At 35.5% G+C, this 57671-nt stretch carries 59 protein-coding genes (2 of these 59 cut by a window edge); all 59 read right to left on the bottom strand.

The window, feature by feature from the left end; all coding sequences use genetic code 11:
* On the bottom strand, positions 1 to 512 hold the 5' portion of the coding sequence (gene dapA / locus G4D61_RS06780; protein WP_025727849.1) for a 4-hydroxy-tetrahydrodipicolinate synthase. It extends 361 nt beyond the left edge of the window; 512 of the gene's 873 nt are visible here — the first part of the coding sequence; its start codon is at positions 510 to 512; its stop codon lies off the left edge, out of view.
* 65 nt (positions 513 to 577) lie between these two features.
* Positions 578 to 1819, bottom strand: a complete 1242-nt coding sequence (dapG, locus tag G4D61_RS06775; protein WP_163173560.1) for an aspartate kinase — start codon at positions 1817 to 1819, stop codon at positions 578 to 580.
* A 198-nt stretch (positions 1820 to 2017) separates the two neighbouring features.
* Positions 2018 to 3064, bottom strand: a complete 1047-nt coding sequence (locus G4D61_RS06770; RefSeq protein ID WP_025727851.1) for an aspartate-semialdehyde dehydrogenase — start codon at positions 3062 to 3064, stop codon at positions 2018 to 2020.
* A gap of 164 nt (positions 3065 to 3228) precedes the next feature.
* Complete coding sequence (locus G4D61_RS06765; RefSeq protein ID WP_025727852.1) at positions 3229 to 3822, bottom strand: dipicolinate synthase subunit B; 594 nt, start codon at positions 3820 to 3822, stop codon at positions 3229 to 3231.
* Between the two features lie 8 nt (positions 3823 to 3830).
* Complete coding sequence (gene dpaA / locus G4D61_RS06760) at positions 3831 to 4724, bottom strand: dipicolinic acid synthetase subunit A (RefSeq protein WP_163173559.1); 894 nt, start codon at positions 4722 to 4724, stop codon at positions 3831 to 3833.
* Positions 4725 to 5141: 417 nt separating this feature from the next.
* Positions 5142 to 5387: a YlmC/YmxH family sporulation protein gene (locus G4D61_RS06755; RefSeq protein ID WP_025727854.1), complete on the bottom strand. Its 246-nt coding sequence runs from the start codon at positions 5385 to 5387 to the stop codon at positions 5142 to 5144.
* A gap of 78 nt (positions 5388 to 5465) precedes the next feature.
* Positions 5466 to 6707: a M16 family metallopeptidase gene (locus G4D61_RS06750; RefSeq protein WP_025727855.1), complete on the bottom strand. Its 1242-nt coding sequence runs from the start codon at positions 6705 to 6707 to the stop codon at positions 5466 to 5468.
* A gap of 186 nt (positions 6708 to 6893) precedes the next feature.
* Entirely contained in the window at positions 6894 to 7886 is a 993-nt protein-coding gene (locus G4D61_RS06745) for a polysaccharide deacetylase family protein (protein WP_025727856.1), read from the bottom strand.
* A 111-nt stretch (positions 7887 to 7997) separates the two neighbouring features.
* Positions 7998 to 10112, bottom strand: coding sequence for a polyribonucleotide nucleotidyltransferase (gene pnp, locus G4D61_RS06740; RefSeq protein WP_035352971.1), 2115 nt, complete (start codon positions 10110 to 10112; stop codon positions 7998 to 8000).
* 400 nt (positions 10113 to 10512) lie between these two features.
* The gene (gene rpsO, locus G4D61_RS06735) at positions 10513 to 10782 is read right to left on the bottom strand and encodes a 30S ribosomal protein S15 (RefSeq protein ID WP_025727858.1); all 270 of its coding nucleotides are present in this window, start codon (positions 10780 to 10782) and stop codon (positions 10513 to 10515) included.
* A 132-nt stretch (positions 10783 to 10914) separates the two neighbouring features.
* On the bottom strand, positions 10915 to 11859 hold the full coding sequence (gene ribF / locus G4D61_RS06730; RefSeq protein ID WP_035348480.1) for a bifunctional riboflavin kinase/FAD synthetase: 945 nt from the start codon (positions 11857 to 11859) through the stop codon (positions 10915 to 10917).
* A 26-nt stretch (positions 11860 to 11885) separates the two neighbouring features.
* A complete protein-coding gene (gene truB, locus G4D61_RS06725) occupies positions 11886 to 12797 on the bottom strand; it encodes a tRNA pseudouridine(55) synthase TruB (protein WP_025727859.1) in 912 nt (303 codons plus the stop codon).
* 157 nt (positions 12798 to 12954) lie between these two features.
* The gene (gene rbfA, locus G4D61_RS06720) at positions 12955 to 13302 is read right to left on the bottom strand and encodes a 30S ribosome-binding factor RbfA (protein WP_025727860.1); all 348 of its coding nucleotides are present in this window, start codon (positions 13300 to 13302) and stop codon (positions 12955 to 12957) included.
* A 15-nt stretch (positions 13303 to 13317) separates the two neighbouring features.
* Complete coding sequence (locus tag G4D61_RS06715) at positions 13318 to 13596, bottom strand: DUF503 domain-containing protein (RefSeq protein WP_025727861.1); 279 nt, start codon at positions 13594 to 13596, stop codon at positions 13318 to 13320.
* On the bottom strand, positions 13593 to 15767 hold the full coding sequence (infB, locus tag G4D61_RS06710) for a translation initiation factor IF-2 (protein WP_025727862.1): 2175 nt from the start codon (positions 15765 to 15767) through the stop codon (positions 13593 to 13595). Before infB ends, G4D61_RS06715 begins: the two co-directional genes overlap by 4 nt.
* A gap of 14 nt (positions 15768 to 15781) precedes the next feature.
* The gene (locus tag G4D61_RS06705; protein WP_025727863.1) at positions 15782 to 16090 is read right to left on the bottom strand and encodes a YlxQ family RNA-binding protein; all 309 of its coding nucleotides are present in this window, start codon (positions 16088 to 16090) and stop codon (positions 15782 to 15784) included.
* Positions 16091 to 16095: 5 nt separating this feature from the next.
* Complete coding sequence (rnpM, locus tag G4D61_RS06700) at positions 16096 to 16371, bottom strand: RNase P modulator RnpM (RefSeq protein ID WP_025727864.1); 276 nt, start codon at positions 16369 to 16371, stop codon at positions 16096 to 16098.
* Positions 16372 to 16383: 12 nt separating this feature from the next.
* A complete protein-coding gene (nusA, locus tag G4D61_RS06695; protein WP_025727865.1) occupies positions 16384 to 17499 on the bottom strand; it encodes a transcription termination factor NusA in 1116 nt (371 codons plus the stop codon).
* Between the two features lie 78 nt (positions 17500 to 17577).
* Positions 17578 to 18045 (bottom strand): ribosome maturation factor RimP, encoded by a 468-nt coding sequence (gene rimP, locus G4D61_RS06690; RefSeq protein WP_025727866.1) that lies wholly within the window; start codon positions 18043 to 18045, stop codon positions 17578 to 17580.
* Between the two features lie 244 nt (positions 18046 to 18289).
* Positions 18290 to 22615: a PolC-type DNA polymerase III gene (locus G4D61_RS06685; protein WP_163173557.1), complete on the bottom strand. Its 4326-nt coding sequence runs from the start codon at positions 22613 to 22615 to the stop codon at positions 18290 to 18292.
* Positions 22616 to 22776: 161 nt separating this feature from the next.
* Complete coding sequence (locus G4D61_RS06680; protein ID WP_163173555.1) at positions 22777 to 24483, bottom strand: proline--tRNA ligase; 1707 nt, start codon at positions 24481 to 24483, stop codon at positions 22777 to 22779.
* A 137-nt stretch (positions 24484 to 24620) separates the two neighbouring features.
* Positions 24621 to 25880, bottom strand: a complete 1260-nt coding sequence (gene rseP, locus G4D61_RS06675) for an RIP metalloprotease RseP (protein WP_025727869.1) — start codon at positions 25878 to 25880, stop codon at positions 24621 to 24623.
* 18 nt (positions 25881 to 25898) lie between these two features.
* On the bottom strand, positions 25899 to 27044 hold the full coding sequence (dxr, locus tag G4D61_RS06670; protein WP_163173553.1) for a 1-deoxy-D-xylulose-5-phosphate reductoisomerase: 1146 nt from the start codon (positions 27042 to 27044) through the stop codon (positions 25899 to 25901).
* Positions 27045 to 27074: 30 nt separating this feature from the next.
* Complete coding sequence (locus tag G4D61_RS06665; RefSeq protein ID WP_025727871.1) at positions 27075 to 27863, bottom strand: phosphatidate cytidylyltransferase; 789 nt, start codon at positions 27861 to 27863, stop codon at positions 27075 to 27077.
* Positions 27860 to 28663 (bottom strand): undecaprenyl pyrophosphate synthase, encoded by an 804-nt coding sequence (gene uppS, locus G4D61_RS06660; RefSeq protein WP_025727872.1) that lies wholly within the window; start codon positions 28661 to 28663, stop codon positions 27860 to 27862. The genes G4D61_RS06665 and uppS overlap by 4 nt, the downstream gene beginning before the upstream one ends.
* Before the next feature lie 374 nt (positions 28664 to 29037).
* Positions 29038 to 29595, bottom strand: coding sequence for a ribosome recycling factor (gene frr, locus G4D61_RS06655; RefSeq protein ID WP_025727873.1), 558 nt, complete (start codon positions 29593 to 29595; stop codon positions 29038 to 29040).
* Positions 29588 to 30319, bottom strand: coding sequence for a UMP kinase (gene pyrH, locus G4D61_RS06650; protein ID WP_025727874.1), 732 nt, complete (start codon positions 30317 to 30319; stop codon positions 29588 to 29590). The genes frr and pyrH overlap by 8 nt, the downstream gene beginning before the upstream one ends.
* Before the next feature lie 81 nt (positions 30320 to 30400).
* Complete coding sequence (gene tsf / locus G4D61_RS06645) at positions 30401 to 31285, bottom strand: translation elongation factor Ts (protein WP_163173551.1); 885 nt, start codon at positions 31283 to 31285, stop codon at positions 30401 to 30403.
* 189 nt (positions 31286 to 31474) lie between these two features.
* Positions 31475 to 32200 (bottom strand): 30S ribosomal protein S2, encoded by a 726-nt coding sequence (gene rpsB, locus G4D61_RS06640; RefSeq protein ID WP_025727876.1) that lies wholly within the window; start codon positions 32198 to 32200, stop codon positions 31475 to 31477.
* A gap of 150 nt (positions 32201 to 32350) precedes the next feature.
* Positions 32351 to 32872 (bottom strand): hypothetical protein, encoded by a 522-nt coding sequence (locus G4D61_RS06635; RefSeq protein WP_163173549.1) that lies wholly within the window; start codon positions 32870 to 32872, stop codon positions 32351 to 32353.
* A gap of 90 nt (positions 32873 to 32962) precedes the next feature.
* Positions 32963 to 33733 (bottom strand): RNA polymerase sigma-28 factor SigD, encoded by a 771-nt coding sequence (locus G4D61_RS06630; RefSeq protein WP_025727878.1) that lies wholly within the window; start codon positions 33731 to 33733, stop codon positions 32963 to 32965.
* Between the two features lie 84 nt (positions 33734 to 33817).
* Positions 33818 to 34321: a chemotaxis protein CheD gene (locus tag G4D61_RS06625; RefSeq protein WP_025727879.1), complete on the bottom strand. Its 504-nt coding sequence runs from the start codon at positions 34319 to 34321 to the stop codon at positions 33818 to 33820.
* 1 nt (position 34322) lies between these two features.
* Positions 34323 to 34952: a chemotaxis protein CheC gene (locus G4D61_RS06620; protein WP_035348485.1), complete on the bottom strand. Its 630-nt coding sequence runs from the start codon at positions 34950 to 34952 to the stop codon at positions 34323 to 34325.
* A 10-nt stretch (positions 34953 to 34962) separates the two neighbouring features.
* Complete coding sequence (locus G4D61_RS06615) at positions 34963 to 35385, bottom strand: chemotaxis protein CheW (RefSeq protein ID WP_025727880.1); 423 nt, start codon at positions 35383 to 35385, stop codon at positions 34963 to 34965.
* A 172-nt stretch (positions 35386 to 35557) separates the two neighbouring features.
* On the bottom strand, positions 35558 to 37600 hold the full coding sequence (locus G4D61_RS06610; RefSeq protein ID WP_163173547.1) for a chemotaxis protein CheA: 2043 nt from the start codon (positions 37598 to 37600) through the stop codon (positions 35558 to 35560).
* Positions 37601 to 37611: 11 nt separating this feature from the next.
* A complete protein-coding gene (locus G4D61_RS06605) occupies positions 37612 to 38289 on the bottom strand; it encodes a CheB methylesterase domain-containing protein (protein WP_025727882.1) in 678 nt (225 codons plus the stop codon).
* 66 nt (positions 38290 to 38355) lie between these two features.
* Positions 38356 to 39231, bottom strand: coding sequence for a MinD/ParA family protein (locus tag G4D61_RS06600; protein ID WP_025727883.1), 876 nt, complete (start codon positions 39229 to 39231; stop codon positions 38356 to 38358).
* Positions 39215 to 40363, bottom strand: coding sequence for a flagellar biosynthesis GTPase FlhF (gene flhF / locus G4D61_RS06595; RefSeq protein ID WP_025727884.1), 1149 nt, complete (start codon positions 40361 to 40363; stop codon positions 39215 to 39217). Before flhF ends, G4D61_RS06600 begins: the two co-directional genes overlap by 17 nt.
* Positions 40360 to 42396: a flagellar biosynthesis protein FlhA gene (flhA, locus tag G4D61_RS06590; RefSeq protein WP_025727885.1), complete on the bottom strand. Its 2037-nt coding sequence runs from the start codon at positions 42394 to 42396 to the stop codon at positions 40360 to 40362. Before flhA ends, flhF begins: the two co-directional genes overlap by 4 nt.
* Before the next feature lie 33 nt (positions 42397 to 42429).
* Positions 42430 to 43512 (bottom strand): flagellar biosynthesis protein FlhB, encoded by a 1083-nt coding sequence (gene flhB, locus G4D61_RS06585; RefSeq protein ID WP_025727886.1) that lies wholly within the window; start codon positions 43510 to 43512, stop codon positions 42430 to 42432.
* Positions 43509 to 44288, bottom strand: a complete 780-nt coding sequence (fliR, locus tag G4D61_RS06580; RefSeq protein ID WP_025727887.1) for a flagellar biosynthetic protein FliR — start codon at positions 44286 to 44288, stop codon at positions 43509 to 43511. Before fliR ends, flhB begins: the two co-directional genes overlap by 4 nt.
* Before the next feature lie 9 nt (positions 44289 to 44297).
* On the bottom strand, positions 44298 to 44567 hold the full coding sequence (gene fliQ / locus G4D61_RS06575; protein ID WP_025727888.1) for a flagellar biosynthesis protein FliQ: 270 nt from the start codon (positions 44565 to 44567) through the stop codon (positions 44298 to 44300).
* A 17-nt stretch (positions 44568 to 44584) separates the two neighbouring features.
* A complete protein-coding gene (gene fliP, locus G4D61_RS06570; protein ID WP_025727889.1) occupies positions 44585 to 45250 on the bottom strand; it encodes a flagellar type III secretion system pore protein FliP in 666 nt (221 codons plus the stop codon).
* The gene (locus G4D61_RS06565) at positions 45243 to 45926 is read right to left on the bottom strand and encodes a flagellar biosynthetic protein FliO (protein ID WP_163173545.1); all 684 of its coding nucleotides are present in this window, start codon (positions 45924 to 45926) and stop codon (positions 45243 to 45245) included. The genes fliP and G4D61_RS06565 overlap by 8 nt, the downstream gene beginning before the upstream one ends.
* Positions 45927 to 45945: 19 nt before the next feature.
* Positions 45946 to 46308 carry a response regulator gene (locus G4D61_RS06560; RefSeq protein WP_025727891.1) on the bottom strand — a complete coding sequence of 121 codons (363 nt, stop codon included), beginning with the start codon at positions 46306 to 46308 and terminating at the stop codon, positions 45946 to 45948.
* A 14-nt stretch (positions 46309 to 46322) separates the two neighbouring features.
* Entirely contained in the window at positions 46323 to 47432 is a 1110-nt protein-coding gene (gene fliY, locus G4D61_RS06555) for a flagellar motor switch phosphatase FliY (RefSeq protein ID WP_152604234.1), read from the bottom strand.
* Entirely contained in the window at positions 47422 to 48417 is a 996-nt protein-coding gene (gene fliM / locus G4D61_RS06550) for a flagellar motor switch protein FliM (protein ID WP_025727893.1), read from the bottom strand. The genes fliY and fliM overlap by 11 nt, the downstream gene beginning before the upstream one ends.
* Positions 48418 to 48459: 42 nt before the next feature.
* Entirely contained in the window at positions 48460 to 48885 is a 426-nt protein-coding gene (gene fliL / locus G4D61_RS06545) for a flagellar basal body-associated protein FliL (protein ID WP_035352926.1), read from the bottom strand.
* The gene (locus G4D61_RS06540; protein ID WP_035352923.1) at positions 48875 to 49096 is read right to left on the bottom strand and encodes a flagellar FlbD family protein; all 222 of its coding nucleotides are present in this window, start codon (positions 49094 to 49096) and stop codon (positions 48875 to 48877) included. Before G4D61_RS06540 ends, fliL begins: the two co-directional genes overlap by 11 nt.
* 39 nt (positions 49097 to 49135) lie before the next feature.
* Entirely contained in the window at positions 49136 to 49930 is a 795-nt protein-coding gene (gene flgG, locus G4D61_RS06535; protein WP_035352920.1) for a flagellar basal body rod protein FlgG, read from the bottom strand.
* A gap of 78 nt (positions 49931 to 50008) precedes the next feature.
* Positions 50009 to 50401 (bottom strand): TIGR02530 family flagellar biosynthesis protein, encoded by a 393-nt coding sequence (locus G4D61_RS06530; protein WP_035352917.1) that lies wholly within the window; start codon positions 50399 to 50401, stop codon positions 50009 to 50011.
* An 11-nt stretch (positions 50402 to 50412) separates the two neighbouring features.
* Entirely contained in the window at positions 50413 to 51039 is a 627-nt protein-coding gene (gene flgD / locus G4D61_RS06525) for a flagellar hook assembly protein FlgD (protein WP_035353008.1), read from the bottom strand.
* Positions 51040 to 51048: 9 nt separating this feature from the next.
* Positions 51049 to 52629: a flagellar hook-length control protein FliK gene (locus G4D61_RS18475; protein WP_052137762.1), complete on the bottom strand. Its 1581-nt coding sequence runs from the start codon at positions 52627 to 52629 to the stop codon at positions 51049 to 51051.
* 43 nt (positions 52630 to 52672) lie between these two features.
* Entirely contained in the window at positions 52673 to 53284 is a 612-nt protein-coding gene (locus G4D61_RS06515; RefSeq protein ID WP_035352914.1) for a MotE family protein, read from the bottom strand.
* A gap of 8 nt (positions 53285 to 53292) precedes the next feature.
* A complete protein-coding gene (fliJ, locus tag G4D61_RS06510) occupies positions 53293 to 53739 on the bottom strand; it encodes a flagellar export protein FliJ (RefSeq protein WP_025727901.1) in 447 nt (148 codons plus the stop codon).
* Positions 53736 to 55061 carry a flagellar protein export ATPase FliI gene (fliI, locus tag G4D61_RS06505; protein WP_035352912.1) on the bottom strand — a complete coding sequence of 442 codons (1326 nt, stop codon included), beginning with the start codon at positions 55059 to 55061 and terminating at the stop codon, positions 53736 to 53738. Before fliI ends, fliJ begins: the two co-directional genes overlap by 4 nt.
* Positions 55058 to 55831, bottom strand: a complete 774-nt coding sequence (fliH, locus tag G4D61_RS06500; RefSeq protein ID WP_035352909.1) for a flagellar assembly protein FliH — start codon at positions 55829 to 55831, stop codon at positions 55058 to 55060. Before fliH ends, fliI begins: the two co-directional genes overlap by 4 nt.
* Entirely contained in the window at positions 55815 to 56828 is a 1014-nt protein-coding gene (gene fliG / locus G4D61_RS06495; protein ID WP_163173543.1) for a flagellar motor switch protein FliG, read from the bottom strand. Before fliG ends, fliH begins: the two co-directional genes overlap by 17 nt.
* Before the next feature lie 12 nt (positions 56829 to 56840).
* A protein-coding gene (fliF, locus tag G4D61_RS06490; RefSeq protein ID WP_163173541.1) for a flagellar basal-body MS-ring/collar protein FliF crosses the window boundary here: on the bottom strand, positions 56841 to 57671 show its 3' portion. It continues 765 nt past the right edge of the window; only the last 831 of its 1596 coding nucleotides appear in the window; its start codon lies beyond the right edge, outside the window — the gene reads right to left on this strand; its stop codon occupies positions 56841 to 56843.

The raw sequence follows: 57671 nt of genomic DNA, 5'->3' as shown, positions 1-57671 counted from the left end.
GCATCTAAGTTTCCACTAGCTTCTTTTATTGCAACAATGTTAGGAATTTGTGATAGCTCTATTATTGTCTTTGGTTCTATGTTAATAACTGAGCGTCCTGGAATGTTATACATTAAGATTGGCAGTTCTGTTGCCTCAGCGATCGTCTTAAAATGTTGATATATTCCAGCCTGATTTGGTTTATTATAATATGGTGCCACAACCATTGCTGCATCTACACCAACAGCCTCAGCTTTTTTTGTTAATTCAATCGAAGCATACGTATTATTACTTCCTGTACCAGCAACAACTGGAACTCGTCCATTTACCACTTTCACAACATGTTTAAAGAGTGCCACTTTTTCTTCTGTTGATAAAGTGGGAGATTCTCCAGTAGTACCTCCTACTACAAGAGAATCCGTTCCATTTTCAATTAAATATTCAACTAATCTCGTTGTTTTTTGTAAATCAACATTCCCTTTAAGATCAAAAGGTGTCACCATTGCGGTAGAAACTCTCCCGAAACGACTCATGTTTCCACTCCTTCATCCTGACCATTCAATAAAGAATAGTAACTACTCAAGATTATTTAACGCATTTAAAATTTTCTTTGTATATTGTAAATCTCTTTTTCTAAATTGAAGGCATCATGCAATGCATTTACTGCATTAACAAGATCCTCTTCTTTTACTAGTACCCAAATCGTTGTATGGCTGTCAGCCGATTGTAAAATGCGTATTCCTTTTTCTGATAAAGCAGAAACAATCTTGTATGTTACACCAGGAACTCCAGCAATTCCCGCACCAACAACCGAAACTTTCGCACACTCTCTTTCAATGGATGGAGTGTAACCAAGATTTTTCAAAATCGAACTTGCGCGATCCACGACATTTTCTGAAACAGTATACACTACATTTGTAGGAGAAATATTTATAAAATCAACACTAATATGTTCAGAGGCCATCGCCTTAAACACTTCAGATTGTAAATCATACTGACCATCTTTAGCAGTCACGTTAATTTGTGCGATATTAGAAACACTAGCAATTCCTGTAACCGTCCGTTCTTCAATATCTGTACCTAATTTTTGGCGATTTAGCGATGTTACAATCGTACCAACATCATCTGAATATGTTGAACGTATCCGAATTGGAACCTTTGACTGCATGGCAATTTCAACAGCACGCGGATGAATTACTTTAGCTCCTTGGTAGGCCATATTACATACTTCATTATAGGTCACAATAGGTAATTTTCTAGCATTTTCAACGATTCGAGGATCAGCGGTCATAATACCTTCCACATCTGTGAAAATGTCAATCCACTCTGCTTGTAAACTCGCCCCTAACGCTGCTGCTGAAGTATCGCTTCCGCCTCTTCCTAATGTTGTAATATCACCATGTTGATCACAGCCTTGGAATCCAGCAACAACGGCAACGTCATGTGTTTTTAATTCTTTTAATATCCGGTCACATTTCATATCAATAATTTTAGCATTTGTAAATTCTGAATTAGTTCGGAATCCTGCCTGTGCACCTGTTAGAGCACATGATTTGATATCATGCTCATTTAAAAGATTTGAAAAAACAAGACTGGAAATAATTTCACCCGTTGATAATAGTAAGTCTTGTTCCCTTTTGCTTAAAAGTGTATTGGAAGCACCAATCAATGATAGAAGTGTGTCTGTTGCATATGGCTCACCTTTCCTACCCATTGCTGATACGACTACTACAACTTTATATCCGTCTTTTAACGCCTTTTCAACATGACCAAGTGCATGCATTCTTGATTCATGATCGCGAACGGATGTACCGCCAAATTTTTGAACAATTAGCTTCATATGAACACCTCTAAAAAACTTTCTATTTCAAAATATCCTACTCCGGCATATGTTGAGTTAGGTCGTTAACATTTATACTCATCAAATCGTATCATTGATTGATTCTAAAAAATTTCAGACGATATTCGGAATAGAATATCCATTTCTATCTTATCTTATAATAAAACATAAAAAAGGTTAACGTTATTTTTATACCAATTAGATTAAGTCTAATTTAATTAAACTTTCTGCGATCTGTACTGAGTTCCATGCTGCACCTTTTAATAAGTTATCAGAAACAACCCACATATGGAAACCTTTATCATCGTCTAAGTCTTTACGAATTCTTCCAACGAAAGTATCCAATTCACCAACTGCATTTACAGCCATTGGATATTGCTGCTCTTCAGGTTTATCTTCAACAACTACTCCCGGTGCATTTGTTAAGATTTTTTGGATGTCCTCAGCACTAACTCCATCCTTTTCAACCTCAAAATACACAGACTCAGAGTGTCCAACAGCAACAGGAATGCGGACACATGTTGCTGAAACTTTTAACTCAGGCATGTGCATAATCTTTTTAGTTTCGTTGATCATTTTCATCTCTTCATAAGTAAAACCATTTTCTGTGAAAACGTCTATTTGTGGAATCGCATTAAAAGCAATTTGATAATGTTTTTTATCACCTTTTACAGGTAAAATCTTGGCTTCATAAGTATCACCGTTCAATAATGCTTGCGTTTGTTCATTTAATTCTTGAACAGCAGCAGCTCCAGATCCCGAAACAGCTTGGTAAGTTGAAACAACAATTCGACTTAAACCGTATAATTGACGAATTGGTTCAAGTGCTACGACCATTTGAATAGTTGAACAGTTTGGATTGGCGATGATTCCATTATGCTGCTTAATATCTTCTTCATTTACCTCAGGTACAACTAACGGCACATCTTTATCCATACGGAAGGCACTTGTATTATCTATTACAATTGCTCCTCGTTTAACAGCTTCTGGTGCAAATTTTTTCGAAACACTTCCGCCAGCACTAAAAAGTGCAATTTGAACACCTTCAAAGCTTTCTGGAGTAGCTTCTTGGACAGTAATTTCTTCTCCCTTAAATTGAACCTTCGTTCCAGCAGAACGTGAAGATGATAAAAGTGTCAATTTTCCGATGGGAAAATTTCTTCTCTCTAAAGTTTGAATCATCTGCTTTCCAACTGCTCCAGTAGCACCAACTACTGCAACATGATAACCTGCTGTATTTGCCATTAAAAATTCCCCTTCCAGTTTCAAGAAAAATATATAATATAACATTTATTTTATCACATTCTACTATTGTTGCCGTATAATTTTTCACTATATTATAGATAATCTTTAAAATGGCATACGAATTGAAAAGAACATTGAATAAAACTCGCTTTTATAGCGAGTTATTAATCACGGAACCGTTCTATAATAACAGGTTGAATTTGTTTTCCTTCTAACGCTAAAGAGACTGTATCTAACAAAGCAGGCATTCTTGCAACCATGGAATTCGGTTTCTTTTCCGGATCGTCTTGACCATATGGGATAAAATAGATATTTTTTGTTGCCATAAGTCTCATTAAATTTACACCGTTTAAACCAAGCGCATCATTTGTCGATATGCCAAGTACAACTGGTTTTAAATTTCGCAATGTTGCTTTGGCAGCCATCAATACAGGTGAATCTGTTAAAGCATTCGCAAGCTTACTCATTGTAAATCCTGTTATTGGCGCAATGACCATACAATCAAGTGGCAATGTTGGACCGAGTGGCTCTGCATCGACAATAGAATCGATCGCTTTATGGCCAGTTATACTTTCAATTTTTGCAACCCATTCTTCACCCTTACCAAACCTCGTATCAGTCGTTTTTACTGTGTGAGTCACAACTGGAATAACGTCAGCTCCAGCAGAAACCAATGCTTCAATCTGTGGAAATACCGCAGCATACGTACAGTGAGAACCTGTTAACCCAAAACCTATTCTCTTGCCATTAATATCCATAAAGTACATTACTCCTTTCTTTTTAATACATCTTCTTCAATTAGTTGGGCAAGCACATTGCCAAGAATCTTTCCTGCAGATTTTGGCGCAACAATACCAGGTAAGCTTGGTGCAAGCAAAGCCTTTATTCCTCGCTTTTCTGCATAGCGAAAATCTGTTCCTCCAGGCTTTGAAGCTATATCAAGAATAAGGGTGTGGGTCGGCATCTTTTGAATAACGGATGCATTTACAATTAAATGTGGAATTGTATTTATACAAATATCAATATCTTTTACCTCTTGATCAATTTGATCAAGATGAAAAGGGGTTAGTCCCATTTCTGTTATTCTAGCTAAATGTTCGCTTTTACGTGCACCAACCTTTACGTTTGCGCCTAAATGGTCAAACACTCTTGCAAGGCTCATACCTACTCTTCCTAATCCTAAAACCATTACAGTTGAGCCATGTATTGTGAACTCTGTGTGTTGAATCGCCATCATAATCGTTCCTTCAACAGTTGGAATCGAATTATAGATTGCGACATCATCTCTTTCAAATAGTTTCACTAAACGTTTATTCATTTTTTTAGCTAATGTGTCTAAATAGGAATTGCTAATCCCTGAATAAATTGTAAAATAGTCTGGTGTTTCTGAAAGAACATCTTCTGTCAAAATGACTTCTTCATTAGAAAAGATCAATTCAACTTTTCCTTCACTATTTGTACCTGTTATTGGAAGAATTACACAATCCATTTCAGCAAAGTTGACGTCTTTAAATTTTTCTTTAACAACGCCAGAATAAGCAAAGTCTAGTTGCTCAAATCCAATTAAAGAAATTTTTGCGTCTAAGTCTGCTAATTTGCGGATTACTTCTAATTGACGTGCGTCACCACCAATAATGGCAATCTGCAATCCGGTTAACATCAATGTTTTCACCTTCTTAATTTTGAATGATGTTATGGTCTTTTCCCCATATCGTATGTTGAAATCAAAAAAGCGTGAAACAAAAGTACAAAGGTAACCGTTTCAACTGTTAACAAATAATAATTGAAAGTTTTTAGTTTTTTAATTTAGATGTCGATTTTCTATCTAGGCTGCCGGCTTTCCGCAGGTGTATGACCTTCGCGGCACTTCTCCCGCAGGGTTTTCGCACCCCCACTCGAATCCACTAGTAATAAAATCACAAGCTGCATGTTAATTAGCCTGTTTAATGATTCCTATTTTTACGGTGTCAAACAGTTCATTTAGGCGTAAATGAACTTTAAACAATAAAAAAAGGTTCAGAATGAAACCATTCTGAACCCTTTTCTCGACAACCAAATGCCGAAAATCTCGGTATTTTTAATAACTATATTGATTTTCTGGTACTTCTAAAATAATCATATCTGTTCCAACTGTTCGAATGCGATTCCAAGGTACGCGAATTTCATTACGGTGTTTTTTTGTCCATTTTCCTGATGGAATGATAAGCGTCTCAACTTGCCCAGTCACTTCGTTTATTTCTAAATCTGTTTGCCCTAAAATACCTAAGCGTTCAGCCTTCTTAAAATCAACCATTTCTTTTCCGCTCAACTCACTAAGTCTCATAATAATCTCCCCTCTTAGTTGCTAAAAAAATTAGAGCTACTTTAGTTTACTAGCTAAAAAGAAGGGATATGCCTATCTTTATTTTTGAAAACTTTGAGGGAGCTCTCCATCAGGACTAATGATTGACACAGCGTATTGATTTGAAAAAATTCTTGCAGCTGTATCGTTAACCTTTTGCACAGTTACATCATCAATTTGTTCAACGACTTCATCCAAAGTTCGATGTCTTTTAAGCAGCAATTCATTTTTTCCATTTCGGCTCATACGGCTATTTGTACTTTCTAAACTTAACATTAAGCTTCCTTTTAATTGTTCTTTACAATTGTTAACTTCTTTTTCCGTTACACCTTTTTCTTTTAATGTTTGCAACGTTTCTTGAATTGTATCAAATAAAGCATTTAGTTGGGGTGCTCCTGTTCCACCATATATCGTTAAAATGCCATTATCTTGATAGGATGTATGATAGGAATAAACCGAATAGGCCAGTCCTTTTTGTTCCCGAACATTTTGAAACAGCCGTGATGACATGCTTCCACCCAATATATTGTTTAATACAATAAGATCATACATATTTTTACTACCAATCGGCAATCCTTCATACCCGATGCAAAGATGGGCTTGCTCAGTATCTTTTTTGCGAACTAATTGATTTGCATGAAAAGATATATCTTCTAGATTTCTTTCTACTTTACCGCCTTCATAAGAACCAAATAATTCTTCTATATCTTTTATAAAAGATTCATTGACATTTCCTGCAACCGAAATGACTACTCTATCAGGAGTATACATTTTATTTACATATGCATGCAGCTCTTCACTTGTAAAAGAATCTAATGTTTCTTCAGTACCTAAAATAGGGTATCCAAGTGGATGATTTTCATAAATAGCTTTTCCTAACAGATCATGAACAATATCATCCGGTGTATCTTCGTACATTTTAATTTCTTCATAAACAACATTTTTTTCCCGGCTCATTTCCTCTTCTGCAAATGTGGAATTGAAAAACATGTCAGCTAAAACATTCAATGCAATCGGTGCGTGAGTATCTAATACTTTTGCATAATAACAAGTATATTCTTTAGAAGTGAACGCATTCACTTGACCGCCAATCGCGTCAAACGTTTCCGCAATGTCTTTTGCACTCCGTGTTTTCGTTCCTTTAAAAAACATATGTTCTAAAAAATGGGAAATTCCGTTATTTTTTTCATTTTCATCTCTTGAACCAGTACCAATCCATATCCCAATTGCCACTGATCGGACTGTTGGGATGTTTTCAAGTACAATTCTAAGACCATTGCTACAAGTATATTTTTGGACCATTCATCGTTCCTCCTAGTACATGTAAAACGCATTTTTTCATTAGCTTTGTTAAACAATACTGATAATGTAGATCGAGTGTCTAGTTCCTCTCTGTTACATTTCCTCCATGATCCTTACCGTCAGATCCTCTAAAAACGAAAGGAAAGTAACAGAGGTATATAACAAAGCTTTTTTATATTTTCAGTTCTAATGTTGATTTTTTCCTTTTACAATTTTTTTATCATTTTTAATAATTCTTTCTTCATCAACCAATTTTGACAGTGTTCCGATTCTTAATTGTTTCTTCATGATTGCTTTAATCATCGGCTCCAATGCCTTTGCAGTCGACTTGGTTGGATGCATTAAAATTAATGATCCCGGCTCCACTTTGCTGTTAACTCTTTGTACAATTGTTTTTGGAGATGGTTTTTGCCAATCAACTGTATCAACTGTCCACATCACAGTTCCCATTTTCATTGATTGTGCGATTTTAACAACATCATCGCGATAACTCCCACTTGGAGGGGCAAACCATTTTACCTTTTGTTTTGTAATTGCTTCAATCACTTCATTCGTACTTTTCAGTTGCTCCTGGATAGCTTTTCTACTTAATATTTTCATGTCAGGATGTGTATAGGAATGGTTTCCAATTTCGTTTCCGCTATCCGCTATTAATTTTGCAAGATCAGGGTTCTCTTTTGCCCAGCGCCCTTCAAGGAAAAAAGTTGCATGAACATTATATTTTTTCAATACCTTTAGCATATCAGGCAAATACTCATTTCCCCATGCGACATTAATTAATAAACTAACCATTGGCTTATTCGGATTTCCGCGATAAATGGGCGCTGCAGGTAAATCTTTTAAATGTACAGTTGGAGAAACTTGCTTAAAAACTAATTTATGCACATTATAATGCCCATCTTTTTTCATCTTTTTATATGATGCATTTACATCAACTTTAACGCCATTATATCCAGGGATTGCTTTCCAAACTGGATCAATTTTTGCATTTTGTGCACGTACAGTATAATTTTTTGCCTCTTTTTCTATCTTTGAATACAAACTATTATGTTGTCCAACTGATATGTAAGGGGCATTTTTTAATGCATGAATATATGGAATTGTTATCGGATTTAAAACAAGCAATATTGCTAGGATAACAACCATGCCTATAACAATCAAGTGTTTTGCATTTTTCATTTATGTTCCCCCTTCTTCTAAAAAATATGAAAAAGGAGGACAAGATAGAACGATTTTATACCGTTATTTTGCCATAAAAAAAGTCAGGTATCCCTGACTTTTAGAAATAAATCATTGTTTTTCTTTTTGGTCATTCTGTTCTTTTAACACAGCTTTTCGAGACAAGTTTACGCGTCCGTGGCTATCAATTTCTGTTACTTTAACAAGAATCTCATCGCCTATTTTTAGGACATCTTCTACTTTGCGAACCCGTTCATCTGAAAGCTCTGATATATGAACTAAACCATCTTTTCCGTTAAAGATTTCAACAAAAGCCCCGAATTTCTCGATTCTTTTTACTTTACCTAAGTAAATTTGTCCAACTTCCACTTCGCGAACGATGTCTTCAATGATTTTCTTCGCTTTTAGATTATTTTCTTCATTAGTGGAAGAAATAAAAATGGTACCATCTTGTTCAATATCGATCTTCACGCCAGTTTCATCAATGATTTTATTAATTTGTTTACCGCTTGGCCCAATGACATCTCTAATTTTATCTGGGCTAATGCTCATCGTTAAAATTTTTGGCGCATGAACAGATAGGTGGTTACGCGATTCAGAAATCGTGGACATCATATGATTTAAAATTTGCATGCGACCTTTTTTCGCTTGTTGCAATGCTTCTTCTAAAATTTGACGGGAAAGTCCTGCAATTTTAATATCCATTTGTAATGCTGTTACGCCTGCGGCTGTACCAGCAACTTTAAAGTCCATATCACCAAGATGATCTTCCATTCCTTGAATATCGGTTAGAATCGTGTAATGCTCACCCGATTTCACAAGCCCCATTGCAATTCCCGCTACAGGTGCTTTAATTGGAATACCCGCATCCATCATCGCTAAAGTACTTGCACAAATACTTGCTTGTGATGTTGAACCGTTTGATTCTAATACTTCTGAAACGAGACGGATCGTATATGGAAATGCTTTTTCATCAGGAATGACTGGTTCAAGTGCGCGTTCACCTAATGCACCATGGCCAATTTCACGACGCCCTGGTCCTCTCATCGGTCCAGTTTCCCCAACACTAAATGGCGGGAAATTATAATGATGCATAAAGCGTTTTGATTCTTCAATGCCAAGTCCATCAAGAATTTGAACATCTCCTAATGCTCCAAGTGTACAAATGCTTAAAGCTTGAGTTTGTCCCCGTGTAAATAAACCTGACCCATGTGTTCTTGGCAAAATCCCTACTTCAGAAGATAACGGTCTTATTTCATCGATTTTACGGCCATCTGGACGGACTTTATCAACTGTAATTAATTTTCGCACTTCTGTTTTTTCAATATCGTGCAAAATTTGTTTTATTTGTTTGATTGTATCTTCATCAGCTTCTTGTTCCTCAAATTGCTGAATAATGTTATTATTAACGGCTTTTATTGCTTCATCACGTGCATGTTTTTCATGGACTTGAATTGCTTTAATCATATCCTCTTCACATAGTGAACGGACTTTTGTAGCTAAATCTTGGTCCAATTCAAACAGTTCCACTTGCATTTTTTCTTTTCCAACTTCAGCAACAATCTTTTCTTGGAAAGCAATTAGACGCTTGATTTCTTCGTGTCCAAACATAATTGCTTCAAGCATGACTTCTTCAGGAACTTCTTTTGCTCCCGCTTCAACCATGTTGATCGCATCTTTCGTACCTGCAACTGTTAAATGAATATCACTTTTTTCCATTTGTTCAATCGTTGGGTTAATGAGAAATTCTCCATCCACTCTTCCAACAATGACACCCGCAATAGGGCCCTCAAACGGAATATCAGAAACTGAAAGCGCCAATGATGAACCGAACATTGCAGCCATTTCAGGACTATTATCTTGATCAACACTCATAACCATGCTGACAACTTGAACTTCATTACGGAAGCCTTCAGCAAATAATGGACGGATTGGTCGGTCAATTAATCGGCTTGAAAGAATTGCTTTTTCACTTGGACGACCTTCCCGCTTAATAAATCCACCTGGGATTTTACCGACTGCATATAAACGTTCTTCATAATTTACTGTTAATGGGAAGAAATCTACATTTTTCGGTTCTTTTGAAGCAGCAGCAGTACTCAAAATGGCAGTTTCTCCATATCTGATAAGCGCTGCGCCATTTGCTTGTTTAGCTAATTGTCCAACTTCAACAGTTAATGGACGACCAGCCCATTCCATCGTATATATATGTTTGTCTTGTGCCATATATAAAATTATCCCCTTTCATTTTCTAGCAGTAGTACTCATATATTCATTAAAATTAGCATAGAATATTAAGAATTACACAAATAATCACTGGTTATATAGAAAGCATTTTTTCTTATGCAATTATGTATAAAACGAATGATTTTAGATAAGAAGAACAAATGCTATTGAAGCACTTCACCAAGTTTATTTTAATGTTTGGTAAAATGAAAATATATATACATCGTTCAGCTATTTAAAAGTGATTCGCATATAATAACGTCTTACAAATGTATAGCCATCAAAAGAGATCATAATGATTGAATACTTTGAGGTGTAAATGATGAGAGACATTTTTCCTTTTTAAAAGTAAAAACATTACAAAAAAGCGGGAAAAATCCCGCTTTTTCACATGATTACATTAACGACGTAATCCAAGACGATTGATTAATTCACGATAACGTTGTACATCTTTATTACGTAGGTAAGTTAACAAATTACGACGTCTACCTACCATTTTCATTAGACCACGACGTGAATGATGATCTTTTTTATGAACACGTAAATGATCATTTAGTTTGTTAATTTCTTCAGTAAGTACAGCAATTTGTACTTCTGGAGAACCAGTGTCGTTCTCATGAACTTTAAATTGGTTGATGATTTCGTTTTTACGTTCTTGTGAAATCGCCATCCTATTCACCTCCAAATTTTTTAATCCCCTATTGCTGAGCACACGTCGGTGAGTCGCTATGCCAAGCATAGGTTCATATTACTGTATAAGGATACTACTTTTTATAATAAAACACAAGTTTTTGTTAGACTTTTATTTAAAATAGTTTCGTGCCACTTGTTCATCGTGCTTCATTTCTGTAATAAGATCTTCTACGCTATTAAATTTCTTTTCATCCCGTATTCTATCATGCCACTCCACAATGACATGTTCGTCATAAATCCAATCGGAAAAGTCTAAAAGATATACCTCTGTTGTTTGTACGTATTCATCTGGATTTTTAAAGGTTGGATTGTAGCCAACACTACATAAGCCATTATGCCATTGATTACGAACATACATCCTTACAATGTACACACCATTTGGCGGTAAAATATAGGGATCACTCAATTCTATATTTGCAGTTGGAAAACCAAGCTCCCGTCCCCTTTTTTCACCATGTACAACGATACCGGAAATTTCGTAATAACGGCCCAGTAAATCTTTTAAATCACGAACACGCCCTTCCTTAATACACTTACGAATTAAAGTAGAACTAACTTTGTCATCGCGATTTTGAAGGGTCAATTTGTCAACAACAGTAATGTCGAATCGCCCATTTGCAAATTCTTCTATATTATTCATATTTCCTTTACCGAATTTTCCATATGTATAATCAAAACCAGCAACAACATGCTTTACTCCTAGTCCAACTATATATTGGTCTACAAACTGCTGCGGGAGCAAAGAAGCAAAATCTGTTGTAAAGTGGACAACAAATAAATAATCAATTCCCATGCTTTCAATTAATTTAATTTTTTCATGCAACGGAGTAATTAATTCAACCACTTTGTGATTTTTCGCTAATACTACAGATGGATGCGGATCAAACGTCATAACTGCACTTTTTAAATGCTTTTCTTCTGCAATTTGTTTTGCCGTTTGAATGACTTTTTGGTGCCCGAGATGAATGCCATCAAAATAACCTAGAGCCATTACGAGCGGAGGAAAATCCTCCTTCTTAAATGAATGTGGATGATCAACAGTTAATACTTTCAATGTTTCTCACCTTTTCTCTTTCCATTTTAAAATTCATTTTGAATTACTTTTACAGGTTTAATGAAGGAAGGCTTGCTTGGGTGAACCTTGTATATTGCAATGACTTTTTCACGATACATAACCGCTACTTCTTCACCGTCCGGCCAACACTTCCCTTTCTCTAAAACCATCCCATTTTTCACTTTCTCTGCTAATGTATCATTAATTTCCCATTTCGGCAAATGGATTAACCCCGCTTCTAAAGGATGGAGTAGCTCTGTAATCGTTTGATGTTCCATATGCTCTTCAATATCCTCAAAAGTTGCACATTGATCCTTTGTAAATCCTCCAGCACTTATTCTTGTTAAATATGACATATGTGCTGGATATCCTAATTTTTCGCCCATCATAACAGCAAGTGTACGAATATAAGTGCCTTTACTACAACTGACACGAAAACGGAATGATATCGTTGAACCTGTATATATGTCACGATCATCTAGCAGTTCTAATGAATAAATTTGTACTTCTCGCGTTGGTCTTTCTACTTCAATTCCCTGTCTTGCATATTCATACAACCGTTTCCCATTCACTTTCACCGCTGAGTACATCGGCGGTGTTTGTTGAATACACCCTGTTAACTCTGAAAGCACTCGCAAAATTTCATTGCGACTAATAGGGTGTTCTATTTTTTGTTCGCGAACCATTTCTCCGCCGCTGTCTTCAGTTGTCGTTGAATATCCTAATGTAACTTCACCCTCATACTCTTTTCCAGCATTCGTAATATACTCTACTATTTTCGTTGCTTTTCCAATGCATATTGGTAAAACACCTGTAACGTCAGGATCAAGTGTACCAGTATGACCTACTTTTTTTGTTTTTAGTAATTTTCTCACTTTAAACACACAATCATGTGAAGTCAGACCTGCAGGTTTCCATAATGGAATAATTCCATCCATATTTTTTCTTCACTTCCTTTTGCAATTCCTTAAAGAAATTCAAAGACAGGCGATGCGAAATAACACGATATGTTTAAACGCTCAACGATTAAACCCGCCTGTTCACCATGCGAAAAGAAAAAGAAACTGGATGCTACATCCAGTTCCTAATATCTAATTAATGTTCATCTTCATGAAGTTTTTTTATTAACGTTTCAATCCGATTTCCATAATCAATGGATTCATCAAATTCGAAAATAAGTTCAGGCGTTTTTCGCAAACGAATTCGCTGTCCTACTTCAGAACGAATAAATCCTTTTGCTTTTTCAAGCCCGGCTAATGAATCTTGTTTCTGTTCATCATTCCCAAGAACTGTGATATATACCTTTGCCTGTTGCAAATCTCCTGTTACTTGGACATCTGTTACTGTCACAAAACCGATCCGCGGATCTTTTAATTTACGGCCAATAATATCACTTAGTTCTTTCTTCATTTGCTCGGCGACTCGATTCGAACGTAGGTTCACAATACAACACCTCATTTACAGCCATTCATATATAGTATCAAGACGTTCCCATTCAGGAAACGAATCAAGAAATTTCAACGTACGTTCCATCTCTTTTTCGGCAGCAACTCGATTCGAAGCGACGGTTACCATTTCAATTCGTGTTCGTTGCCAAACATCTTGATACTCAACTTCACTAACCGCTACATTATATTTCTGTTTAAGCCGTGTTAAAACCCTTTGAAGTACGGCACGTTTATCTTTTAACGATTGGGCGTCAAATATGCGGAAATCACATTGGACGCTTACAATCATTTTCTTTCAACTTCTTGCATAACAAACGCTTCAATGACATCACCATCTTTAATATCATTGTAATTTTTAATAGTAATACCGCATTCGTACCCTTGATTTACTTCTTTTACATCATCTTTGAAACGTTTTAATGTATCAATTTCGCCTTCAAAAATAACGACACCATCACGGATAATACGAACACCACTATCACGAGTAACTTTACCGTCTGTTACATATCCACCAGCAATTGTACCGATTTTAGAAACTTTAAATGTTTGGCGAACTTCAATTTGTCCAATAATTTTTTCTTCAAATTCTGGATCTAACATACCCTTCATTGCTGCTTCAATTTCTTCAATCGCCTTATAAATAATGCGATGCAAACGAATATCTACTTTTTCAGCCTCTGCAGCTCTTTTAGCATTTGTATCAGGACGTACGTTAAAACCAATTACAATTGCATTCGAAGCAGCTGATAAAGAAATATCTGACTCATTAATAGCGCCGACGCCTGTATGAATTACTTTAATATTAACGCCTTCGACATCAATTTTTTGTAAAGCAGCGCTTAAAGCCTCAACTGAACCTTGAACATCTGCTTTAACAATGACATTTAATTCTTTCATTTCACCTTGTTTCATTTGTTCAAAAAGATTATCAAGGCTTACGCGAGCTGTTTCGTTACGATGTGCTTGAACTGCCTGCTGACTTCTAGCTTCTCCGATTTGACGTGCTGTTTTTTCATCTTCAAACACGACAAAATGATCACCAGCTTCTGGCACCTCGTTTAGCCCAGTAATCTCAACCGGAGTTGAAGGCGGCGCTTCTTTAACACGGCGTCCAAGGTCATTAACCATCGCACGAACACGACCAAATGTATGTCCAACAACAATGGGATCACCTACTCGCAATGTACCATTTTGTACTAATAAAGTTGCAACTGGTCCACGTCCCTTATCTAAACGCGCCTCAATTACTGTACCAACGGCTCTGCGATCTGGATTTGCTTTTAATTCTTCTACTTCACTTACAAGCAAAATCATTTCAAGCAGGTCATCGATCCCTTGACCCGTTTTAGCAGAAATCGGTACGAAAATAGTATCTCCGCCCCAATCCTCAGGAATTAAACTATATTCTGTTAATTCTTGCATCACTTTTTCAGGGCTTGCAGTTGGCTTATCAATTTTGTTGACAGCAACAATAATTGGTACATTCGCAGCCTTTGCGTGGTTGATTGCTTCTACTGTTTGCGGCTTAACACCATCATCAGCAGCTACAACTAGGATCGTTATATCTGTAATTTGTGCTCCACGTGCACGCATCGTTGTAAAAGCCGCATGCCCTGGAGTATCTAAAAAGGTAATTTTCTTGCCATCAATATCGACTTGATACGCACCGATATGTTGAGTGATACCGCCAGCTTCTCCAGCTGTTACTTTCGTATGGCGAATAGAGTCAAGAGTTGTTGTTTTCCCATGGTCAACATGTCCCATAATCGTCACAACAGGCGGACGAACAGAAAGGTCTTCTTCACGATCCTCTGTAAAATATATTCCTAAATCTGTCGTGTCAACTAACACTTCTTCCTCAACTTCCACTCCATACTCTGAAGCAATTAATTCAATAGCATCTTTATCTAATTCTTGATTAATCGTCGCCACTACTCCAAGTAAAAAGAGCTTCTTAATGATTTCAGATGGTTCAAGATTTAATTTTTTTGCTAACTCTGCAACCGATAATGATTCAGTAAAGGTAATTTTTTCTGGTAATTCCTTTTTCTTTTGAACGACAGGAGCAGCTTGTTGTTTTGACTGATGCTTATTTCTCTTGTTTTTCTTATTTTGTTGAAAAGGTCTATGATCTTTTCCTGAATGTTGTTTTTTTCCTTCAACATTTTTATTAGCAGGCTTTCCATGAGATTGATTTTGATGTTTATCTGTTTTTTTCTCATGTTGGTTTGATGTTTGTTGTGGATTTGAATGGTTCGCTTGCTCATTAGTGTTTTGTTTTGAATGTTGTTCATTACGTCCGGCATCACTAAAAATCGAATCTAGTTTACTAACTGTTTCCCCATCGATTGTTGACATATGGTTGGATACCTCAATATTCATTTCTTTTAGTTTTGTGATAATCTCTTTACTTGATGTTTTATGTGCTTTTGCATATTCATAAATACGCATTTTGCTCATATAATCACCCCCATCTATGATTCACCGAGCAATTGGGCAAGTTTTTGTGCAAAACCTTTCTCTGTTATCGCGACAACAACTCTTGCCTCTTTCCCGATGGCTTTACCGAGTGTTTCTCTCGTCTCTACAAATTGTATTGGCGTATTGTAAAAACGACATTTATCTTGAATCTTTTTGGAAGTATTTGATGAGGCATCTTTTGACAATATAATTAGTTTAGCACGACTTGATTGGATTTCTTTAATAACAAGTTCTTCCCCAGATATTACTTTTCGTGCCCGATTTGCTAAACCTAAAAGCGACATTGCTTGTTGTTCACTCATTCTTATTAATGATTCTCCTTTTTAATAAATTCAAGGATTTCATCATAGAAAGAGTCAGCAACAGTTACTTCAAGGTGATTAGCTAAAACATTCTTTTTCTTCGCTATTTCAATTGCCTCTATATCTTTTGAAAGATAAGCGCCTCTACCCGATTTTTTGCCCGTTGGATCGATAGAAATATCTCCCTCTTTCGAACGGACAATCCTTAGCATTTCTTTTTTCGGTCTCATTTCTCCCGTTGCAACGCATTTTCTCATCGGAATCTTTTTTTTCGTTGCCATCATGATCACCTCTTATTCGATTTCTTCGTTTGTATCATCGAATGAGTTGTCTTCTTCTACAGATAAGGATTCGGAGCGTGGATAAATACCAGCTTCTCTCGCATCTGATTCACTCTTAATATCAATTTTCCAGCCTGTTAATTTAGCAGCCAATCTAGCATTTTGACCTCTTTTTCCAATTGCTAGAGATAGTTGATAATCAGGGACAACGACCGTCGTCGCTTTATCTTTTTCATCCACGATTACATCTAACACTTTTGATGGACTCAAAGCGTTCGCTACAAATTCGACTGGATCATTTGACCATTCCACAATGTCAATTTTTTCACCATTTAATTCATTGACAATCGCTTGTACCCGTGAACCTTTAGGACCTACACATGCGCCGATTGGATCAACATCTGGATGATCTGTATAAACAGATATTTTTGAACGATCTCCAGCCTCCCGTGCAACGGAACGAATTTCAACTGTTCCATCATAAATTTCAGGGACTTCAATCTCAAAAAGACGTTTTAACAGACCAGGATGCGTACGTGAAACGAAAATTTGCGGTCCTTTTGTCGTCTTTTCTACTTTTGTAATATATACTTTAATACGATCATGTGGTTGATAATGTTCATTTGCAGCTTGTTCACTCGGCGGTAGAAGTGCTTCTACTTTTCCAAGGCTTACATACGTAAAGCGATTATCTTTACGTTGAACAATACCTGTCATAATATCATCTTCACGATCAATAAACTCTGAATAAATAATGCCTCGTTCTGCCTCGCGCACTCGTTGAGTAACTACCTGTTTAGCAGTTTGTGCCGCAATTCGGCCAAAGTCTTTTGGTGTTACTTCAATTTCAACTACATCACCAATATCATAAGAAGGATTCACTTTATGTGCATCTTCAAGTGAAATTTCAAGTCTTGAATCAAATACTTCTTCAACAACATCTTTACGTGCAAACACACGAATCGATCCCGTTGCTAAATTAAGATCTGTACGTACATTTTGGGCTTGATTAAAATTACGACGATACGCTGACACAAGTGCTGCTTCAATTGCCTCAACAAGTACATCGCGAGAAATCCCTTTATCTTTTTCCAAAACATTAAGAGCCTCTACCAATTCTGAGCTCATGGAAACCTTATCCCCCTATCTTACGAGAAGCCAGTGTTCATAAAACTTCCGGCTAGCTTCTTATATCCTTCGCATTTATTAAAATTCTATTGCCAAACGTGCTTTCGCAACTTTTTCATATGGTATTTGCAATTCTTTTTTTCTTGTTTTCACTTTTATTTCTATGTGTAATGTTTCACCATCAAATGATAATAGCTTACCTTCAAAGTCTTTTTCACCATCGATCGTTTCATACGTTTTAATATGCACCGATCTGCCAATAGCTCTCGCAAAGTCTTTTTCCTTTTTAAGCGGGCGTTCTGCTCCAGGTGAAGAGACTTCTAGGAAATAATTATGAGGAATTGGATCAAGTTCATCAAGTCGTTCACTTAATCGTTCACTTACGACTCCACACTCATCAATGTCAATTCCATCTTCCTTATCGATATAAATACGAAGGAACCAATTCTTTCCTTCTTTAACATATTCAATATCAACGAGTTCAAGTTGTAGGTCTTGAACAATTGGTGAAACAAGTTCTTCCACCACTTCTGTAACTTTACTCATCATGACCTCCTGAAAAAAATTCCGAATTAAAAACACGAAAGAGTGGGTATGCCCCACTCTTTTACACGAGAGTTTATCAATAGTATTTCCAATAAAAATATACCATAACCAACAAAATAATGCAAATAATAGGAAAAACGGAGACATCGTTCATAACAATATGTTTCCAATAGTCATAACTTGTGAAAGTTGATTATCTATTGCGTTAGAACGTTCATTTAATGAGTTACCGCTATACCGATTATTAAAATAGCGATAATTGGTTTTGTTCAGGTAATGCCTCTAAACAGCCATGTTGATCCAAGTATTCCATAATGGTTTTTGAAACTTTGCCGCGACGCTGTAAGTCTTCTTTTGACAAGAATTCTCCATCTTTACGCGCTTGAACAATATTTTTAGCGGCATTTGTACCAAGTCCTGGTATGGCATTAAATGGTGGAATTAAGGAATTCCCTTCAATTACAAAACGATCTGCCTCCGAACGGTATAGATCAATTTTTTGAAAATGGAAGCCGCGTGCACACATTTCAAGTGCGAGTTCAAGAACAGTTAATAAACTCTTTTCTTTCGTAGATGCATCTAAGCCTTTCCCATTAATTTCATCAATGCGCGCTTTGATTGATACTGCCCCACGGATCATCGCATCTAAATCAAAATCTTCCGCCCGCACTGTAAAATAGGTAGCATAATATAATAATGGGTGGTGCACTTTAAAATAGGCAATCCGTACAGCCATTAAAACATATGCTGCAGCATGGGCTTTTGGAAACATGTATTTGATTTTTTTACATGAATCAATATACCAGCTCGGTACATTATTTTTCACCATCTCTTCTTCCATTTCTGGCTGCAACCCTTTACCTTTACGGACGGATTCCATAATTTTAAAGGCGAGTGATGGCTCTAAACCTTGATAGATTAAATAAACCATTATATCATCACGACAGCCTATAACGTCCGGCAATGTACAAATACCATTTTGAATAAGTTCTTGTGCATTCCCTAACCATACGTCTGTGCCATGTGATAAACCTGAAATTTGCACAAGTTCAGAGAAGGTGGTTGGCTTCGTATCTTCAAGCATCTGGCGAACAAATTTTGTACCAAACTCAGGAATACCTAACGTACCTGTTTTACACATAATTTGTTCTTCTGTAACGCCTAATGATTCTGTTCCACTAAAAATTTTCATTACTTCTGGATCATCTGTTGGAATCGTTTTAGGATCAATTCCGCTTAAATCTTGGAGCATACGAATGACGGTCGGATCATCGTGTCCAAGAATATCAAGTTTCAAAATATTATCATGAATTGAGTGGAAATCAAAATGTGTCGTTCTCCACTCTGATCCCGTATCATCTGCGGGATATTGAATCGGTGTGAAGTCAAAAATATCCATATAGTCTGGTACTACAATAATACCGCCGGGGTGCTGCCCTGTTGTTCTTTTAACACCAGTACATCCTTTAACTAATCGATCAACTTCTGCACCGCGTATGTTTAAATTGTGATCTTGTGCATATCCTTTTACATAGCCGTAAGCCGTTTTTTCAGCTACAGTACCAATAGTTCCTGCACGATACACATAATCTTCACCAAACAATACTTTCGTATAATTGTGGGCGCGTGGTTGATAGTCTCCAGAGAAATTCAAGTCAATATCAGGAACTTTATCTCCCTTAAACCCTAAAAATGTTTCAAATGGGATATCATGTCCATCTTTTTTATATGGCGTGCCACAATTTACACAATTTTTATCTGGTAAATCAAAGCCAGAGCCAACTGAACCATCATCAAAAAATTCCGCATGCTTACAAACTGGGCAAACATAATGCGGCGGAAGCGGATTTACTTCAGTAATTTCAGTCATAGTCGCGACTAAAGAAGATCCAACCGATCCACGCGATCCAACGAGGTAGCCATCGTCCAATGATTTTTTTACAAGTTTATGGGCGATTAAATAGATAACGGCAAATCCGTGTCCAATAATACTTTTCAATTCTTTTTCTAGTCTTGCTTCCACAATTTCCGGCAATGGATCGCCATATATTTTTTTGGCCATTGTATAGCTTTGTTCTCTAATTTCTTCCTCTGCACCTTCAATTTTAGGTGTGTATAAATCATCTTTAATTGGTTTAACGTCTTCAATTAAATCAGCAATTTTATTCGTATTTTCTACAACGATTTCTTTTGCCTTTTCCTCGCCTAAAAACTGAAAACTATCTAACATTTCATTCGTTGTACGGAAATGAACATCCGGCAGCTGATGGCGATTTAATGGGTTCGCACCACCTTGAGATCCAATCAAGATTTTCCGATAAATTTTATCCTCAGGATGTAAATAATGGACATTTCCAGTCGCAGCAACAGGCAAGTTTAATTTATCACCAAGATTAACAATTTTTGTAATAATCTCTTCTAACGCCTGTTCGTCACGAATTAGCTCTTGCTCAATTAATGGCGCATATACTTCTTTTGGATGAACTTCGAGATAATCATAAAAGCGCGCCATTTCTTCTACTTCTGCTGGGTCTTTTTGCATCATTCCTTCGAACACTTCGCCTTTATCACAGCCAGAGCCAACTAATATTCCATCACGATATTTTTGTAATTGTGAGCGCGGAATTCTTGGCACACGATAATAATAATCAATATGAGATACCGAGATTAATTTAAATAAATTTTTCAGTCCTTCTTGGTTTTTAACAAGTAATGTACAGTGTGAAGGTCGCGCCCGTTTAAAAGCTCCTCCTTCACCCATATAGTCGTTTAGCTGATCATGGTACTGAATATTTTTTTCTTTAATCGCATCTCCAAGCATTTTCAGAAAAATGTGTCCTGTTGCTTCTGTATCATAAATCGCCCTATGGTGCTGTGTTAATTCTACATTGAATTTTTTTGCTAAAGTATTTAAACGATAGTTTTTGAAATTTGGGTATAGAAATCTACCTAGTTCAAGCGTATCAATAACTGGATTTGTAGATTTTGGGAGTCCTATTTTTTGCAAGCCCACATTAAAAAAGCCAACATCAAATGATGCATTATGAGCTACTAAAATAGCATCTCCTATCCATTCATTGTATTCCTTTAATACGACTGAAATATCTGGTGCATCTTTCACCATATCATCTGTAATACCTGTAAGTTCGATTGTTGTATTTGAAAGCGGATGGTGAGGATTAGCAAATCTCTCAAATGTTTCGATTACCTCACCATTTTTTATTTTTACTGCCGCTAATTCAATAATCGTATCGTAAACAGCAGATAAACCTGTTGTTTCAACGTCAAAGACGACATAGGTTGCATCCTCTAACAAAATATGAGCATCGTTATAAGCAATTGGCACACCGTCATCTACTAGGTTGACTTCAAGTCCATATATGATTTTTATATCATTCTTTTGTCCAGCACTATAAGCCTCTGGAAAACTTTGCGCTACTGCATGATCTGTAATGGCAATTGCCTTATGCCCCCATTTTTTTGCCTGCGATACGAGATCACTGACAGAAGAAACAGCATCCATTTGACTCATTGGTGTATGCAAATGCAGTTCAACACGCTTCTCATCTTCAGGAGCTAAATCTTTTCTAAGCTGTGGCTTTACTTCGCACAGATCGTTGGCAATCATGACAAGATCGCGTACAAAAGTATCGTTTTGAATACTGCCTCTTGCGCGCAGCCACATCCCCTTTTTTACGCGTTGAAATTGTGTTGCATCTTCTTTATCCCGTGAAAACATTTTAACAAGAATAGAACTTGTATAGTCGGTGATTTTAAATGTCAATAACGTACGGCCGCTACGAAGTTCTTTCGTTTCTGCATCAAACACGTACCCTTCAATCGAAATTCTTCTTTCTTCATCGACGATATCTATTAAACTTCTAAACTGATCATCATCTGGAATTTTATAACCAATCATAAGAGGACCTTCATCGACCACATCTGTTTGTTGGTCTTCATGTTGGCTCTTTTGCATTTCGATCACTGCTTGTTTTGCTCTTTCTTCATCTTCTTTTTGTTTCGCTTCTACAAATTTCAAATATTCATCTGAGGATTCATTTTCACCAATCGTAGCTTCAAAGATAAATGAAGGAAACCCAATATTTTCATAATAACCCGTAATAAGTTCACCATATTTTTTTTGAAGCGTACGTGCTTCTGTATCATTTCTGCCTTGGACAATGATTTTATTGCCATTCATTGTTGGAAGCTGATTGGCTAGCAATGAATACAACATTGGTGACATACCATCTATTTCCTGTAAACAATGATTCCAGTAATCCATGACAAGTTGTGGCTCAAAAGATGATTGAAGTGTACGAATCGAATAATGTACGTTCGCTATTTGCTGAAAACTATGCTTAAGTTGATTCGTAAATCTTACAAAAACTTGGTAAGGCAGTATGTTTTCAAACATAAAATAGAAATGCCAACGTTTTGATTGTCTTTCAACTACTAACTTTTCAATTTCTGCATTTTTAAAATAGTCGTATATCGTATCATCTGTTAATTTAAGTTGTTGTAACAATATTTGAAATCGTTCTTTTTTTTCGGCGGGATGTTGATCCATCATTACCTCTCCCATCCTAAAATTTTTATTTAATCACTTACTATCATAAAAAAATACAAGTTTGTATTCAATGGTTTCGAACTAAAAGAATTTACCAACTGGATCACAGAAATAGAGATGACATCGACTTGTTGTCGATGCCATCCCATTCACACATCAATTTAAGCTAGTTTTCCCAATAGATCTTTAATTGTTTCCTCTAATTCAGCTACAGGTGCTTCAAGCACTTCGCCTGTTTTTCGGACTTTTATTTCAACAATTCCTTCTGATGCTTTTTTACCTACTGTGATTCGAATTGGAAGTCCAATAAGATCGGAATCTGCAAATTTTACACCCGGTCTTTCGTTTCGGTCATCAAGCAACACACTGTAGTTTGTTTGTAGTTCTTTGTATAACTTTGAAGTTAACTCCATTTGCTGTTCATCTTTCAAATTAATTGGCACTAAGTGAATATGGAATGGTGCAATATCAACAGGCCAAATGATACCTCTATCATCATTATGCTGTTCACAAATCGCTGTTAATGTTCTTGAAACACCAATTCCGTAGCAACCCATAATCATAAACTGTTCTCTGCCATTCTCATCCAAATATGTTGCATGCATAGCTTCACTGTATTTTGTTCCAAGTTTAAATATATGCCCTACTTCAATCCCACGGGCAAAATGAATTGTACCTTTGCCATCTGGTGAAGGATCTCCCTCTTGAATATTGCGAAGATCACCGTACTGATCAACGCGAAAATCTCGTTCTGGGTTGACATTCACATAGTGATAGTCTTTTTCATTTGCGCCGCATACACCATTTACAATATACTGTACGGCATAGTCAGCTATCACTTTTATATTTTCGGAAACACCAATTGGTCCTAGAGATCCGATTTCACAGCCAAGAAGACGTTTTGTCTCTTCTTGATCAGCTAAATCAACCAATGTTGCACCTAATAAATTTTTCACTTTCACTTCATTTACTTCATGGTCGCCACGAACTAGCACAACAACATAATCATCATCAACTTTAAATACTAGCGTCTTAATACATTTATCTGCACTAACATTTAAGAATGCTGATACATCTTCAATTGATTTTTGATTAATTGTTTCTACTTTTTGAAGTTCTAATGCAGGTTCATCAGATTTCGTATAATGGTTTATAACTTCTGCCATTTCAATATTTGCAGCGTAGTCAGATTGATCAGAATAAGCAATTGTATCCTCACCAATTTCAGATAGAACCATAAATTCTTGAGTATCTTTTCCACCGATTGCCCCAGAATCTGCTAATACAGCACGGAAATCGAGACCACATCGAGAAAAAATATTTGAATAGGCTTTATACATCTTATCGTATGCTTCATCTAAGCTTTCCTTACTTGAATGGAACGAATACGCGTCCTTCATAATAAATTCACGGCCTCTTAATAAACCAAAACGAGGTCTTTTTTCATCACGGAATTTCGTTTGAATTTGGTAAAGTGATAATGGCAAACGTTTGTATGATTTAATTTCATTTCGAACAATACTTGTAATAATTTCTTCATGTGTTGCACCTAATGCGAATTCACGATTATGACGATCTGTTAAACGCATTAATTCAGGTCCGTACGAATACCAGCGGCCCGACTCCTGCCATAATTCTGCTGGCTGCAACGCAGACATTAAAAGTTCAGAAGAATCAGCCGCCTCCATCTCTTCACGAATAATTTTCTCAATATTATGTAGTACTTTACGTGCTAGTGGTAAATATGCATAAACCCCACTCGCATACTGGCGGATGTAACCTGCACGCAATAATAATTGATGACTTTTGATTTCTGCATCCGATGGAACATCTCTTAAAGTTGGAATAAAAAACTTACTTTGTTTCATGTTAGCACTCCTATATTCACTTTTATTTTCTGTAATGATATTTTAATTTGTTTCATTAAACTTTTCACTTAAAGTTTAAACTTAGTTAAAGGCAATTAGTTTATAAACTAATTGCCTTAACTGTAACATGCAGAGAATTACAAGAAAAATCTTTGAATATCATTCCATGTTACGATAATCATTAATAGCATTAATAATGCAAAACCAATAAAATGAACGACACTTTCCTTTTGACGATCAATTGGTTTACCTCTCAATGCTTCAATACCGAAAAATAACAATCTGCCACCATCAAGTGCAGGCAGTGGTAATAAATTCATAATACCAATGTTAATACTTAATAATCCTGCCCATTTAAATAAATTTAATATACCTGATTTAGCTACCGTCTCAGTTGATTTATAAATGCCGGCAGGTCCCGATAACATATCAATTGAAAAACCACCAGTAATAATATGACCTAACAAACGGAGTATTTCAATCGTCCATTGATATGTTTGGACGACACCGTATGTTGCTACTTTTATCGGAGAATGATCAACAGGGCTATTGACCCCAATCCTTCCAATCTCCTTATTATCTACTTTCACCTTTTTAGGTGTTACAGGAATTTCTAATGTTTTATTATTTCTTTCAACGGTAAAAACAATTTTTTCATCGGGATGTTTTTGAATGACCTCAACAATATCATTCCATGTTGAAATCTCAGAACCGTCAATACTAATTACCATATCTCCCTTTTGAAGCCCCGCTTGAGCTGCAGCTCCATCTTTCACAACAGTTCCTAATACCGGATCAGAAACAGGTACACCCTCAATCACCGCAAATAGCGTAAAAGCAATGATTGCTAAGACAAAATTCATTAATGGACCAGCAAATATTGTTAATGCACGTTTTCCTAAAGATTTAGATGCAAATTGACGATCCCATGGAGCAATTTGCGTTTCTGTATTGTTTTCAACAAATACAGCATTTCTCTTCACTTTGAAAGTTTGCGGTGTTTCATCATCACTATCTTCATAGCCTCTGATAAAAAGTTTTCTTTCTAAATCAGTTGACTCTATTTCAATCATACGAATATTAGGATAGCGATCTTTCCCATTAACAATAATCTTTTCTACTTCTTCATTAGAATTTAAGATTAAGCCAACACGCTGTCCAGGCTTTAGTTCAGTCATCTCTGGGTCTTCGCCAGCCATTCTGACATAACCACCAAGCGGCAAAAGTCTGACTGTATACTGTGTTTCATTTTTCTTAAATGAAAGGATCTTCGGACCGAACCCAATCGCAAATTCTCGGCATAGTATACCTGCTCTTTTAGCTACAAAGAAATGTCCAGCTTCATGAAATATAACAAGAGAACCAAATATGATGATAAAGGCTATCACTGTTGTCAAATAAATAACCACCTTTTTTTAAATTAGTGAGTTTACGTACTCCCTAGTTTCTGAATCAATAGCCTTAATTGATTCTAAATCAGGATGCTTAATTACATTATGCCTTTCAAGTGCCTTTTCAATCAACTGATCAATTTGTAAAAACGAAATTTTTTCATTTAAAAATGCGGCTACTGCTGCTTCGTTTGCTGCGTTTAAAACCGTCGGCATTGAGCCTCCAATTTTCCCCGCTTCATATGCGAGCTTTAAACAAACATATCGCTCTTGATCCATTTTCTGAAAATGTAATTGTCCAATTTCAGTGAGGTCTAGCGATTTTGTATTGGACAGCGCGACTCTATTTGGATAACATAGCGCATACTGAATTGGGATTCTCATATCAGGCGTTCCAAGCTGCGCTTTTACACTACTATCTTGAAACTCAACCATTGAATGAATAATGCTTTCACGATGTAATACTGTATCAATATGCTCGTACGGAAGATTAAATAACCAGTGAGCTTCAATCACTTCTAATCCTTTATTCATCATTGTAGCTGAATCTATTGTAATTTTTGCTCCCATCGACCAATTTGGATGATTCAGAGCGTCTTTAACTGTCACATTTTGCAATTGATCCCTTGTTAAGTCTCTAAAGCTGCCCCCGGAAGCAGTAATAATTAATCTTTTAATTTCTGACATTTGTTCACCTTGCAAGCATTGAAATATAGCAGAATGTTCACTATCAATCGGTAGAACATCGACTCGATACCGTTTTGCTAATTCCATCACAAGATGTCCCGCAGTAACCAATGTTTCTTTATTCGCAAGAGCAACTGTTTTTTCAGCCTGAATTGCTTGTAATGTTGGCAATAAGCCAACACTGCCTAAAACAGCGTTTACTAGCAACGTCGACTTCTTATAAACAGCTACATCTATTAAGCCTGCTTGACCATAAGTAAATTGAATAGAATGTCCAAATTCATTTTTTAACGTTTCGTAGTCATCCTTTAATTCAACGGATACAAGTTCTGGGTTAAATTCCTGAATAATTTTTCTTGCCAGATTTATATTTTTTCCAACTGAGAACGCAACTAAACGAAATAAATCGGGATGATCTCTGATTACATCTAATGTCTGTGTCCCAATCGAACCAGTTGCACCTAATAAACTAATGAATTTCACTGTTAACACTCCTAAATAAATCAATTATCTCTATAATTGATTGAAAAAATATAAAAGCGGTAGGACAAATAATAAGCTATCAAAACGATCTAATATACCGCCGTGACCAGGTAATATATTACCTGAATCTTTTACACCAAAATGTCTTTTATATGCTGATTCTGCTAAATCACCAATTTGCCCAAAGATTGATAATAGGACAGCCATTACTAACAGCTTAATGGTTGATAGATCCATGTTCGAAAACACGGAAAACAAAATCGCAACAATTAATGCACAAATGATGCCTCCTAGTGCACCCTCAACTGTTTTATTCGGGCTAATTTCAGGCCACAGCTTATTTTTCCCTAATGCACGTCCTACGAAATAGGCTCCAGAATCTGTTGCCCAAATAATTAACAAGGCATAAAAGACATAAGTAAGTCCTATTGATCTTACCTCAATAAAGTAGTGGAATCCCATCCCAACATATAGAGAGGAAATAACATGAAAACCAATTTTTTCAAAAGTAAATGCATTTTTCGTAAGTACAGAGTAACTTAAATATAGCAGTGTAATGACAAATATGTATTCAAGTTTTTCAAATCCAAAACGCTCAATTGCATGAATATATTTGTCTGGCCATAAAACCACCCATAGCAGCAGGACTGACAAGACACCTTGAATAGAAAAAATAGATTGTTTTCCCATTTTCAACAGTTCATATAGCGCAATGGTTGCCATTAAATATGTTACTAATATAAAAGGAATTTTACCATAAATAACAAATGGAATAAAAATTGCTGCAGCAATTACTGCGGTAAGAATTCTTTGCTTCATTCATTCTGCTCCTCACTTTTCAAACCGCCGAATCTTCTAGAACGATTTTGATACTCATTCAACGCATTTAAAAAATCTTCCTCGCTAAAATCCGGCCATAAAACATCTGTAAATATAAATTCTGTATAGGCAAGCTGCCATAACATAAAATTACTTAAACGTAATTCACCGCTCGTACGTATCATTAGATCTGGGTCTTTGTAGTCCTTTGTCATCAAATATTGACTAAATACATTTTCAGTAACATCATCTTCGTTAATTATACCATTTTTTGCATCTTTCACGATATTTCTTACTGCCCACATAATTTCGTCTCTGCTCCCATAATTTAGAGCAAAATTTAAAACCAATCCATCGTTATCTTTCGTCTCTTCCATCGCTTTACTTATAGCTCTTTGCGTATACGATGGAATCTGTTCTTTATGCCCCATCATTTCCACTCTAATGTTATGAGCTTGCAACTCTGGAAGAAAGGATCCTAAAAATTCCTCAGGCAGTTTCATTAAATATTCAACTTCATGCTTAGGTCTTTTCCAATTTTCTGTTGAAAATGCATATAATGTTAAGACTTTAACCCCGAGCCTACTAGCTAGCGTTGCAATTTTACGAACAACTTTCATCCCTTCATGATGTCCAGCTATGCGTGGTAAATGACGCTGTTTGGCCCAACGTCCATTTCCATCCATAATAATGGCAACATGGTGTGGAATTTGTGAATCATTAAATTGTTCACTTAAACATTCATTTTTATTTAAACCTTCTTTATTAAAAGCTTTCCATAATTTCATCTTATTAAGCATTATTGGCCCTCCAAATGGAATCCATTAAGCATATATAAATTTATATGCTGATACGTCGTTTGTTTTGTCGAAACAAACGACAAAAAATCCGCTCTCTCTTTATGTTCCTTTATTTTTTATGCCAATCTTTATTATAGAGAATTATAGGAGTTTTGTGTAGTCATATTACAGAAAGCTGTTTTGTTTTAAAAATAGTACTATTTTTATTCATTAAATTCTAACGGAAATTGACTTATAAATTAGAAGTTTGTCGATTTATCGCAAAATCAGTTATTTTGTCAGTAATGCTATTCATACGAATCTTTATTCAAAAAAAATAGAAGGTAAATAAACCTTCTATGATCGAACTATCCTATTTTGGTTTTCGCTTACTCTTATACTTCCATAATTTCTTTTTCTTTTGTTTTTGACATTTCATCAATTTTTGAAATATGTTCATCCGTAACTTTTTGTACATTATCAGAGAAATTACGAAGCTCATCTTCAGTGATTTCGCCGTTTTTCTCTAATTTTTTCAAGTCATCATTCGCATCACGGCGTATGTTACGGACAGCCACTTTTGCTTCTTCTGCATCTTTTTTCACAACTTTTACAAGCTCTTTTCTTCTTTCTTCCGTTAATGCAGGGATTGCTAATCTAATCACTGTTCCATCACTATTTGGAGTAATGCCAAGATCAGATTTTAATATTGCTTTTTCAATTTCGCCTACAATAGTTTTATCATAAGGCTGAACAACTAATAGACGTGCTTCAGGTACAGATACAGAAGCTAATTGGTTAATCGGAGTCGGTGCTCCATAGTAGTCAATCGTAATTTTATCAAGTAAAGAGGCACTAGCACGACCTGCACGAATGGAAGCTAGTTCACGTGAGAAAGCTTGAATGGCTTTAGACATTTTTTCTTTTGCTACATTAATTACTTCTTTAGTCATTTTTCTTCCCCCTTACGATTGTGCCGATGGATTCTCCCATCACAACACGTTTTATATTTCCTTCTTCCATAATAGAGAATACAATCAATGGTATATTATTATCCATACACAATGAGGAAGCTGTAGAATCCATTACAGCTAATCCATCTTTAATAACGTCTAGGAATGATAATTCGTCATATTTCACAGCTGTTTCGTCTAACTTCGGATCAGCGGAATATACACCGTCAACATTATTTTTCGCCATTAAAATTACATCTGCTTCAATTTCTGCTGCACGTAGAGCTGCAGTCGTATCAGTTGAGAAATATGGATTTCCAGTACCAGCTGCAAAAATAACAACACGTTTCTTTTCTAAATGTCGAATAGCACGACGGCGAATATACGGTTCAGCAATTTGTCGCATATCAATTGATGTTTGAACGCGCGTTTCAATTCCATTTTGCTCAAGGCTATCCTGTAGTGCTAAAGAATTCATCACTGTTGCTAACATACCCATATAATCAGCTGTAGCACGATCCATACCCATTTCACTGCCGATTTTTCCACGCCAAATATTTCCACCGCCAACAACAACAGCAACTTCGACACCTAATTCAGCAATTTCTTTAACCTGATTTGCAACAGAATGGATAATTGGTGGATTGATGCCAAAACCAGCCTCTCCAGCTAACGCTTCACCACTTAGTTTTAATACAACTCGTTTATATTTTGGGGTGCTCATTGTGAACCTCCAATTAATTTTTCTTATGTAAATTTTTCTTGAAAAAGAGGGAACACGTTGTGTCCCCCTCCTAAAATGTCATTAGTTTTTCTTAACTTGGCTCATAACTTCTTCAGCAAAATTATCTTGTCGTTTTTCGATTCCTTCACCAACTTCATAACGAACGAAATCAACGATTTTAGCGTTATGAGATTCAACAAATTTGCCAACTTTTTGATCTGGATTTTTAACAAACGCTTGATCAACAACACAAATTTCTTCGAAGTATTTTCCAAGACGACCTTCAACCATTTTAGCAACGATTTTTTCTGGTTTTCCTTCGTTTAATGCTTGTTGTGTTAATACTTGACGTTCATGTTCAACCTCAGATTGAGAAACTTGATCACGAGAAACGTATTTAGGATTCAGTGCCGCAACATGAAGGGCAACATCTTTTGCAACAGAAGCATCTGTAATACCTTCAAGTACTGTTAATACGCCAATACGTCCGCCCATGTGTAAATATTCACCAAAAGCACCATTATCTGTTTTTGTTTTAAGCGCAAAACGACGAAGTGTAATTTTTTCACCAATTTTGGAAATAGCAGCAGTAATGTACTCATTTACTGTTGAACCATTTTCCATTTTTTGGTCTAACGCTTCTTCTACAGTTGCAGGTTTATTTTTCAATAAATGTTGAGCAATTTCTTTTACTAATGTTTGGAAGTTTTCGTTTTTTGCAACGAAGTCTGTTTCAGCGTTAACTTCCAAAATAACTGCATCATTACCTTCACTTAGTACATATGTAGTACCTTCAGCAGCAACACGGTCAGCCTTTTTAGCAGCTTTAGCAATCCCTTTTTCACGTAGGAAATCGATTGCTTTTTCCATATCGCCATTTGTTTCTGTTAGTGCTTTTTTACAATCCATCATTCCAGCACCAGTTTTTTCACGAAGTTCTTTAACCATTTGTGCAGTTACTGCCATGAATGATTCCTCCTTAATTACCTCTATGTGTAGTCTTAATCTTCAACCCCGAAAAATACAAAAAGAAAAGTATTTTAACAAAGCCTAATCTTTAAAAAAAGGTGATAAGGACGAAACCTTCTTATCACCTTTTTGCTGATTACATGTATAGATAAGAGCGGCTACTATAATGCTCGCTTAGAAGTAACATTAAGCTTCAACAGTTGTTTCGCTTTCAGCTACAACTTCATCTTCACCTTGCTTAGCTTCCATGATTGCATCTGCCATTTTTCCAGTTAAAAGTTTAACGGCACGAATTGCATCATCGTTTGCAGGGATAACATAGTCAATTTCATCTGGATCACAGTTAGTATCAACAATACCAACGATCGGAATGTTTAATTTTCTAGCTTCTGCAACAGCAATACGTTCTTTACGAGGGTCAACGATGAATAACGCATCTGGAAGACCTTTCATATCTTTAATTCCACCAAGGAATTTAACTAAACGTTCATGTTCTTTTTTCAATTGAACAACTTCTTTTTTAGGAAGTACTTCAAATGTACCGTCTTCTTCCATCTTTTCGATTTGTTTTAAACGGTCAATTCGTTTTTGAATTGTTTCGAAGTTTGTTAATGTACCACCTAACCAACGATGATTAACATAGTACATGCCTGAACGTTCTGCTTCTTCTTTAACAGACTCTTGTGCTTGTTTTTTCGTACCTACGAATAAAACATTTCCACCGTTTGCTGCTAATTCTTTTACAAAATTATAAGCATCTTCTACTTTTTTAACCGTTTTTTGAAGATCGATAATATAAATACCGTTACGTTCCGTGAAAATATATTTTTTCATTTTTGGATTCCAACGGCGTGTTTGGTGTCCGAAATGTACACCAGCTTCAAGTAATTGTTTCATTGAAATAACTGACATTTTATTTCCTCCTATGGTTTTAAATTCCTCCGCTCTAATCATTTTTAAATGGGACTCCTATTGATAATGGAGCACCTTCCATTCAAATCATAAAGCGTGTGTAATAACACCAGCAATTAATATACCATAAAAAAACTTTGTTATCAAGAGTTATGTTTTATTTTCGCTAAATTTCAACAATAACTCTATTTCTGTTTTTCCTTTATTTAATTGTTGGGCAATTTCTTCTAATTTAAACCCTTTTTTTTGTAAAAATAGCACTTTCTTCATTAATGGAGCATCTTCAGGGACATCATCACCCATATCCTGTTCCAGTTCTTTTGTTGCTTGATAGGCGGTTCTGGCACTTAATTTCGTATATGCATTCACTTGCAGATCTTGTTGCCCCTCATCAATCATTTCATCATGCTGAGTTTCAGGTACAACATCCAGTTTTTCATTTTCATGGCGTTCTTCTTGAATAGCTTGCTTCCTTACTTTTCTTAAAAAATTCTCGTTTTCTTCTTTCATTTCTACCATATAAAGAGCAAATACATCTTCAATTTCTTTAATCATATTCTCGTATTGTTCTTCAGCTTGAAGTGTACGATTTTGCCTCATATACAATAATATGAGGCAAAAAATTGTGACTGCATTTAAAAGAAACGATAAAACAAGAAAAAATACCATCATCATCAATCCCTGTCTACTAGTAAACGACTCCCCTATAATTTGGAGCCTTATCAACCTGTTTTCAATTCACACTTTTGTTTTTCATAATCTTTATTTCATTGTTTTTCCCATAATTTCTCGCAACTTATAAATTGCTTTTGAATGAATTTGTGAAATTCTAGAAGTGGAAAGACCGAGTACTTCCCCGATCTCAGTTAAAGTCAACTCTTCATGATAAAATAAACTTAACACTAAACGTTCTTTTTCCTTTAAAGTTGCTATAACTTTTGTTAATTCAGCAATCGTTTCCTGTTTCACAAGTTCATCTTCTGGTAAAACTGATTCTTGATCTTTAATGCTATTTGAATATTTTAGTTCACCATCTTCATGATCATTACTCGTCTCATCGAGGGATAATACATTTGCAAAAAATTGTTCGTTCATTGTCATATATACATCTTCTTCAGGAATCTCTAATTCCTCAGCAACTTCTTTCGCCGATACTTGGCGCATATATTGTTGTTCTAGTCTTTCAATAGTGCTCTCAATTTTTTTTGCTTTTTCCCGTGTTCCCCTTGATAACCAATCTTCTTTCCTCAAACCGTCTAAAATAGCTCCGCGAATCCGAAACGAAGCATATGTATCAAACTTTAATTGACGAGAAGGATCAAATTTATTTAGGGAATCTAGGAGTCCGAACATCCCTAAGCTCTTTAGATCATCTGTTGAAACATTTCGAGGAAGTCCCACCGCGATTCTTTGGACGTGGTAAGAAACAAGCGGCATGTATCTTTTAACTAAAAAATCCCTTGCTTTTTCATCGCGGCAGTTTGTCCACAAATTCCAATAATATTGTTCTTTCTCAAGTATTGATTGTGACATGTACTTCCCTCCTCCGCGTTGAGCAAACTTCATAATATTTGGTCATCCTAATAAAGATTTAAACGATGTAGTACTTAATATTTCCTAAATTTCTTTAATCTCATGATTAACTGTTCTTATTTTTAGAATAGAAGTTTCTGGATTAAACTCGATTGTCCTTCCCTTATTTCCACCTGTATCTTCCGCAACCAATTGAATTTGTAACTGTTCAAGCTCCTTTTTCACCGCTTCAGTATTACGTTTACCAATTCTCATCATTTCATTTTTTGAGGAAAACGAAAACATTTCTGCACCGCCAGCAATTTTTGCTTTTAAATGGGATAAATGACAGCCAGCCGATAATAACTGCGACAACAGTTCCTTAACTGCTGTGTCCGCGTACTTAGCTGTATTGATTTGTGATCGATCCTTCTGTATAAGTGAAGAAGGCAACATAATATGGGCAAGCCCGGCAATTTTAAGAAGAGAATCGTATATAATAACACCTACACAAGATCCAAGTCCCATTGTTCTTATTATATTTGGTGAATAGACTAGCTTCATTTCTGCTATACCGACTTTAATAACTTCCTGCTGAATGTTTTGCATGTTAGTCTATCCTTAGTGCACGAAAGATTTTCTCATATGAGTCTGGGTCTGGGAAAAGGAAAAAATGTCCCTTTACATCTGAATTTTGCGGATGCCCATCGTTGACGACAGTATCAACGACGATCGCATAATCACTAACTTGAGAAAGTTCGATTAAACCATAGCTAATAATGGATCCAAACATATCAATACTTAAAGCTGGAACAGAGGGATACATATCCAACTGCGTAAAATCTGAAAGTGCAGTTAAATATGATCCTGATAATATATTGCCAAGTTCAAGCATAGCTGACAAACCAAGTTCTGAATAAGGTGGTTCTAAAAAGGAAAATGTAGTATCTCCTGTCATTGATCGAATAAAATTCTCTCCTTGCTCAATTGGAACAATAAAGAAAATATTTCCAGGAGCCTCACCTTCAATTCTTAAAAATACACTAACAACGACAATTTCAGCCCCACCAATTAGCTCCATAATCTCGTCAAAAGATGCGATATGAACATCAGGCACTTTCATATCAATTTTTTTGTTCAATAATTTTGATAGAGCCGTTGCAGCGTGACCAGCACCAATATTTCCAATTTCTTTTAATGCATCTAAATGTAATGACGTGATCTTATTTTTTATATCCATACTCATAACCTCAGCTTAGTGGAGTTAATATTTTTTCTAAATTTAATAGCATTAATAATCTTTGATCCAAATGAGCAACACCGTCAATAAATTCTGATTTTACGGTGTCAACGATTTCTGGCTGCGGTTCAATATTTTCAGATGCAATATCTAAAACATCTGTTGCTGCATCTACAACTAATCCTACCTCAAGGTCGTTAACCGTTACAATCATCATTTTTTCATGATCATTTTGAGTTTCAGTTTCTATTTGAAAACGTTTCTTTAAATCAATAACAGGAATCACTACGCCTCGTAAATTCATGACACCTTGAACAAAGGCTGGAGTTCTTGGCACTCTAGTGATATGATGCAATTTTTCTATGGCAAGCACTTGATGAACAGGAACAGCGTACTCTTTCCCATTCAGTTGAAATGCAATTACTTTTCCCACAACAATTCACCTTCCTATTCTCTTTATTTTCTAGTTTCATATATGCCTTTAATTGAATTGTTTTTAAACTAAGATAACAAAACAGACTCACTCTTTTAAATTAGCAATTACTCCATTCCTTAAGGAATAGATGTTAAAAACAAATAACATCAGCTTGATTGCGATGTGTTGATTATTTTATTAATGCATTACAATCAACTATTAATGCAACTTGTCCATCCCCAAGTATCGTAGCTCCAGAAATTGCGAAAACATTCTTTAAATAATTCCCTAGAGATTTTAAAACAATTTCTTGCTGACCGATAAAAGAATCGACAACAAATGCAGCAATTTTGTCAGCCTTTCGAACAATTAATAAAGAAATAAACTCATCATCCTCATGTTCGACTGTTGGAATATCAAAAATATCTTTTAAAAATACAAGTGGTACAACTTTTCCTCGATAATCGATTACTTGTTGATTATGCGCATTTAAAATTTGGCTTTTCTTAATAATAGCTGTTTCAATAATGGATGAAAGTGGAATCGCATATTTCTCTTTTGCAATTTCCACAAGCATAACGGAAATAATAGAAAGTGTTAATGGCAATTCAATTGTGAAAATTGAGCCGCTTCCTTCCCGTGAATCTACAGAAATTTTCCCACCTAAAGATAGAATTGTAGATTTTACAACATCTAATCCAACACCACGTCCGGAAATATCCGAAATCTTGTCAGCAGTGGAAAAACCTGATTCAAAAATCAAATTATAAATTTGATTTTCAGTCATACTTGGTGCATCTTCAGCTTTTACTACACCCTTCGCGATTGCTTTCTGTAAAACTTTTTCATGATTAATACCAGCACCGTCATCCGAAATTTCTATAAATACGTGATTACCACTATGATAAGCCTTTAATTGAATCGTTCCCGTTTCAGGCTTTGAAGCTGAGATTCTTTCTTCAGGTGTTTCAATACCGTGATCAATTGCATTTCTTAATAGATGTACTAACGGGTCCCCTATTTCATCTATCACTGTACGGTCTAATTCAGTTTCAGCACCAATAATTTCAAGATTAATCTTTTTCTTCAAATCTCTCGCTAATTGCCGTACCATTCTAGGAAAACGATTAAATACTGTTTCCACAGGCACCATTCGCATATTTAAAATAATAGTTTGTAAATCACCAGAGATACGAGACATACGTTCAACTGTTTCATTTAGTTCTGAATGATTGACTTCTTTTGCAATTTGTTCAAGTCTGCCACGATCAATCACTAGCTCTTCAAATAAATTCATTAATTTATCTAAGCGTTCAATGTTTACTCTAATTGTTTTTGCTGAATGCTTTTGAGCTTGCGCAGCTGCCTTCCCGTCCTTCATATTCTTTGCATCGGCTGTACCTGCGCCCGCTTTTGCCTTTTGAGTGTCCACCTTTTCTTCAGAATGTTGTGGGGGATTATCATATTGATTTATTACGACAGGCTTTACTTCAACTTGATCAATCTCTGAAACTTTTAATATTTTTTTTCTAATATCTTCTGCTGCTTCTTTCGTTACAATTGTAACAGAAAAGCTGTCATCAAATTTTTCCTCTTCAAGCTGGTCAACAGAAGGAGTAGATTTGATTACTTCACCACTTTTTTCTAATACATCAAAAATCATAAAAACTCTTGCTGCTTTTAGCAAACAGTCTTTTCTTAATGAAATAGTAAATTCATAACATTCAAAACCTTGTTCTTTCGATTGGGCAATAACTGTTTGCTCGTATTCATCATATTGCTTTAATTCTACCTCATTTTGTACAAGTACCGTCGCAGAAGACTCTTGTTGAGCAAGCTGTGATCCTACGCCATTTTCCTGTTCAATTTGAAGTAATTGTTTCATTACTTCTTGCACATCCATTTTTCCATCTCCACCGGACGCAATAGAGTCAACCATAGACTCTAGATGATCAACAGCCGTAAACACAACGTCAATGATAGCTGGATTGACAGTAATATTTTCATTACGTATTGCATCTAAAACATTTTCCATTTTATGAGTCAAGTTTGCTAAATCTTCATAGCCCATTGTCGCTGACATACCTTTTAGTGTATGTGCGGAACGAAAAATTTCATTTACAATTGATAAATCATGCGGCTTCTTCTCAAGCAATAGCAAATTTTCATTTAAAGATTGAATATGTTCTTTACTTTCTTCAATAAATACTTCTAGATATTGATTCATCTCCATAAGTATCACACCTATTCATTAATATATTTTAAAATTGTCTCTCCAATTTCATCTATTTTTTTAATTTCATCTACAAGATTTGCTTCAATCGCAGATCTTGGCATTCCATAGACGACACAGCTTTCTTTTGATTCTGCAATTACTTTAACATTCTGTGTTCGTTTCAATTCAAGTAAACCTTTTGTTCCATCTTGTCCCATACCAGTCATTATGACTACAACAATGTCGTAGTCTCTTAATTGGCTTAATGATTCAAGCGTTTTGTCAACAGCAGGTCTGTGCCCATTTAGAGGTGGCGTTTGTTCTAAAGATACAACTAATTGTTTCCCGCTTTTTGACACAGTCATATGAAAATTGCCAGGTGCAATATATGCTACACTGCTCTCTATCGACTCTAAATCTTCTGCTTCTTTAACTGATATGCGACTTAAATTATTTAAACGCTTGGCCAATGAGTTTGTAAAACCTGCTGGCATATGCTGAACAACTAAAATTGGTGCTGGAAACGATTCTGGCAGAGAGGTTAACACCGTTTGCAAGGCGCGCGGCCCACCAGTTGAAGTCCCAATGCATACAAGTTTTCGACGTTTATGTATTCTTGGTGTATCATTTGATGCACTAGATTTAGTTATAATTTTCTTCCTATTTTTATGTTCTATTGAATTTAGCTGATTATCATGATTATTCAAACGTCTCCCCCCTACCCTTACAATGATGTTGTTGTTAATATACGTAAAATTCAGTAGAAGAAAAGCCTATTTAACCTTCAAACGGTTGTTACGCCAAAAGCTTTTAAGTTTCTGTACAAACCGTTCTTTTTTAACAAATGATGTCATAACAACATCAGAGTAGTTTTGTAGCAGCATATCTATTTTTTTGGCAATCGCAGAGTTTGGAAATTCAACATAAAACGGTGTCTGCTTTGCAACAGCTTTTCGGACTATGCTATCTTCCAATAATACCCCCAAAATACTTACTTGTTTTTGTAAAAATTTTTCCATTGTTAATTGTAGCCGTTGTAAAGTAATCAAACCTTCTTTTTCTTTTTCAGCTCGATTGCATATTAAATAAAATTGCGTTTCAGAGCTTTTCATACAAATGTATTTCATCATGGAGTACGCATCTGTAATAGCTGTAGGTTCAGGTGTCGTCACGACAAATACATCGTCAACAGCAATTAAAATTTCTAGACTTGAAGCGGTTGCACCTGCACCCATATCAAAAATAATATAATCATATTGAAGACTTAGACGTTCAATATTGTCAAGCAGTCTCATTGCTGTCCCGCCATCTAAATCCATAATCTCTGAAAAACTATTTCCAGCTGAAATATACGATATTTGATATGGGCTCGAACATACAATCTCTTCAAGATTCATATGATGTTTGATGAAATCCGATATTGAAAATGGTGCGTTGAGACCAAGGAGCACATGTATATTGCCCATTCCAATATCTAAATCAAATACTAAAACCTTATTTCCTTGCTTTGCTAAAGCAATTGCCATATTAGTGGATACGTTGGATTTGCCTACACCACCTTTGCCACTCACAACAGCAATTGTTTTAGCCTGTTTTGCATCATTCATACTATTGATTTTTGCGCGTAACTGCTCAGCTTGGTCTCTCATTTCTTATCTCTCCAAACAAATATTGAATCGCAACCTCTGGAGTGGCCTGAACAATGTCATCAGGTACGTTCTGACCGGTAGTTATATAAGCAATGCCGACTTGATACTTCAGCATTAAATTTAGCATTGATCCATATGTTTTCGTCTCATCAATTTTTGTAAAGAGGAATTTATCAACGTTAATATTTTGAAAACTATCAACAATCTCAATCATATCATTTTCTTTCATTGTTAGGGATAAAGTTAACAATGTTTCAATATCTTCTTCAAAATCGATAAGGTTTTTCAATTCCTCAATATATTGAATTTCACGATAGTTTCTTCCTGCTGTGTCAATAAAGATACAATCAAAATCGATAAACTTCTCAATTGCTTTTTGAAAGTCAGATTGCTTATATACGACTTCTACTGGAACATTTAAAAGGGTTGCATAAGTTTTAAGCTGTTCGATTGCAGCAATTCGATAAGTATCTGTAGTAATAAAAGCAATTTTCTTCTTTTTTTCAAGAACCGCTTCTGCAGCCATTTTCGCCAATGTTGTCGTTTTCCCAACCCCTGTTGGACCAACTAAATTGACATACTTTTTAGTCGTACTACCAAACGAATAAGAAGAAATATTATTGATTAAAAAGGTTTCACCCCACTTATTTAAAAGCGCAATTGATGGTTCATGTTCACTTAATTTCCATTTTTCATACAGGTGATCACCTACATTCATAATGATGTTCTGATCTACCTCTTGATCACTCAATTTACGCAAAAATGATTGGATTGAACCTGGAAATTGATGATATTCTAAATTAGAAAATTTTGATAGGTGATGAACCACCTTTTTTAGCTCAGTTAGTTCATGATGAATATTTTCTTGGTTTGGCACGTTCTTTTCCTTTTCAACTTTTGGCAATTGGAATTGAACAGGTTCTTCTTTTCGCTTCTTTACTACATTTGCGTTCCCCTTCACTTCAGGGTCAATAGCAGCAATGACTTCAATCTTTCTTTTTTTAACAAGACCTAAAAAACCTTTTTGCTGAACGACTTTAGAATTTAAAATGACTGCATTATCACCCAATTCTACACGAATTTGCTTCATTGCCTCAGACATATTAGGGGCTAAAAATTTTTTTATTTTCATTCAACATTCACCAACCCTATGCTTTGAACCTCTACATTAGCTTCCAGTTCGTTATATGAAAGTATTGGTACTTGCGGAAAGTATCGTTCTGTCATCTGCCTTATATACATCCGAACAGCTGGAGAACACAAAATGACTGGAGAACTCCCTGACATAGAAACATTTTCAATTTGTGCAGCAATTGCTTCAACTAATCGTTGTGACATCGCAGGATCCATCGATAAATAGTTTCCATGCTCGGTTTGTTGAATGCTGTCAGCAATCATTTTTTCCACTTTTCCAGATACAGTAATCACTTTTAAATTTTGTCCATCATTCGTATATTGTTCCGTTATTTGACGTGCCAAACTTTGCCGTACATACTCTGCTAATAAATCTGTATCTGAAGTTAGCTTTCCATAATCTGCTAACGTTTCAAAAATAATCGTTAACTTCCGAATTGAAACATTTTCTTTTAATAATTTTACCAATACTTTCTGAATATCTCCAATTGCCAATGGATTTGGTGTTACTTCTTCTACAAGAACTGGATAAGATTCCTTTAAATGATCTACTAATGATTTTGTTTCTTGTCTTCCTAATAATTCATATGCATTCATCCGAATTACTTCTGTTATATGCGTTGAAACAACTGTTGGAGGATCTACTACCGTATAACCGAAAATTTCAGCTTGCTCTTTTTGCTCCTCAGTAATCCATTTTGCAGGTAAACCAAAGGCTGGTTCCTTTGTATCTATTCCCTCAATTGAATGATCATCCTCACCAGGTGTCATAGCTAAATAGTGATCTAATAATATCTCACCCTTTGCCAATTCATTTCCTTTTATCTTTAAACGATATTCATTTGGTTGTAGCTGAATATTGTCCCTAATTCTTACAACCGGAATAACAATCCCTAATTCTAAAGCCAATTGTCGCCGAATCATAACAATTCTATCTAATAAATCTCCACCTTGATTGGCATCAACTAACGGGATAAGACCATATCCAAATTCAAATTCAATCGGATCAATATCAAGAAGGCTCATTACGCTTTCAGGACTTTTCATCTCATCTGACTGTACTTCTTCATCAATCTCCATAAGATCTTTTTCAGTTTGTTTTGGAACTCTTGATAATTGATATCCTCCAAAAGCTAAGGCAAGTGCGATGGGGATTGTAATTAAATCATTGATTGGTGTAAATATACCTAAAAGCAAAATTGTACCTGATGCAACATATAACATTTTTGGATAGGAAAGTAATTGCGCTAAAACATCTTGACCAAGGTTACCATCAGACGCTGCTCTTGTGACAACAATACCAGTTGCTGTAGATATTAATAAGGCTGGAATTTGGCTGACAATCCCGTCCCCAACAGTCATTAAAGAAAAACGGTTTGCCGCTTCACTAACAGCAAGTCCTAATTGTGTCATACCAATGATGATTCCAAAAATGAGATTAATAAGAACAATAATAATGCTGGCAATCGCATCGCCTTTAACAAATTTACTTGCCCCATCCATTGCTCCATAAAAATCCGCTTCTCTACCTACTTTTTCACGTCTACTTCTCGCTTCTTGTTCAGAAATCATTCCTGCATTTAGATCAGCATCAATGCTCATTTGCTTACCTGGCATCGCATCCAATGTAAAGCGAGCCGCAACTTCAGAAACCCTTTCAGAACCTTTCGTTATCACAATAAATTGAATAATAATCAAAATTAAAAATACAACGAGTCCAACGACGATATTACCTCCGACAACGAAAGAACCGAACGTTTCTATTACACTACCACCATCCCCTTTACTTAAAATCGATCTCGTCGTAGATATATTTAGCCCTAAACGAAATAACGTTAATATTAATAAGAGTGATGGGAAAACTGAAAACTGTAAAGGCTCATTCATATTCATGGAGATTAACAATACTAGTAGTGCAAGAGATATATTACATATGATTAAAAAACTTAATAACCATGTTGGAAATGGAATAATCAACATAGATATAATTAATATTACACCCAATATAACGGGGAGGTCTCTTGCTTTCATACTATTTCTCTCCTAACACTTCATCATTTAAAACTAGATTTTATTTTTCATTCTATATACATAGGCTAAAATTTCTGCCACTGCTTTAAAAAATTGCTCTGGAATAGCCTTACCAACATCAACTTGATCGTAAAGAGCTCTTGCTAATGGGCGGTTTTCTACCATTAATACATCATGTTCCTTTGCAATCATTTTAATTTTTTGGGCTAAAAAATCTGCACCCTTTGCGACTACAATTGGGGCATCACTTTTTTCCTCATCATATTTTAGACAAATAGCAAAATGGGTTGGATTAGTAATGACCACATCTGCGTTAGGAACCTCTTGCATCATACGCCTCATTGCCATTTCACGTTGTCTTTGCTTAATCTTTGATTTAATTAATGGATCTCCTTCAGAACTCTTAAACTCATCTTTAATATCCTGCTTTGACATTCGAATATTTTTTTCAAAATCAAACCGTTGATATAAGTAATCTAAAATAGCCAGACCAAATAATGCGATTGAACCGCACAAACCAATGAGCAATGTCAAGTGACCGATCGTTTCTAATGAACTCCCTACACTTTTATATGGTAAATTTAAGACATCATCTATATTTGCCCAAAGGATGGCAAACACAACAATCCCAATAATTAGCATTTTCAAGATAGATTTCAATAGCTCAACAAGCGCTCTAATTGAAAATATCCTTTTCATTCCAGTCACAGGATTAATTTTATCAATTTTCATTTTTAATCCTTCACCAGAAAATATAAAACCAATTTGTGCTAAGTTTGAAACAATGCCAGCAAGCAATGCTACTGCCATAATTGGGATAAGCATTGATGAGACTTCTTTTAGAATATCAATAAATATTTTGTGAACGCTCTGCTCCGTAACATCTTCCAGCATATATTTAGTAAAAGATAGTCTTAGCAATTGAAACAGTTTATCGCCAATTGTAGAAGAGCCAAAATATAAAAATAAAAAAATGGAAAGTAATCCGACGGCAGTATTTACATCCTGACTTTTTGCCGTTTGTCCTTTTTTTCTAACATCTTGGCGTTTTTTAGGCGTTGCTTTTTCTGTTTTTTCTCCTGCGAAATACTGTAAATTCAGTGAGAGGAGTTTCATATTGTTCCCCCCAATAATTGCATGACATTCCGCATTATATAAAACATAGATTCAAATAAATGCTGAATGATCACAAAGATTGTACCCATTGTTACAATCATAATGAAAAAACTAACTGCAATTTTTACCGGAAACCCTACAACAAAAAGATTCAGCTGTGGTACCGTTCTCGCCACAATTCCTAAAGCAACATCGACTAAAAATAAAACTGCTACAACTGGAATAGACATTTGAAAAGCGATTACAAATACTTGCCCCATTATTTTCAATAAATATTCAGCAAGGTTAGCATGTCCAAGCGGTATCCATGTTTGATCAATTGGAATAAATTGATAACTATAATAAATGCCGTCTAAAATAATATGATGACCATTTACCGCCAGCAGAAATAATAACGCAAAACTATATAAATATTGACCAACAAGTGGACTTTGTGCTCCTGTTTGCGGATCGATCACATTTGCCATTGAAAAGCCCATTTGAAAATCAATAAATGAACCTGCAATTTGAATAACAGAAAAAATCATATATGCCACGAAACTAATCAGCAAGCCAACAAGTGCTTCTTTTATAAGAAGGAAAAAGTACTCGCCATTAATTTCAAACGGGTGAACATGGATCGTATAGTAAATAAGCAATGATAAGAAAAATGAAAAACCGATTCTAAAAACTGCTGGAACCGATCGATGTGAAAATAAAGGCATCATGATAAAAAATGTTGTGACTCTTACTAGAACTAATAAAAAGATAGAAAAAGAAGGAAGCAATTGATCCATTGTTTATCCCTATCCTATATATTGTGTTAAATTCATTAAAATATCTTTCGTATACGAAAGCATATGACTAAGCATCCATGGGCCTAAAAATACAAGACCAAGTAAAATCCCTACAATTTTCGGAATAAAAGCAAGTGTCTGCTCTTGTATTTGTGTTGCAGCTTGAAAAACACTGACAATGACTCCAATAATTAAAGCAATTGCTAGCAATGGACCGCAAACAACTAATGTAGTATATACTCCCTTTTCTGCTAAAGAGATCACCATTTCTTCACTCATGAATTATTCACCCTTTTCTAAAAGCTTTCCAATAATGATTTTATTACTAAATACCAGCCATCTACTAAAACAAAAAGTAAAATTTTAAAAGGCAATGAAATGGTGACTGGCGGTAACATCATCATCCCCATCGACATAAGCACACTTGCCACAACCATATCAATTACTAAAAAAGGTATAAAAATCATAAACCCTAATTGAAAGGCTGTCTTTAACTCGCTTAGTGCGAAAGCAGGTACTAATGTAGTAATCGGAATATCTTGAATATCTTTTGGTTGCTTTTCATGTGCATAATCTAAAAAAAGTTGTAAATCCTTTTGCCTCGTTTGTTTACTCATAAATTCTTTAAATGGAACTTGCGCTTTATCATATGCCTGTTCTAACGTGATCTTATCATTAAAGAGTGGTGTTAAAGCCTCTTTATTCACTTGCGAAAAAGTTGGCGCCATAATAAAAAAAGTTAAAAAAAGTGCTAAACCAATAATCACTTGGTTAGGCGGCGCTTGTTGCGTCCCAAGAGACGTTCTTACAAAAGACAAGACAATAACAATACGAGTAAAAGATGTTAACAAAATGAGTATACTAGGTGCCAAAGAAAGAACGGTCATTAATAAAAGTAACTTGACAGATGTAGATACTGTATTTGCTGAGCTGTTCCCTAAAGCATTCATAATTTCATTCATCGTGTTTATTCTCCATTTGCTCCATTTCTTTCATAACCGTTTTTCTTTCCTTTTTTAAGGCATCTAATTGATTAACTAAAAGATGTTTAAATGACGATGATTTTCCTTGTTCATCTTTCTTAACATGCGTTTTTATCGTATTTGTTAATTTCGTAATAATATCTCGCGGTTCTAAAGATTGTTCTAACTGCTGATTATATTGATTCATCAGTGCTGTCACTTCATCTTTATCGTTAATTTCCTTAACTAAATGAATGTCTTCACCAACACCAATAACTAATAATCGATTCCCAACCTTTACCATTTGCAATGATTTATTGCCCCCTAAAGGAGTACCGCCAAAATTTTGGATCAAACGGTTATTTTGGTATGAACGGCTTTTTTTATTTATAAATTTTAATAGACAGTACAATAGTGCAATGACAAAAATAAGCGCAAAAACCATTTTGATAATATCCCACGCTGACACAACAGAACTTGTGGAAGTAGAGGATGGAGATTTTTTTTGCTTACTGTCTGATGTTGAACTACTGTCACATTTTTTAGGATGATCAATACATTCTTGAACACTTCCATTAAAAGAAGCTGCATGAGCATTTTCAACAGGAAAATGCCCATACATAATATAAAGTAAAACAGCCAATATTGACATCCATTTTATCGCTAAATTTCGCAAACTGTTGTCACCCTCTTAGTTAGCTAAGTGCTTTTTGAATGGCTTCAATTACACGATCCGCTTGGAACGGTTTTACAATAAAGTCTTTAGCTCCTGCTTGGATTGCATCAATAACCATTGCTTGTTGACCCATTGCGGAGCACATAATTACTCTTGCGTTTGGATCCATTTGCTTTATTTGTTTTAATGCAGAAATACCATCCACTTCTGGCATCGTAATATCCATTGTGACAAGATCTGGGCGTAATTCTTGATATTTTTCCACCGCCTGAGCACCATCGGAAGCTTCCGCAACAACCTCATAACCATTCTTCGTTAATATATCCTTAATCATCATTCTCATAAAAGCTGCATCGTCTACAATTAAAATTTTATTTGCCAATGTTTATCCCTCCACTAATTTAACTTTTTTAGTCTATCTTTTTTACTTACAATATCTGTAACTCGAACCCCAAAGTTCTCATCAATTACAACAACTTCACCAATTGCAATCAATTGATTATTTACTAAAATATCTACCGGCTCCCCAGCAAGCTTGTCTAACTCGATAATCGAGCCTGGCCCCATTTCCAGTATTTCCTTCACCGTTTTTGTTGTTCTTCCTAACTCAACAGTTACTTGCAACGGAATATCTAGTAGCATATCTAAATTTTTCATTTCTAGTTGTGGTGAAGCCGTCTCAAAATTCGTGAAAACAGCAGGCTGTACATTTTGTTCTTGTTGCGTCTGAGTTTGCTGTTCCGCTTCAACTTTTATTTCTTGAACTAAAGTTGCCTCTTGAGCAGCAGCAGTTTCTTGTATACTACTTTCACTACTTGCATTCTCATTAATTAATTCTGAAACTAAACTTTTTGCAAAAGTAAGTGGTACAATTTGCATTATTTTTGAGTCAATTAAATTACCAATCATTAACCGAAAAGAAACTTTAACTAGTAAATCTTGTTCTGGTAAATTTTCGGTTCCTTCACCTTCCATTATGTTTAATAAAGAAACATTTGGAGGAGAAATATCAATTCTTTTGCTAAAGACAGTTGACATTGATGTAGCAGCAGAACCCATCATTTGATTCATCGCTTCTTGAACAGCACTTAAATGAATGTCTCCAAGTTCCTGCTCGGGATTCTCTCCTGTACCACCCAACATTAAATCTGCAATAATTGCTGCATCCGCCTGTTTAATAACAAGCACATTTGTTCCTGAAAAACCTTCTGTATACTTAACTTGAATAGCTACATAAGGATGAGGAAATTCATCTTTTAAACGTTGTCGTTCGATAATTCCTACTTCAGGTGTTGTAATTTCCACTTTTTGAGAGAGTAATGTAGATAAGGCTGTTGCAGAACTGCCAAATGATATATTTCCTATCTCTCCTAACGTATCTCTTTCCATTGATGTTAAAAAGTCTTCAACTTGAGGTTTATGCTCTGTTTGCTCTGAATTCTCAGTAGAAGCTGTTCCATTTAAAAGAGCATCAATTTCTTCTTGAGATAGCATATCACTCATGATCATCATCCCCTTTCGTTAACATATTCAAAATTTGTACTGCCATTTTAGAACCAACTTTACCCGGCTGTCCGATAAATTTAGGAATATGATCTACTTTAAGCTTCAAAGGTTCCTCAATTGATTGATTTAAAGTGATTACATCACCTAGTTCTATGTTTAAAAACTCTTCAATTTTAATTTGTGTTGAACCAAGTTCAACTACAAGCGGAACCTTTGCCTCTTTAATTCCATCTTCCAATAATCGCTGTGTCTCTGGATCCATATGGCTGTCACTTTGCCGCATCCAATAGTGTCCCGAAAGATTTGGGATGATGGGATCTAATACAACCTGCGGTAAGCAAAGATTAATCATTCCTGTCGTATCACCAATCGTCGTATTAAAAGAAATGACAACTACTGTTTCATTCGGAGAGATCATTTGCAAAAATTGAGGATTCACTTCCAAATTTGACAGAACGGGATTAATCTCCGTTACTTCACTCCATGCCTCTTGTAATTGATCAATTACTTGTTCAAATAAGCGAGTCATGATTTTTTTTTCTATTTCAGTGAGCTTTTCAATTTTATTAATACTTTCACCATATCCTCCTAAGACACGATCAATCATAGAGTAGGCAATATTAGGGTTAATTTCCATAATAATATTACCTTCTAACGGAGGAACATCGTAAACCGTTAATATCGTTAATTTCGGTACGGATCTAACAAATTCCTCATAAGGGACCTGATCAACTGAAGCAACATTAATTTGTACGTATGTTCGTAGCTGTGCTGAAAAATACGTTGTTAAAATTCTAGCAAAATTTTCATGGACTCTTGCAAGGCTGCGAATTTGGTCTTTCGAAAAACGTAAGGCTCTCTTAAAGTCATAAACCTTTATCTTTTTAGCTGGTTCTTTTTTTATTTCCTCAGCATTCATTTCACCTGTTGACAGTGCTGATAACAACGCATCTATTTCAGATTGAGATAAAATTTCTTCTGGCAAGTCAGTCCCCCCCTTCTTAAAAACGTAATTTAAGTGAATAAATTACTGAATGACATAAGAAGTGATATAAACATTTACTACTTCTCCATCTTGCATCACTTTGTTTAAACGGTTCTTCAAATCCGTTTTAAATTTCACTTTTCCCTTTTCACCTTGTAAATCTTTGCTAGTCATTTCAGATAACTCATCAATCATCATATCTTTTATTTGAAAATCTCTTTTTGTTAATTCTTCTTTAGCTTTCTTATCATTCGCCTCAAGCCTTATTGAGATTTGAACGATGTGATTATCCTTTAAATTCGTCGTCATCTGATCAATATCAACAGATGATTTTACTACCTCATCTATACTAGGTGAACTTTTTTTTTGAGTATGTTCTGTTTTGAATATGATGACTAATGTGACGACACCCGCTAATAATATAATCGAAACCATAATAAGCATCGTCCGGATCATCTTATTTTTCATGCTGATTCTCCTCTCCCATATCCCTACCTAGCAAAGATATTGAACGATAAAAATCTACTATTTTACGTTCAACTTGTTCTCTCGTTTCTTTCACAATATAGGTATGTCCATTTGTTAATGTAATCTTTGTATCTGGAAGACTTTCAATTGTTTCTATGTACAGAGCATTAATCATAAATGCTGTGTCATTCAGTCTAGTAACGAGGATCAAAATAAGACGGACTAAGGTACGAACCTTAGTCCTTACCCCCTATCGTTTTAGATTTACGAGTTCTTGTAAAATTTCATCTGAGGTTGTAATAATACGTGTATTAGCTTGGAAACCACGCTCAGCAACGATCATATTTGTTAACTCATCTGATAAATCGACGTTGGACATTTCCAAATAACCTGAATTGATTGTCCCTTGGTTATTACTAGCAGCCGTAGTATTCGGAGCACCCGAGTTTACACTTTCACTATATAAATTTCCGCCTTCTTTTGTTAAACCAGAAGGGTTGGCGAATGTAGCTATTGCGATTTTCTGATTTAAAGTTGCTGGATTTCCATTAGCATCTGTATAGTTTATCGAACCATCAGTGCCGATATCAAAGCTCTTACCATCTAAAGATGATAAATTAATTGCTTGTCCATTTGTACCTAAAACTTTAAAGCCATCTGAATTTACAAGATTATTGTCTGCATCAAGATAAAAGTTTCCAGCACGTGTATAGTAATTTTGACTTCCATCAGTTACCTCAAAATATCCATCGCCACTAATCGCTAAATCAAGAACACGTCCAGTTGTTTCAAAACTACCTTGTGTATCAATCGTATCAATAGATCCTACTTTTGATCCTAAACCTACTTGAACCGCATTTGTTCCTCCTTTATTTGCTTGCGGACCGGTTGCTCCTGAAGAGGTTTGGCTAATTGCATCTTTAAATGTGACACGGGCCTTTTTATAACCATAAGTATTTACATTTGCAATGTTATTCCCAATCGTATCTAATTTTGTTTGAAAGTTTTTCATCCCACTAATTCCAGAATATAATGACCTAAGCATTTTTTTGTTCCCCTTCCAAATGTTGAATATGCTGCTTCAATCAATCCACAGCACAGGCTTCCTATCAAGGTCCAGCCTTTAATCTAAAATAATGGCACCATTTATATTACTAAAAATTTGCGCGCCTGCTTCTTGTCGGTCCATTGCTGTAATAACCGTTTCATTTTTCGCACTAACAATCAATGCAGCATTTTTAACAAGTACTAACGTTTCATTGATCCCTTTTTTCTTCGCTTCAGAAACTTTAGAACCGATTTTATTCCATGTTGAAGCGTCCAGTTCAATCCCTCGTTGCTCAATTCTATCGCTTGCATGCTTACTTATTTTTAAAGTAGATTCATTTGCCTGCTTAGATAAAGAATCTTGCAAATAATTTTTAAAACTATTTGCCGAAGGTGCTTCATTCACTTTATTGTATGAACGGTTACTCGCAATCCTTTGCAATGGAAGTTGTGGATAAATCTTATCCATTTGACCACTTCCTATTGTGATATTTTGAGAATCTGATCGGATGTTATCGTATCTCCATTATCTAAAGTTAATAAAGAAGACCCATCTTTAACAGATACAGCTGTCACAGTTGCACTTTCATCTTCATTATTATCGTTCTGCCAAGTAATATGTTTACCTATTAAATAACTTGCTTGAACAAGTGTTAAATTAGATGTTGAATCATCCGTTATTTTACTAATATCATCAGACGACAACACCGTTCCATCTTGCAAAGTAAATGACACACTACCATCATCATTAAAAGAAACACTCGAAATTTTTCCAGTTCCACTCGCAGATTGATCTGTTGCATTACTGTCATTGTCTGTCGACTTTTGCCATGACACATCTTTACCAACAAATTGACTATATGTAATTTGTTGAAGTTTTTGCATTTGGTCGGTCATATTCGTCATTTGCTCCAATGAAGAAAATTGGGCCATTTGCGCAATGAATTGTGTATCATCCATAGGATTTGTTGGATCCTGGTTTTCTAATTGTGTCATTAATAATTTTAGGAAATCATCTTTTCCTAGTGTGCTACCTGTTTCTCTTGTCGTATTACTTGCATTTTGCGCCGAACTTAAATAAAGATCGGAATTTACTGTATTTGCCACATTCTTCACCTACGCTTCCATTTCAATAAGATTGTTCAGTAAAAAGTCGGAAAAATCATCTTTCGTTTCTTCCTCATGATGATCTTTATGTTGCTGTTGCTGCTGTTCACGTTCATGTGACGAAGATTGCTGCTGAAATGGTTGCGACTGCGAACTAGATTCCTGATAAATAACATGAACTTGATTTAATTGGATATTTTGTCCAGCAAAAGCTTGTTTCAGCTGTTGTAACTGCGAATCTAATAAATCTTTTGCTCCACTTGTGCTTGTCATAATTTTCGCTGTCAAAACACCATCTTGATCAATTAACTCAATTTTTAAAGATCCTAAATTCTCTGGATTCAATTTAATAAATAGCTTATTTGTACCAGTATCTTTAGTAAGATTTGCACGTTGTAAAATATTCGAAAAATCTGCTACGAACTGCTGATATGAAGCACTCTTTCCTTCTCCGCTAACGTGTAAAACGTACTGTTCTGTTTTTGTCATTAATGCCCCCATAGAATTCACTGTATTATTAGCCGCTTCTTCCTGATGATTGTCTGCGGACATTTGCGATGTTTTTTTAACATTCTCTACAGCACGGGTATAGGCATTTTTCAGAATTCCATCTGTTTTTAAAAGATTAAGAGTCAATTGATTTTGCTGGCTCTTTATTTCATGAGAATCTTTTGTATTTCCAATAGATAGTAATAGTTTTGACGGTGTATTGTTCAACACATCAAGCACTTTTACAGTCGCTTCTTGTATATCCCCATTTTTTAGAGCAAGCATACTTTCTGCTAGCTTCTGCTTGCTACTAACATCCGCATTACCGACAAAATTATTTAACTGATCTATTACCTTATTTAATATGACATTCATATTTACACCACTACTTAAAGTCTTTGTTTGTGTATTTTCCTGTCCATAGTTGCGTAAATATTTGGCTATAGCTCCACAAGTAGTATACGGTTCATTAAACAAATTGCTTGAAGCCTTTTCTCCTTCATTACCAGTATTCAGCTGAGTTAATGCTTTTTTAATTTTTACTATTAAAACATCCTTTGTCTCTGACATTTTTAATAGTTGGATACCAGCTTGGACAGAGGATGTCTCTTGATTTTGAACAGCGTTGGCTTGTTGAAAAAGCTTCTGTAATGAGCTTTTGTCTAATTTTTGGAGATCCTCAACTGGCATTTGCCCTATTAATTGTACCAAGTTTACTAACGCTGTTATGTCATCACCATTCTCAAGCGCATTTTTTGTTTCTAACATTTTCTTTTGAATACTAACATTCGTTTTATTTGTCAAACTCCCAATTTGCTTTAATAATTTTGACAATATTTGTTTATCTGCATTTGCAAGAGTAATGGAACCATCGCCATTATTCACAGTATTCGTTTCATCTCCTGTTAAACAATCCAATATACTCTGCAATTGATCCGTAATGCTCGATGGCACTGCTTTTTGACTTCCATCGCCTTGCTGATCCCCATTCATCCCTTGCCATAGGCTTAAAAAATTATTTGATGTTACAATTTCATTTGGTTCTTGTGTTTGCATCATTAGCATAGGATCAGAATTCATCTGCAAACTACCTATATTCACTTTTTCACCTCCTTTCAAATAAAACATGATTCTTTTTATTTAGTTAGTTTTTCGCTGACAATAACTGAGTATATTTAGCTGCATTTTTAGCATCCATTGCTTCGAGAACTTTCGCTAATGTCTCTGGACTCAAATTTGCTAATATTCTTGTCGCATCACTGTCAGACATCTTTTCAATAATTGGCGCCGCACTTGTAGGAGACATATTCTCATACGTGCTGACAATATTTTTAATTGATTTTTTATTCTGAGCAGCAGTCTTACTTGCCTCACTCAACTTATTTTTTAAGTTTGTGATTTCAAGTTGCAATTGTTTAACCTTTTGATTTTTTGTATCTAATGTTGATTGCAGCTGTTTAATTTCGTAATCTCTATCTTTAATTTTTGTATTGAGACTGTCAATTTGTCCTTTATATTGATTGATCGTATCCTCACTATTTTGCTCAGAATCGGTATGTTTACTATCTCCGTTAAAAATGCTTGTTACTTTTTTCGCTTCAGTTATCACATTAATACCTGAAAATGTTGCGATTACGAGCCCCATTGCAACGGCAAATAAAAGTGGAATAACAATAACATACAACATCCATTGCAATTTACTGCCTGATTTTTCATCCAATTCTACTTCGTTATCTACTTCAATGGCTTTTTTCATATTCTCACCTAACTTCTCACATTACGAAAAAATTGAAGATTTGAAATTTCATCCATTTGTTTTTCTTCTTGGGTACGAATATCTTGCAGAAAGGATTGATAATCTTTATCTTTAATTTTTTCAAACTTCTTCACTTCAATATTTTTTTCTTGTAATTGTTGCTGATTCCAGTTCAAGCGATTTCTTGCTTTTATTAATAACTGTTGATAATAACTTATTGATTTTTCTATTTCCGCCAAAAAATGCTGATTATGCCTTATTTCTTGTACAGATAATCCTGAAATAATTTTTTGGGCCTGCAAAGCTTCTAAATCTTCTTTTTTCTTTAATAATGAATATAGTTCTTTAGCAACATTTTCAAATGCTTGCAATGATCGTTGATAGGTGGAAAGTGCTTCCTCTTTTTCTCTATTTTTCACATCTAATATTTTTTCAAACTTAAAATGATACTTCACTTCCACTCACCTGTTTCAGCTAATTGAATAAGTGCTTCAACACTTTCACTTTTACTCATTTTTAACCCAGTGCTTTGCTTAATAAATGAAACGATTTTTGGATACTGTGCTATTGCTTCATCTATTTCTTTTGAAGCACCTGGTTTATATGCGCCAATATTAATTAAATCTTCCGAATTGAGATACGTACTTAATTGTTCTCGTATTTTCTCTGCTGCTTTTCGATGCCGTTCACTCGCCAGCTCATTCATCAAACGGCTTACACTTCGTAAAATATCAATTGCTGGATATTGCCCTTTATTAGCAAGATTGCGATCTAGTACAAAGTGTCCATCTAATATCCCACGCACAGTATCTGCAATCGGTTCATTCATATCATCACCATCAACAAGTACCGTGTATATACCGGTAATAGTACCGAATTCATTTGTACCTGTTCTTTCAAGTAATTTCGGTAAAATCGCAAAAACGGATGGTGTATAGCCTTTTGTAGCAGGAGGCTCACCAATAGCTAACCCAACTTCGCGCTGAGCCATTGCCACACGTGTGACGGAATCCATCATAAACATCACATTCATCCCTTGATCCCGAAAAAATTCTGCAATCGAAGTAGCCGTATATGCAGCTTTAATTCGCATTAATGCAGGTTGATCTGAAGTTGCAACGACAACGATAGATCTTTTTAACCCTTCTTCACCAAGATCTCGTTCGATGAACTCCCGTACTTCTCTGCCTCGTTCACCTATTAATGCAATCACATTAATATCCGCATTTGTGTTGCGGGCAATCATTCCTAAAAGCGTGCTTTTTCCTACGCCGCTTCCAGCAAAAATACCGATTCTTTGTCCTAAACCAACCGTTAATAGGCTGTCAATTGCGCGAACCCCTAGTTCAATTGATTCTCTAATTGGCGGGCGCTTAAGTGGATTCGGAGGAGTTCTGTCAATTGGAATTGATTTTAAACCTTTCGGCAGCGGCTCCATACTCATTGGATTACCAAGGGAATCAATTACTTTACCAAGCAACGCTTGTCCGACTTTTACTTCTAGCGATTTCCCAGTAGCTTCTACTAAACTTCCAGGTGAGATTTCTTGAACATTTGTGTAGGGCATTAAAATAACATTTCCATCGCGGAAGCCAACTACTTCTGCCAGAATACGTTTCATACCTGATTTACTTTGAACCCGTATAAAACATACTTCACCAATCGAACTTTCAGGACCCTGTGACTCAATCATCAATCCAATCACTCTTTTAACTTTTCCATAGTATTTAAAGGTATTAATGCTAGGCATAATATGAATAAGTTCATGAGCTTTCAATTCATTTCATCCTCAATAAACTCTCCCAATTTTTGTTTGAGTTCTGTTAATTGACTATCTATGCTGGCATCAATTCTGCCATAATCTGATTCAATATAGCACTGGAATTCTTTAAGATCTTCATCCGGATATATATATAGCTTCGTATCATTCGGAAAAATGGCATCAAGTTCAATTTTTTGATTCATAATTAGACTATATTGCGATGGATATACATGAAGATTGACTTCTTTAAATTCAATTGCTTCCTTTAATACTGCCTTAACAATAGGAAGAAATGATTCAGGTGACTCTGTCAATGTTTGCTTTAATATTTTTTCAGCAGCAATCATTGCAATATCTAAAATATTTTTTTCAGAGCTCTCTATATACTTCGTTAATTGAATTTTTGAAAGGTCTACAATTTGTTTTGCTTCCTCGATCTTTTCTTTAAATTGGTTGAAGCCCTCAGTCTGTCCTTTTAATAACCCCTCTTCAAATCCTTCTCTTTCAGCTTGCTTCCTATACTCTTGTCTTTCAAGTTCCCATTGCCGTTTTTCTTCTGCAATTTTTCCCTTGATGATTTCTGCTTCAGCTTTACTTTGTTCAAGTATATTTGCCGCCTCCGCCTGATACTTCGTCATCAATTGCTGTCTAACTTCTGATTCAATAGAATTTTCACTGTTTTCGTCATTTGCAATAAATGATAATGACCGGACACCTATTACTTTTGTAGAAGTATCCAATCTAATTGCTCCACGTGGCTTAATAATTTTAGACAATGATATCATCTCCTCCATTACGAGCGATGATAATTTCTCCTGTTTCCTCGAGTCTACGAATGATAGATACAATTCTGGACTGCGCGTCTTCAACCTCTCGTAAACGTACTGGTCCCATGTATTCCATTTCCTCTTTAATAGACTCAACCATTCTACTAGACATATTTCGAAATACAATTTCTTTTACTTCGTCTGTTGTTGCTTTTAATGCTAACAACAAGTCTTCATTTTCACATTCACGAATCACACGTTGAATCGAACGGTTATCAAGTGTAACGATATCATCAAATACAAACATTCTCTTTTTAATTTCATCAGCTAATGCAGGATCCTTCATTTCCAACGAATCCAAAATTGTCTTTTCCGTTGTACGGTCAACACCATTTAACACTTCCACAACTGATTCAATTCCGCCTGTTTGCGTATAATCTTGAGTAACAGTTGCTGATAGTTTTTTTTCTAAGATCGCCTCTACTTCACTAATGATTTCTGGCGAAGTACCTTCCATTAAAGCAATCCTACGCGCGATATCTCCCTGCACCTCTGGAGATAACTCAGATAGAATCTTTCCAGCCTTTTCAGGTTCTAGATAAGATAGAACTAGCGCAATTGTTTGTGGGTGTTCATCTTGAATAAAATTCAAAATTTGGGATGAATCTGCTTTTCTAGCAAAATCAAAAGGCCGTACTTGCAGGGAAGAAGTTAGGCGATTGATGATAGAAATTGCTTGTTCAGCACCTAGTGCCTTTTCTAATACTGTCTTCGCATAGCCAATCCCACCTTGGGCAATATAATCCTGTGCCAATGCTATTTGGTGGAATTCTTCCAAAACATCTTCTTTTGCTTCACCTGGAACCTTTCGTATACTTGAAATTTCCAAGGTTAATTTTTCAATTTCTTCTTCTGTCAAATGTTTATAAACAGATGCTGATACATCAGGTCCTAATGAAATCAGTAAAATTGCAGCCTTTTCTTTTCCCGATAATACTTTATCCCTCGTTGCCATGAACACACCTCCCTAATCCTCTGAAATCCATGTTCTTAATAATTTTGCGAATTCGTCTGGTTTCTCTTTCGCTAACTTTTCTAGTTGCTTTCTGCGTGCGGTCGATTCAGATTCCACTTCTTTATTAACATCTGGTATATCGACCGGTGTTGGTTCTTCTTCCAATAGCTCTTCTTCATCTTCTAATAGTTCATTTCTCTTACGGCGAGCACGTAACATAAAGAAAATTAATAGAGCGATAATCAATAGTAATGCTCCACCGATTACATATATCCACCAAGGTATAGAACTTTTTGCAACACTAGTAGTTGGTGCATTTGCAGCAAATGGTTCTACAGAAACAGAAATTTTATTTGCTACAGAATTATTTGAAAGATTTGTGCCAGAACTTTTATCTATTGATGTTCGTACAATAGTAGATAGCATATTTTTAATATCGTTAACGCGCGAAGCTGGTAAAGATGATTTTTTATTTCGATTTGGCGGTTCAACCATAACTTCAATGCCTAAATCACGGATTTTATACGGGCTTTCAACAATTTTTCTTTTTATACGATTCACTTCATAGTTAATTGTATCGTCTGTTTTGTTGTAATCACCATTGCCGCTAGTTCCAGACTGATATGATGAGCCTAACGAATCAGTGCTGCTGGATCCTTGTGTAACCCCACCAGCTGCTCCTGTACCTTTATAGGTTTCAGCAATATTTTTAGCACTTATTTCAATGCCCTTCATATTAGTCTTATCAACTGGTTCTACTAAGTTTTCTTCTCTTTGCTCTTGAGTAAAATCGATATCAGCCGTCACATTAACAACTGCTTTTCCTGTACCCATAAGCGTTGA

Source organism: Heyndrickxia ginsengihumi (assembly GCF_011008565.1).
GTDB lineage: Bacteria > Bacillota > Bacilli > Bacillales > Bacillaceae_C > Weizmannia > Weizmannia ginsengihumi.
This window is presented reverse-complemented; position numbering and strand designations above follow the sequence as displayed.

What these genes read in the sequence shown, in the direction of transcription:
- rpsB (WP_025727876.1), bottom strand. Translation starts at nt 32,200, where the DNA reads ATGTCAGTTATTTCAATGAAACAATTACTTGAAGCTGGTGTACATTTC.
- G4D61_RS06770 (WP_025727851.1), bottom strand. Translation starts at nt 3,064, where the DNA reads ATGGCAAATACAGCAGGTTATCATGTTGCAGTAGTTGGTGCTACTGGA.
- fliG (WP_163173543.1), bottom strand. Translation starts at nt 56,828, where the DNA reads ATGGCAACGAGGGATAAAGTATTATCGGGAAAAGAAAAGGCTGCAATT.
- G4D61_RS06685 (WP_163173557.1), bottom strand. Translation starts at nt 22,615, where the DNA reads ATGGATCAACATCCCGCCGAAAAAAAAGAACGATTTCAAATATTGTTA.
- G4D61_RS06515 (WP_035352914.1), bottom strand. Translation starts at nt 53,284, where the DNA reads ATGAAAAAAGCCATTGAAGTAGATAACGAAGTAGAATTGGATGAAAAA.
- fliP (WP_025727889.1), bottom strand. Translation starts at nt 45,250, where the DNA reads ATGAATGAAATTATGAATGCTTTAGGGAACAGCTCAGCAAATACAGTA.
- G4D61_RS06600 (WP_025727883.1), bottom strand. Translation starts at nt 39,231, where the DNA reads ATGAGAGACCAAGCTGAGCAGTTACGCGCAAAAATCAATAGTATGAAT.
- flhF (WP_025727884.1), bottom strand. Translation starts at nt 40,363, where the DNA reads ATGAAAATAAAAAAATTTTTAGCCCCTAATATGTCTGAGGCAATGAAG.
- tsf (WP_163173551.1), bottom strand. Translation starts at nt 31,285, where the DNA reads ATGGCAGTAACTGCACAAATGGTTAAAGAACTTCGTGAAAAAACTGGT.
- G4D61_RS06745 (WP_025727856.1), bottom strand. Translation starts at nt 7,886, where the DNA reads ATGAAAAATGCAAAACACTTGATTGTTATAGGCATGGTTGTTATCCTA.
- pyrH (WP_025727874.1), bottom strand. Translation starts at nt 30,319, where the DNA reads ATGAGCACCCCAAAATATAAACGAGTTGTATTAAAACTAAGTGGTGAA.
- pnp (WP_035352971.1), bottom strand. Translation starts at nt 10,112, where the DNA reads ATGGCACAAGACAAACATATATATACGATGGAATGGGCTGGTCGTCCA.
- G4D61_RS06750 (WP_025727855.1), bottom strand. Translation starts at nt 6,707, where the DNA reads ATGGTCCAAAAATATACTTGTAGCAATGGTCTTAGAATTGTACTTGAA.
- G4D61_RS06705 (WP_025727863.1), bottom strand. Translation starts at nt 16,090, where the DNA reads ATGAGTGAACAACAAGCAATGTCGCTTTTAGGTTTAGCAAATCGGGCA.
- G4D61_RS06530 (WP_035352917.1), bottom strand. Translation starts at nt 50,401, where the DNA reads ATGGATAAGATTTATCCACAACTTCCATTGCAAAGGATTGCGAGTAAC.
- frr (WP_025727873.1), bottom strand. Translation starts at nt 29,595, where the DNA reads ATGACTAAAGAAGTAATTAATGTAGCAAAAGAAAAAATGTCTAAAGCC.
- flgG (WP_035352920.1), bottom strand. Translation starts at nt 49,930, where the DNA reads ATGCTTAGGTCATTATATTCTGGAATTAGTGGGATGAAAAACTTTCAA.
- rpsO (WP_025727858.1), bottom strand. Translation starts at nt 10,782, where the DNA reads ATGGCGATTTCACAAGAACGTAAAAACGAAATCATCAACCAATTTAAA.
- nusA (WP_025727865.1), bottom strand. Translation starts at nt 17,499, where the DNA reads ATGAGCTCAGAATTGGTAGAGGCTCTTAATGTTTTGGAAAAAGATAAA.
- fliL (WP_035352926.1), bottom strand. Translation starts at nt 48,885, where the DNA reads ATGAAAAATAAGATGATCCGGACGATGCTTATTATGGTTTCGATTATA.
- G4D61_RS06765 (WP_025727852.1), bottom strand. Translation starts at nt 3,822, where the DNA reads ATGGATATTAATGGCAAGAGAATAGGTTTTGGGTTAACAGGTTCTCAC.
- truB (WP_025727859.1), bottom strand. Translation starts at nt 12,797, where the DNA reads ATGGATGGAATTATTCCATTATGGAAACCTGCAGGTCTGACTTCACAT.
- dapG (WP_163173560.1), bottom strand. Translation starts at nt 1,819, where the DNA reads ATGAAGCTAATTGTTCAAAAATTTGGCGGTACATCCGTTCGCGATCAT.
- rimP (WP_025727866.1), bottom strand. Translation starts at nt 18,045, where the DNA reads ATGAGTAAAGTTACAGAAGTGGTGGAAGAACTTGTTTCACCAATTGTT.
- G4D61_RS06680 (WP_163173555.1), bottom strand. Translation starts at nt 24,483, where the DNA reads ATGAAACAAAGTAAGTTTTTTATTCCAACTTTAAGAGATGTTCCATCG.
- G4D61_RS06755 (WP_025727854.1), bottom strand. Translation starts at nt 5,387, where the DNA reads ATGAGACTTAGTGAGTTGAGCGGAAAAGAAATGGTTGATTTTAAGAAG.
- G4D61_RS06610 (WP_163173547.1), bottom strand. Translation starts at nt 37,600, where the DNA reads ATGGAGATGAATCAATATCTAGAAGTATTTATTGAAGAAAGTAAAGAA.
- dpaA (WP_163173559.1), bottom strand. Translation starts at nt 4,724, where the DNA reads ATGTTAACCGGATTGCAGATTGCCATTATTGGTGGTGACGCACGTCAA.
- G4D61_RS06630 (WP_025727878.1), bottom strand. Translation starts at nt 33,733, where the DNA reads ATGTCACAATCAATACTTGAGAAAGAACAATATTATTGGAATTTGTGG.
- flhB (WP_025727886.1), bottom strand. Translation starts at nt 43,512, where the DNA reads ATGAAACTCCTCTCACTGAATTTACAGTATTTCGCAGGAGAAAAAACA.
- G4D61_RS06635 (WP_163173549.1), bottom strand. Translation starts at nt 32,872, where the DNA reads ATGATGGTATTTTTTCTTGTTTTATCGTTTCTTTTAAATGCAGTCACA.
- uppS (WP_025727872.1), bottom strand. Translation starts at nt 28,663, where the DNA reads ATGCTTAATAAGATGAAATTATGGAAAGCTTTTAATAAAGAAGGTTTA.
- rnpM (WP_025727864.1), bottom strand. Translation starts at nt 16,371, where the DNA reads ATGGCAACGAAAAAAAAGATTCCGATGAGAAAATGCGTTGCAACGGGA.
- fliQ (WP_025727888.1), bottom strand. Translation starts at nt 44,567, where the DNA reads ATGAGTGAAGAAATGGTGATCTCTTTAGCAGAAAAGGGAGTATATACT.
- G4D61_RS06625 (WP_025727879.1), bottom strand. Translation starts at nt 34,321, where the DNA reads ATGCAAAACATTCAGCAGGAAGTTATTAAAGTCGGTATAGCAGAAATG.
- fliH (WP_035352909.1), bottom strand. Translation starts at nt 55,831, where the DNA reads ATGATATCATTGTCTAAAATTATTAAGCCACGTGGAGCAATTAGATTG.
- flhA (WP_025727885.1), bottom strand. Translation starts at nt 42,396, where the DNA reads ATGAAAGCAAGAGACCTCCCCGTTATATTGGGTGTAATATTAATTATA.
- G4D61_RS06715 (WP_025727861.1), bottom strand. Translation starts at nt 13,596, where the DNA reads ATGATTGTAAGCGTCCAATGTGATTTCCGCATATTTGACGCCCAATCG.
- G4D61_RS06620 (WP_035348485.1), bottom strand. Translation starts at nt 34,952, where the DNA reads ATGGATATAAAAAATAAGATCACGTCATTACATTTAGATGCATTAAAA.
- infB (WP_025727862.1), bottom strand. Translation starts at nt 15,767, where the DNA reads ATGAGCAAAATGCGTATTTATGAATATGCAAAAGCACATAAAACATCA.
- G4D61_RS06665 (WP_025727871.1), bottom strand. Translation starts at nt 27,863, where the DNA reads ATGAAGCAAAGAATTCTTACCGCAGTAATTGCTGCAGCAATTTTTATT.
- fliR (WP_025727887.1), bottom strand. Translation starts at nt 44,288, where the DNA reads ATGGATCAATTGCTTCCTTCTTTTTCTATCTTTTTATTAGTTCTAGTA.